Source organism: Microbulbifer magnicolonia (assembly GCF_035117725.1).
In the GTDB taxonomy this organism is placed as follows: Bacteria; Pseudomonadota; Gammaproteobacteria; order Pseudomonadales; family Cellvibrionaceae; genus Microbulbifer; species Microbulbifer magnicolonia.
In genome coordinates this window covers 1,206,879-1,264,549 of sequence record NZ_JAYEFD010000002.1, presented here as the reverse complement: position 1 = coordinate 1,264,549, position 57,671 = coordinate 1,206,879, and the positions used below count along the sequence as shown (strand labels likewise).

Below are 57,671 nucleotides of genomic sequence, written 5' to 3'. Positions count from 1 at the left end.
GCGGTGCGCTTCTACACCGAGACCAAGACCATCACCGCACGCTGGTTCGACGCGGATATCGAACACGCCGAGCACCCGAATATGACCATTCACCTGAAGTAAACGGGACTCGGGAATCGGGACTCGGGAATCGGGATTGGGGAATGGGGAATGGGGAATGGGGAATGGGGAATGGGGAATGGGGAATGGTCAAAATTGTAGGATGGGCAAAGCGCAGCGTGCCCATCAAATCCTGGCCGATGGGCACGCTGCGCTTTGCCCATCCTATAGGACTATCCTGCAGGCAAAAAAAAGAACAGAACTCCGTGGACATTCGCCTGCGAGCAGGCTCCTACGGCACGAAACTCCGAAGACGGGAAAAGATATGAACAAGACAGTGGCATTTTTCGGCCTCGGCCATATGGGCGGGCCCATGACCGTCAATCTGCTAAAAGCCGGATTCTCAGTGAGCGGCTTCGATCCGGTGCCGGAGTTACTCGATCTGGCCGCGAGCCACGGCGTGAAGAGATCTGCATCGCCACTGGAGACAATCGCCGGCGCCGACTTCGTCGTAAGCATGCTGCCGAACGGCGAAGACGTGGAAGCACTCTATATCGACCGCGAAAAACTGCTGGACCGTATCGACAAAAGCGCGCTGGTGATCGACTGCTCCACTGTCGCCGCCACCAGCTCCAAACGCCTGATCGCCGAGGCGCAGAAGCGCGGAATGAGCGCCATAGAGGCGCCGGTATCCGGCGGCGTGGCCGGCGCCGCAGCAGGCACCCTCAGTTTTATGTGCGGCGGCGAAGCGGCGCATGTCGAGCGCGCGCGCGAGGTACTGCAGCACATGGGCAGCAACGTCTTCCACGCCGGCCCCGCCGGCGCCGGGCAGACCGCAAAGATGTGCAACAACATGCTGCTCGCCATCCATATGATCGGCACCGCCGAGGCGCTGCAGCTGGGCGTGGACAACGGCCTGGACCCGAAGGTGCTGTCGGCAATCATGCTGAAAAGCTCCGGCGCCAACTGGTCGCTGGAGAAATACAATCCCTATCCGGGCGTGATGGAGAAGGTACCGGCCAGCAACAAATATGAGGGCGGCTTTATGGTGAAGCTGATGTGCAAGGACCTGGGCCTGGCGCAACAGGCGGCGACCGCCAGCAGATCCTACACGCCGCTGGGTTCCCTGGCGCGCAACCTGTATGGTTTGCACAGTCTCGCCGGGAATGATGAACTGGATTTTTCCAGCATCCAGAGGCTGGTTGGAAAAATCAACTAGATCGAGAAGGCCATACATCCGAGAAACAATGAGCTAGGAGGGATTCCGGCCGGTCGTTAACACCGATTCCGGAAAATCTGGCCAAAGGCATTTACGTTGGACCAGAGTGTGTGTTCACGATGTGCCTGAATATGGAACTGTCGAATTCTCTCTATTCCGGTCGACTATCTTTGCGTATCGACATCAACTTACAGAAAGGAATATCCCATGTCCTATATCGATGGCTTCGTACTGGCCGTGCCCACCGACAACAGGCAGCAATTTATCGAACACGCGAAAACCGCCGACAGTGTATTTCTCGAACTGGGCGCGCTACGCGTTCTCGAGTGCTGGGGGGACGACATCCCCAAGGGCAAGGTAACTGACTTCTATGGCGCCGTGCAGGCCAAACCCGAGGAGACGGTGGTCTTTTCCTGGATAGAGTGGCCGGACAAGGCCACCCGCGATGCGGCCATGGGCAGGATGGAGGAGCTGATGAAGACAGACCCACGTATGAGCCCCGAGAAGAATCCCATGCCGTTCGATGGCATGCGACTGATCTACGGCGGCTTCAGCCCGGTAGTGGAGCTTCGCAAGTAAGCGAGCAATTCCGTGGGCCCGTCTTTTTTGAGAAGCTGCTAACTTCCAAAACTCACCACTAGATACGTTCCAAGGCGTTGTAATCGCCGGAGCATAATCCCATGGAACTCCTCTCAAAAAGCCATTAACACTATCTTCACCATACTTGAAACTTTGGATTTCAATATTTCTGGACGCCGCTAAGGCATTGGAGAAAAAAGACCAGGCAAACTTCTGGCTGGTCTTTTTTGGTGTGACTCAAATAGCTAATGAAAGAAAATCAAGATAACTAAGATCCAATAGGTTTTTTCCCATTTCTTTCACACCAATACAGGTATAGCCCGAACAGCGCAAAAAATAATATTGAAGATATGACATAAACCAACGCTGTCAACATCCCAAGAGCATTTCTGTTCGCTAGACTCCACGCAATGCCAAATACTGTAAAAATTAAACTAGCCCCAGCTAGATATATCCCTATCACAACCAGAAAACCACTTGGAACCCCTCCAATTAGCAGCTGAAAAACTGCTATAGCTAACGCTAAAATATAGCCCCAAAACAGGGATTCCCAATATATATTTTTTGAAAGCATTTTAATCACTGTACCCATAATACTTCCTCCAATCAATTTCGATCGAAAACTTAACTAGAAATACGGTAGCGGAAAACTCTGATATTCCACCTGGAGCCTGCGAGAAACCCCCACCTTGCAAAGCAAAATTCTTCTTGATCTCTATTGGTCCTGGGATCTGCTGATCATACAATATCGTCGTCGCTTGCTGGGCTTTTAGCTCTCCCTTGAACACATTGTCAAACTCGAAGGTCATCCCGGCTTCACCCTGCAACTCTGACCAAGTCCCTTCGGGAGAATAAACCCCGTCCCAAGTGATTCCGCCACCTAGTTCAGCTTTTCCCCTCCCTGTTTGAATTTTTCCGTGCAACCCCGCTCCAAGGCCAATCCGCCACGTAAGTGATCGGTTTAGTTTGGTGAATGTACTTACATCTCCATCATCGCCGCCGCAGACACCAGTAATCGGGTCAGCATTACAGACAACCTTTTCCAAATTTTCATCCTCTTTGCCAGGCTGAGCTGTATTACCGGTCGGACGGTCATACCCAGGCGCACTGCCATATGACCCCTTATATCCGGTTGACACATATCGGTCCATGCCCGCCATCGAGGTAGAAACCCAGCCCCCTAGAGAACCAGTTACATTGATGTCCCACCCGTCTGAACTTCCGCCTTCGAGATATTTCTGCAAGAAGATATACCCACTTGGGTCTGTATAGCTGAGCGGGCTGTTAACCACATAGCTGTAACGGTTCCAGCTCTGGCTATTGGTCGGCGCCTGAACGAAAGGATCCGGACTTAGGAATCGTCCAAGTGTTGGATCATAAATACGGCCGTTCATGTGGATCAGTCCGGTTCGATCCAGGTGCTCGTGCCCCGTAAAGCCCCGCCTGGTTGTCAGCGATTGAGCACTGAGCAAATCCTCCAGCTCGGCCGAGCTGATTTCACCGCTCCAGTCAGACGTTCTTCGCTTTCCGAAGGGATCAAACGAAGAGTCCAAGATGATATTGCCTGCTTCATCCGTGACTTTTTCGACGGATCCAAGATGATCTCGGTGTATATACTCCACCGTGCCGACCATTAGCCCCGTCCAATCAGTGGCGGCAATGTGCGTGATATTGCCGTCAATTCTAGTTTTTTGAATACGCTGATAGTCGGGATCGTTCGCAGGAAGCAAATCCTCATATTTGCCTACAATGAATACTTTCTCACTGTGCATGGCCTGAGCTGTTTCATCCCACCAGGTCGACTCCCGATAGTAAAGCTGGCCATTCGGACCGTATTTGAATCGATCCCTGGCGGTGGGCGTTTGGCTAGCTTTGCTGTCAGCAACCGTGACCTCAACAGGCAGCTGCCGCGTATTCCATGTTACCCACTTGTCATCTCCGTTAGCCGCATCGTAATGGGTAAGCGCACCATTCGCATCATAGTAGAGATTGTTCGTGACACCACCGATTACGGCCTGGCTAACCGCATTGGGACCCGCACTGCCGCCCTGACCATATTGATACCCGCTAACACTGGGATCTCCGGCGTAGCTGCTGGTCTTAGCCATGACATTTCCCAGCAGGTCATATTGGGTCGTCAATGTACGCTGTAACGCACTATCCAAATAAGATTCAGCGCGAGTAAGGCGATTGAGAGAGTCGTAGCTAAAATTTTCCTGCTTTACAGTACCAATTCTTACCAGGCGGCTCTCCAGTGCGCCATTCGAGCGCCACTGGTACAGATTGTCCTGAATCTGACTGGCGCCTGCGGTGGCAATGGACTCCAAATGACCAGTATCTGGGTTATAACTCCGGTTGGTCACAATACCATTACCGTAGACCTCTTCCTCTACGCCGCCAAGCGCATTGATGGCACTTAGGCTCTTGAGAGTATTGCTGCCGTCTGTAATACCGTACAGATAGCCTTGTGTATTGTATTGGTAGTGTGCTTCAACGCCACTGGGATAGGTAATACGCTGCAAGCGGCCGTATGCATCGTAGCCATAGCCGTGCTGGTAGGTGCGAGTTTCACCAGCGACCGACAGGCTAGTGTTGGTTTCAATGAGCTTTGCTCCGGAATAGCTGTAGCTCTCACGGAACACTTCGGTACCGCTCTCTGTGTAGCTTTTTCTGGCTACTCCACCCACGGCGCCTATAGGATCATATTCCCAATTGGCAATGCCGGTCGGATCACTCTGCTCCAATAGTCGGCCCAGCTTGTCATACTGATAGACAATCGTCTGATCCTTATTGTCCGTTTGGGTAACTCTCTGGTTGAGAGCATCGTAAACCGTAACTACCGTACCTAAGTTAGGATCCGTCAAACTAGTTCTGTTACCGGCAGAGTCGTAGTTGAATAAAGATTCAGTACCTGAGTCATTATTCACTTTGACAGACTTCACCAAGCCCATACCGTCGTAATCAAATGTTGTCGCCACTTCCTCGCTGGTACCTTCCGCATCGATCGTCTTAACGAGATCTCCCGCCAAGCTATAGATACTGCTCTTGACTTGAGTTTCCTGGAATGTGCCGTCAGCCCCAAAGACGTCTTCTACTACCGTTACTTGGAATTCATTGCTGGCTGCTAACGGTGTAAAACTGGTACGAACCTCTCCGTCACCGGCCTGCTGAATCCGCACAATGCGGTTGCGAATATCATATTCGTAGATATTCAGCGGCTTGTAACCGCTCGGGAAGTAGGGTTCGGTTTCAAGGTAGAGTCGCCCTCCCGCATCGTAGTTATATTCGCGACGGGAAACCGTGCTTCCGTCAAATGACTGCGTATCCTGCTGTACGATACGACCAAGAATGTCAAAGTAGCGATCCAACGTGGGCGTTATCGCCGAGGTTGTGGAGACCTTATACGCTGCCAACATATCGCCGTACACCGGGCAGGTTCCACCAGCACAAAAGCTGTAATTCGTATTAAAAGTCACGCCGTCCGTATTTGTGCGCATAACTTCTCGACCGAACGGATCGTATTTAATGACGGTATCACGACTATTCGCATCCGTGATCTGGCTAGGCTTACCAAATCTAGGGTCGTAGCTAACATTTATAGTTTGACCCAATGGATTTGTAAATTGCGCAGGATAGCGCTTGTCACTGTAGTTGCTGGCCAATGAGTTGCGACTTTCAATCGATGCACCGGTGGTCGTTTCGCTGAGCAAGTTACCACTGGCGTCGTATTCGTAGGAAACCGTCAACTCTAGATCTGGATCCCCCGGGAATCGTGTAATGCTTCCTACCTTGTTGGTATTGCCGTAAGGCAGTGCGGCAATAGATTGGCTTCGGTCCGGAGATTGACCGGCATCACCGTCGTAGTAGCCGATGTCCTTACCGCTGGCAAAGCCGATCACCCACGGGCTAGTGCGGTTATTCAATGCAACTACAGTTTCGCTGCTGCGCTGAACTCCGCCTGGACTTACCGTCAGGACCTCACCCCAAAAGCTTTGGCTCATTGAAGTATTTACATTCGCAGCGTACTCCCTCGTCTGCACTTCGCCAGTTATGAACTCCCCGAAACTGCCAAAGCTTCCCTTGGAAAGCTCCATCGTATCAACCTGGAAACCAATGACTTGGTTTTTCTCATAAAGCGTCTGAACTGACTGCTGAACGAAGGGATAATAGGTAGTGGCACTGCCCACATCCAACGCAAGAGACTGGTGCAGAAATTGCTGCTCAGTCAGGGTCTGAAGGTTGTCATCAAAATTTCCCTCATACTGCTGAATGCGAGCAACCTGCCCAAAATGCGGGAAATCATGCCGGAACTGCTTATAAGTCACGATTCCGGACTCTGTATCGTAAATTTTCTGTGCGTAATAGCCGAGAAAGCCCCAATGGTTATCGCTAATTAAGCCCGCACCTTGGTAGCTATACTGCGTGACGTGCCAGCCATCGGCAAATCCGTTCGAGCGATGCACTTCGCTGACAACGCAGCGATATTCACCATTTACCGGAGCTAATGGCGAAGCACCGACTGGAAGTATTCCCTCACCAAAGGGCCGCTCAGAAAACAGGCCTTCAGTGGAGTTTTCCAGAATCATCGTGTGATAAAAGCGCGTTGTTTTTCCGAGCCCATCTGTAACTTCTCCGACGCCGGTTTTTATGTCGATCGGATTTGCACCTTCCGGCTCTAGCCAGCTGAACTCCAGTGGATTGAGGCATTCACTACCCACCCCATACTCATCGTAACCGCAAAGCTGAATCTGTTTTAACCGCCGATATTGCTCCGTATCAGGCTCAGTAATGAGGCGGTACTCGCGCAACAGTTTTCCATCGAGTGAGACATTGATGTGGTGAAGCAAGACGAGCTGTTCTTGTTCGATCTCACCCTCATTCAGGGGTTGCGGCGGGGCATCGCTGCGCGTCCCATATGCAAATTCAATTTTCGCGTCGCCACCGTTTCCGTATACCACCTCTAATGGATAGTTAATCCCTTCTACGGTATCTCGATGGTATCGATAAGTAATCGTGTTCCCGAATTGATCACTAACTTTATTGACGGTCCAGCCGAAGTGTACGGAATTGCCAGCTCTTAAGCGGCTATCTTTTGAATTTCCGTATTCTTTGATATCACCATTTGGCGCGGAAACTTTGAACCAAACCGTCCCATTGGTTTCCTTCAGCTCGACCAAATGGAAACTGTCACGCATCAAGCGATATTGGGCACCAGGTTCCCAGTGCACACCTGAAACCAGCACCAATGGCTCGCCGTCCAGACACAAGGAATCGCCCGCATCTAACTGAATAGAGTCGCTATTAGGGCGCCCTTTGACACACCGGCGAATTGAACTAAACCCTGTTAACCTCCAGCCATAGCCCAGAATATCTTCTGGGAGGACTTCATTATTGCGTTCGCGGTAGCGGGCACCCGAGTAGTGGACTTTAATGTCGGGAATGAGTCCATTGACCCCAGGCGCCACTTGCACCGGTACTGCCACTACCGCATCGCCCTGTTGCGTAACTTCCGCCCTATATGCTATGGCCCCCGGAGTGGTAGCCGGAGCGAGATTCACGGCCGGTGCTATGCCATCGAGATTGTGCACGTCAATCCACGGGCTAGTAGTCCAACTTGGGTTACAGGCATCGTCATTACAAGCAAGCACACGATAACGATACTGGTCTTGGATATCGCCTCGGGCTTCATAGATTTTGCTAAGTGGGCCTGCACGGGGTACGTCATGCCAGCCCACATAGCCACACGTTGCTACTCCTTGCTTGCACTCACGCTGAAGCTGGTAACTCGTTACAACACCAGCGGGCTTGCCCCACTCAATGTCATAGTCCCCAAATTCACTGTCTTCCGGAAGGCCGTTGAACTGAACTTGCTCAGGTGGAGAGAGTGGGATATTTACAGGGACAGATTTAGATGGCGACCAACCACCGCAGCCGCGAGCATTACAAGCTCTTGCCTGAAAATAATATGTGCCCTCGCTGCCTTCTGGTAAGCTAATCGGCAAGGAAGTGCTGAGGCCCGTATTTGTTACGCTGTTATCAGTTTTTGAACACGTCGCATCCCCCCAAGCTGAGTTGCCGGGTGCTTTGCACTGCAATTCATATCTGGTCACAGCATCGTATTGTCCACTAATTGGACTCCAAGCCACCTGAAAGTCAGCGGTTTGAGTTCCTGAACCCGGCTGAGTAAATGCGCCTAGGCCGTCTGGCTTGCGATTAACTGTAATTATCGATGAGTAAAGATAGTCACCCCAGTTGGTATATGAGCCGACAGTAACGTATGCGCGTACTCTATAGCGATATGTTCCGTCGGAAAGCTGGCCCGAAGAAGGTCGAGAGATTGACCGGGTAGTTGTGTTGGGTTGCATATAGATTTGCGTCCACAAACCACTATTGACTTGCTCTTGAACCTCATAGCCGCTAATAAGTGGCGGAGTGGTAGCTAACACCCAGGTGAAGGTGAATTTTCCGTCCCTATCAGTGGTGCCGCTAGTTATGCTCGAAAAACTGTGACTTGGTGGTGTATTCGGTTTAAATGCAACATTGACAGAGTGATTGGCAGACTGTTGTCCATCGGGCTCCGTACAAATCGAGCCCATCCACTGCAAGCATTTCGTAGAGATTCTCAGGTCGAACTTATACACGCCCGACGAATCCGCCGTAGCGTCGTAGTAACTCTTACCTCTCATATCTAAGCTGCCCAGACTCACCCCATCTTTATATCGATATAGGCGGGACTGAATTGTGCTATTGCCGCTAAATGTAATTCGGAAAGAGCCAGTTGAATCATTTGTCGGCCCAGAAACCGAAACGGCTAGCGCCTGATTGGCTGCTAGGGGAGCGCCCCTAACAACATAACGCGAACAAAATACCCGATCACTTTGAGTACACCTTTTTATTAGTCCTTATCTCTCCGGAGGGAGCGCTTTTTAACCAAACGAGATAAGCCGGTTATGAAGCAGGCAAAGTTATTCGCGTTTGGCGGCAAATTCAACATTATTTGGCTGCCTAAACGGACCGGCCCGTCAACGCTCAAATTGATCGTTTTACAAGCAGATCAAGCTCAAGCAATGTGATGCTTGTCGCGGACAACTGAGAAGACTTCGTGCGGCTAGCTATCGAAAATGCTTCGAAGGGGGATAGGGGGAGCCAGGCAGTCGATTGATAGGATTGTCTTCAAGCGACTGCGGAAAGCCGCCTTGGCAGCCAATAATCGATACTCGCGCCTGACTGACTGCCACTTTGCGGAAGTGCAGCTAGCGAGGCGCAATCCTCACCTTAAATTTGTTACCCCCATGGGCTGTAGCTGCCGGTGATCTCAAATTTATTTAATGGAGAATGTTCCGGCGAGCAACAACTACGAGGGCGGTTTTATGGTGAAGCTGATGTGCAAGGATCTGGGCCTGGCCCAGCAGGCCGCCACCGCCAGCAAGTCCTATACGCCGCTGGGCTCACTGGCGCGCAACCTGTATGGGTTGCACAGCCTGGCCGGCAACGAAACGCTGGATTTTTCCAGTATTCAGGAACTGATTGGCAAGCGCCGACCTGAGCCCGACTGATTCACTGGTTGAGACAATTCTCTACCCAGCAATTCTCTCTGTGGGAGCCTGCCCTGCAGGCGATTTCACCGTCGCCACCGGCAACGTATTTTCGCCTGCAGGGCAGGCTCCCACAAATCCATGTTCCAGTTCTCGTGGGATTAACTCACTTCGGCCAGATTACCCTTCGTCTCCAGCCACTGCTTGCGGTCGCCGGCGCGCTTCTTCGCCAGCAGCATATCCAGCAGCTGATTGCTGTCATCACCGGCATCGATATAAAGCTGCACCAGGCGGCGTGTGTCCGGATCCATAGTGGTCTCGCGCAGCTGTAGCGGGTTCATTTCACCGAGGCCCTTGAAGCGGGTCACCTGGACCTTGCCCTTTTTCTTCTCCGCGGTGATGCGGTCGAGGATGCCCTGTTTCTCCGCCTCATCCAGCGCGTAGTAGACGTCCTTGCCGATATCGATACGGAACAGCGGCGGCATGGCGACATAGACGTGGCCGTGGGTAACCAGCGGACGGAAGTGACGCAGGAACAGCGCGCACAGCAGCGTGGCGATGTGCAGGCCGTCCGAGTCGGCGTCGGCGAGGATACAGATCTTGTTGTAGCGCAGGCCCTCGAGGTTGTCGCTGCCGGGATCCACCCCCAGCGCCACGGCGATATCGTGCACCTCCTGGCTGGCGAGAATCTCCGCGGAATCCACTTCCCAGGTGTTCAGGATCTTGCCGCGCAGCGGCATGATGGCCTGGAATTCGCGGTCGCGGGCCTGCTTGGCGGAACCGCCGGCGGAGTCACCCTCCACCAGGAAGAGTTCGGAGCGGGAGGTATCGCCGCTGGAACAGTCCGCCAGTTTGCCCGGCAGCGCGGGGCCCTGGGTGACTTTCTTGCGCGCGACTTTTTTCGCCGAGCGCATGCGCTTCTGCGCGTTGCCGATACACAGCTCGGCGAGTTTGTCGCCCTCTTCGGTGTGCTGGTTCAGCCACAGGCTGAAGGCGTCCTTGGCGACGCCGGAGATAAATGCGGTGGCCTCGCGGGAGGACAGACGCTCCTTGGTCTGGCCGGAAAACTGCGGGTCGGCCAGCTTGGCGGAAAGCACGTAAGAGCACTGGTTCCAGATATCCTCCGGGCCCAGTTTGATGCCGCGCGGCAGCAGGTTGCGGATCTCGCAGTACTCGCGCATCGCCTCCAGCAGGCCGGCGCGCAGGCCGTTTACGTGGGTGCCCCCCTGGGCGGTCGGGATCAGGTTTACGTAGGATTCGGCGGTGACTTCACCGCCTTCCGGCAGCCACTGCACCGCCCAGTCGGCGGCCTCGGTAGTGGCGGCGAAGCTGCCGACGAAGGGCTCCGCCGGCATTACTTCCCAGCCCTGATTGGCGGCTGCCAGGTAGTCCTTGAGGCCGTCTTCGTAATACCACTGGTCGGACTCGCCGTCCTGCTCGTTGATAAAGACCACGGTCAGGCCGGGACAGAGCACCGCCTTGGCCCGCAGCAAATGGCGCAGGCGCGGCGCGGAGAATTTGGCCGAATCGAAATATTTCGGGTCTGGCAGGAAGCGCACACTGGTACCGGTGGTGCGTTTGGGACAGTCGCCGATCACTTCCAGGTCCGAGGCCTTGTCGCCGTTCTGGAAGCCGATGCGGTGCACATGGCCATCGCGCTGAATAGTGACTTCCAGCACCTTGGACAGCGCGTTCACCACCGACACACCGACACCGTGCAGACCGCCGGAGAACTGGTAGTTCTTGTTGGAGAACTTGCCGCCGGCGTGCAGCGTGGACAGGATCACTTCCACCCCGGGGCGGCCCTGCTCCGGATGGATATCCACCGGCATGCCGCGGCCGTCGTCGCTGACCGACAGGGAGTGGTCCTTGTGCAGCACCACTTCGATTTTCTTGGCGTGACCGGCGAGCGCCTCGTCGACACTGTTGTCGATGACTTCCTGGGCCAGGTGGTTGGGACGCGTGGTATCCGTGTACATGCCCGGGCGCTTGCGCACCGGGTCCAGCCCCGTGAGTACTTCGATATCTTCGGCGGAATAGTTGGCCATATTCTTATTGACTACTCGTTAACAAATTCTGCTTTTTTATCCTGTAGGAGCGGGCCATGGCGGGCCTGCGGCCCGTTTGCCGAGCTGGGGCTCGGCGTTCCCAGGGGCCGCTCCTACGGGTTAAATAAAAATTCGACAATGGGCCCGCAGTAACGCGCGAAGCCCTGAAAGCCGTGATCGCCGCCGTCCTCGATGGTCTGGCGCTGGCCGCGGTAGAAATCCTCGGCGTCGCCGTAATCGAGAGTCTCGTCGCCGCGCTGCGCCAGCAGCCAGTAGCGACCGCGCAGCGGCTGTCGCAGCTCGGCTTCCAGTTCGCACATGGTATCAACGTCTGCCCGGGTTAGGCGATACTCCTGGGACTCACCACTGTAGGGCGTGAGCACCTGTCCCAGATAGGAAGGCATGAAGCGGGACGGGTGCACCGCCGGATTCACCAGCACCGCCGGCAGTCCGTAGCGCTCCGCGAGGTAACTGGACCAGAAGCCGCCCATGGAACTGCCCACCAGGCCGATGGGGCCGCACTCCTTATGGCTCAGGAAATTGTCCAGCAGACTGACCAGTGACTGCTTCGCGATGGCCGGGTAGGGCGAAACCTGCGGCGCGCAGAAGACGATGCGCGGGTACTCGGCGGCGAGGCGCGCGCGCATCAGCTGGCACTTGAAGGACTGCGGCGATGACAGAAAGCCGTGCAGATACAGCAGAATCGGCCGCTGGATGTGTTGAGACTCAGACATGGCCGGGGATTATAGCCCGGCCGCGCAAATAGCAAAGTCCGACAGGCTGCTAGTTCAGCGGACGCTGCGGTTGAGACTCTCGAAGAGGCGCCGCAAATCCGCGCGCATATACCCCCAGAAAGCGGGTGGGGAGAACCGCTGCAGGCGCTCGGTACCTGAACTGGGAAAAGTATCGCCGAACTCTCGACGGTCGCGAAACTGCAGCACCACCTTGCCCGCGCGATCGTAGAGGGTGCCCACCAGCGTGCCGTAGGCGACACTTTCCGTGAACACCTGCCTCAGCCGGGTAGTCTGCTCGAGAGGCGCGGGCAGGTAGAAATCTTCCAACTGCAATCGCAGCGTGTAGTCGGCGGCGCGGGCATCGGGAGCCAGTCGGCCACCGCGGGGCGCCAGAAAGCGCTCACCAAAGGCCTGCGCCATCGTCTCCTGCAAACGGGCGCGCTCGCCTGCATCCAGCTCGCGATTGCGCCAACCCAGCGGTTGGGCGCTGTCAGAAACCTGGCTGCGGTAGTGAATCTCCAGTGGCGCGACGTACACGCTGGCACCACTCAGGCCCAGGGCGGCAGCTGCCTCCACCTGGTCGAGATCGCTGGCGCGGGGCCGGAGTCCGGACGGCACAATATCGGCAGCGGCGTCGGGCCTGACTCCAGCAGTGTACTGATTACCGCCGGTGGCAGTACCCGGCCCGGCGCAACCACACAGCAGTGCGACCACCGCGCCCGCCACGAGTCCGCGGCTCGGCAATAGCTTCTGATACACGGCTCGCAAACCCTCATTCTGCAACCGATACTCGCTGCATTGTAGGCTCTGCGACGGGAAACCCCAGACAGCCGCGAAGAATCCGCAACGGTCCCGGCATGGAGGTTGGAACGGAGGTTGGAACGGAGGTTGGAACGGAGGTTGGAGAGGTATCGACAGTGTGCTCAGTAACCCGCCGAAGCCAGGTCGACGCTGTATTCGGACACGATGACCCGCTCTACACCGGTGGTATAGCTGCCATCTTCGCGCAACTCGAACCACCGATAGCCCGGCATCTCGTCATCGACCGCGAAGGGGCCACTGCCGGGGGTGAACTGCACCGAAGTGGACGGGGTCGCGTGCAGGCCCACACTGCCAAGACCGGGGCGATCGAGCTGACTGTCGTACTGCTGGTGCACATGCCCCCATACCAGGGCCCGCACATTCGGCGCTTGGCCGACCAACTGCAGAAACTGCTCACCGCCCTGACGCAGCATATGGCCGTCGATCCAGTCGCTACCGACCGGCACCGGCTGGTGGTGCATCATGATCATCACCGGGTGCTCGCGGCACTCGTGCAGAAGCTTCTGCAGGCGCTCAAGCTGCTCGTCACTCAGCCCACCGCAGATCTGATTCTCGACACTGGTGTCCAGCAGCAGTAATCGCCAGGCGCCCAGTGCGACCACCTCCGCACAGCGGCTTGGAGCAAACTGCCGCATACGCGCGGCGTTGTCGTGGTTGCCGGGCAGCCAGTACCAGGGCGTACGCACACGCTGCATTTTCTGCAGAAAGCGGCGGTAGGCAGCCTCGGAACCATTGGCGCTGATATCGCCGGTGGCAACCAGCAACTCGACAGCCGGCTGCGCAGCCTCGATAGCGCGCAGCACTTCATCCAGTGTGTGTCCGGTATCCAGGCCGAGCAACTGGTAATCCTGCCGACCGCCGATGTGGGGATCGGTAAACTGAACCAGGCGATGTATGGACCCGCTAGACTTTACGCTCACTTGCTCACCTTGTATTCACATCCGTGTGCGAGCCGGCGGGGGAACCACTGAAAAACTACTGCGCGTGCGCCTGGCGGCGCCCGGCGGTGCTCACAATCCTCACGTACTAAAGTACGCTCCGGTTGCTGCGCTCCGGCGGCCACCACCAGCCACCCGCTCGCTACGTTTTTTAGCGGATCCCTATCCGTCGGCCATCCAGTATTAATTCAAATTCAGCCCGACCATTGGCGAGACAGTGTCCCAGCCACTCACCCAGGAAGCGGTTGGCCTGCTGCCGCTCGTCCGCGCGCTGCATGCGCGGATTCGGGTAGGCCTGGTCAACGCCGCCAAGCGGCCCGCGCCCGTCGACAGCAACCACCTCTGCCATGCGCGCGTCGTGATAGAGGCGCACGGTAATCTGTGGCGGCGCCAGCCAGCGGCGCTCGCCGTCAGCGGCCTCTGCGCTCAGGCGGACCTCCGTCGTGTACCTGGAACGCTCCACTACCGCCAGCTCCAGCGCGCCGTGAGGCATCTGGTAACGCCAGCGCCTCCTGCTCGCCAATTCCGGCAACAATTTGCACAGGCGCAGGTAATTCGCATCGCAGTCGGCGTGGTAAGACGGCAAATCGACTCGGTACCCCGACTTTTGCCTGCCTTTTCGCGACAGATCCACGCGCCCGCGCGCTTTTTCCCCGATCTCGGTCGGTAGGGCCATTATCGACACTCCCATTCTATTGTCGCCGTGACTTAGATCTCAGTTTGCGCGCCACGCGGGTAAATGAACGAAATCTTCGGTGACTGGTCAGACTCCCCGCGTCCCCGCCACCAGTTGTTCCCGCTTCAACTGCAGCCACTGCATACAGATGACCGTGGCCGCGTTGTCGATCGGACAGCCGTCGGGACCACTCTCATCCATCGCCCGCAGTACCGCCTGCCGCGGGAAAACCCGCAGGCGGATGTCTTCGTTTTCGTGCTCCAGGCCGAAGTGACCCTCGGCCTCACTCAGGTCCACCAAAGCGCAGTAGAGATGCAGTCGTTCCGAACTGCCGCCCGGGCTCGGCATATAGCTGCGCACAAAGTGCAGCTGCTCCACCGCCAGACCGGCCTCCTCCAGGACTTCGCGCCGCGCGACGACTTCCAGGGACTCACCCTCCTCCACCATACCCGCGACCACTTCCAGGCACCAGGGGCCGCCGGGGCGCTCGAGTGCACCGACGCGGAACTGCTCGGTGAGACCCACCAGGTCTCGGTCCGGATCGTAGAGCAGCACCCCCACCGCGGGACCGCGCACAAACAGCTCGCGCTCGAATTCGCCGCTCCAGCCACCCCGAAACAGGCGGTGACGCAAACGCAGGCGCAGCATGGTGAAGAACCCCTGGAACACCGGCGTACGGGCTATGACATCCACGGCTCCGCGGGTGAACTGGGGGGACAGATCCGTGTCGCTATCGATCTTTTTCATTATCGCATCTCAATCAACTGGGCGGCGCCCAAACGTCGCCACGTCACTGCGGGACTATATCGCCGCCGGGCAACTGCTATACTCTGCGCCCACTGAAGCAGCCCTGGGCGCCCACTGAAACAGCCCTGAGCGCCGCTAAACACAGCCCTGAGCGCTCACTAACACTGCCCCTGACTCAGCGGCCACACAAGTCACCTTCCGGGATGTACAGAGATCGCACACCTATGAGAGTGCTCAATATCGCTTACCAGCAACTGCGGCGCTACGGCAAGACTCGGGTCAGCTGGGCACAAAAGCTGACGTTCGGTCTGATCAAGAACGACCACTATACTCAGGTTTTCAGCGATCGCGACGTAGCCGCCTTCGAGGCCCCCCTGGGTATTCGCGATCTCGGCGTCGGCAAGGCCAACCGGCGCCTGCTGGAAACGGTCGAGGCATTCGAGCCCGACCTGGTGATCGCCGGCCACTGCGACATGATCAGCAACGACACCCTGAAAGCCATCAAGCAGCGGCTGCCGCACTGTGCCATAGCGCACTGCAACAACGACCCGCTGTTTGTGCCCAGCAATGTGGAGCGCATCAAACACCGCGCCGAAGCCGTCGATGCGGTGTTCGTTTCCACCGGCCGTCGCGAACTGAATATATTCGAGGGCCTGGGGGCACGCGTCTACCATATGCCGAATCCGGTGGATCCGTCGATCGAGGATCTGGACAACGCCCGGCGCACCGACCTGCCCATCGACCTGCTGTTCTGCAGCAACAGCAACAATTTCACCAAGCGGCTGCAGATGGTCAAGAACCTGAAAGACGCGCTCGGTGATTCGCTGAATTTCAAGACCTACGGCAGCTTCGGTGAAGCGCCAGTGTGGGGGCGCGATTACGACCGCGCCCTGGCGCAGACCAAAATGGGGCTGAACTTCAATCGGCAGGATACCCATTACTGGTACTCGTCCGCGCGCATGGCGCAACTGGCCGGCAACGGCATTCTGCAATTTACCAGCGACAAGCTGCACTTCGACGAGTTGCTGCCCGCGGAGAGCGTGGTCTACTTCGACGACGAACAGGACCTGCTGGCGAAAATTCGCGAATTCCACGGCGACGATGCCAAACGCCGCGCCTGGGCCGCACGCGCTCGGGATTTTTTCCAGATGGAGATGAACTCGAAACTCTACGCGCAGTACATCGTCGAAGCCTCGACGCTGCAGCCGTTCAGCCACGACTACGTCTGGGCGCGCGACATCAATCTGGACGGCTCGCTCAAGTAATGCGCGCCGGCAATAGACACAGAACACATTGATTATGAGTAACAAGCCAATGCGCGTGGCGCAGGTCCTGGCCGGCGCCGAACACGGCGGCGCGGAAAATTTTTTCGTGCGCCTGGTGAGCGGGCTGAATGAACGCCCGCAGCTGACAGAGAAGGCGTTTATCCGCAATCACGACCACCGCGTGCAGGCACTGCGCAACAGCGGAGTGGAAACCGAGGGATTCAAGTTCGGCGGCAAGCTGGATTTTCGCGGCCGCAAAATTTACCGGCAGGCGCTCACCAGCTGGCAGCCCGACATCGTCATGACCTGGATGGGCCGCGCCAGCATTATCACACCGCACGCGGAAAACTACCTGCTGATTAACCGGCTGGGTCACTACTACAACCTGAAGTACTACAGCCACGCGGATTACTGGATCGGCATCAGCAAGGGCATCTGCCAGCACATGATCGACGGCGGCTTCCCCAGAGAGCGTATTTTCCACATTCCCAATTTCGCCGATGAGACTCCGGTAGAGCCGATACCCAGGGACAGTTTCGATACGCCGACGGACAGGCCGCTGATCCTCGCCGCCGGTCGCCTGCATGAGAACAAGGCGTTCGATGTGCTGCTGCACGCGCTCGCGCAGGTCCCCGACGCGATCCTGTGGCTCGCCGGCACCGGCCCGGAAGAAAAAAAGCTGAAGGCCCTGTGCCACAAGCTGGGTCTGGACGAGCGGGTGCGCTTCCTCGGCTGGCGCAACGACGTCACCGCACTGATGAGAACCGCCGATCTGTTCGTGTGCCCGTCGCGGCACGAGGGACTGGGTTCCATCGTGATGGAATCCTGGGCGCACCGCTGCCCGATCGTCGCGACCAATTCACAGGGCCCCGGCGAGGCGATTACCGATGGCGTGAGCGGCCTGCTCACCCCCATCGACGACGCCGACGCGCTGGCGCAGGCGATCCGCTCGGTGCTGGACAATCCGGAGCTGCGCCAGAGCCTGATCGAGGGCGCCGCCGAGGTGTACGCGCAGGGCTATTCGCGAAAGCATATCGTCGACGCCTATATCGAGCTGTACCAGCAGCTGATGGCGAAGCGGCAATAGCGCAAGACTTCCTGTAGGAGCGGCGGGGCGGCCATCCGCCCATGGCCGCGATCGATTGTGACGCTGGCACTTGGCCGACTAGTCCGATCGCGGCCATGGGCCGCTCCTACATGGGGAATCGCAAGAAGATCTGTAAAGGCGAACCTTGTGTTCGCCCGCAGGCCCCGCGGCCCGTATGCCGAGCCGTCACTCGGGGCTCCCGGACATATCAGTAGGGCGGAAAGCGATTCAGCATCAGTGCCAGCTCTTCACTCAAGCGCTGCTGGCTCTGCGCCGGGTCGGCATAGCGCGCGGCGGCGGAGGGCGTACTGGCGCGCCACAGGGGCGAACTCTGGGGTGACAGCACATCCAGCACCAGGAAGTTTTCCCGGTACTGGCGCACCTCGAGCGGTGCGCGCCAGCCGAAGCCCCAGTAGCGGTAGCCGCCATAGAGCGCGTAGCTGTCCTCGTAAACCGCAACTTTCTCCACCGAGTTCAACTGCAGACGCACCAGGAAATCGGCGCTGTCGGCGCTCTGTGCCGGCTGGTAGCGCATGCGCAGCAGAGCGTCCAGCGCCTGCCGGGCGCGCTTGATTTCCAGCGGGGAAACCGGGCCGGTGGCCAGGGGCTCGAGCAGGTAATAGGTGCGCAGGCCGGCAAAGTCCGCCTGCGGATCATAATCCACGGCGACCGGCGGCACCGTTGCACAGCCCGCCAGTAGCAGCACAAAAAAGACAAAAAAACTGGCCCGCAATTTGGCACTCATGCCTGTCTCCAACTTCTGAATCACTGAAGGATCGGCATCCGTACCGAACAGAGGTCTATTCCTATTGTATTGTTGGCGGCCTCAATAGGCCGCCGGCAGATCCCGTAACAGTTCCCTGACTGCGGTGCCGATGACCCGCTGGCGCTCTTCGGCGCTCTCCGGGCGCGTCAGCAACTTGGTCGCGCTGCCGCCCCAGATGGCCGCACCGCCGGGCCGGCCTATGCCCAGGGTCACGGTCACCCGCGGCGCACCGGTGCGCGCGGGCAATTCGACCACGCCCTGGGCGGCATTGCTGTCGAACTGGGCATCCCAACTGGGATTGCTCGGGTCGCCGGAAAACTGCTCTTCCACCACCGCCACCTGGTAGTCCACCAGCATATCCGCATTTCCCGGTTCCGCCTCTTCGCGGTAGCCCCGCGCGCTCAGCTCAGCGGCAACGGCGGCACGCATTTCCTCATCCAGCTCGACCAGCTGTGCCGATGCCTCCGGCACGTCGCCGAGCGCCGACTGGCCCCAGGCGTAGGTGGAGAATGCCACCGGCGCCGAACGCGGCTCGACACGCTCTACCTGCATCTCCTGGCAGCCGGCGAGCAGCAGTCCGAACAGGCCCATCAGTATTAAACGCATATCGACTCCCTTGCTTCTTTTTTCGCTTGGTCTGGCCTTACTTGGTCGGCTCGGCTAGGCATATTTCTATTTTAGGACTCCAGCTGTACCACTCGGGCTTGGCCTCCGGATAGAGCGGGAAGTGACTGCCCGATTCCACCTCGAACCCCATCTGCGGCGGCTCGGGCGTGGCGAAAGCGAGGCCACCGGCCAGCAGCGCCTGGGTGGATTCGGTATGGATCTGCAGGCCGGTCTTCAGGCCGATATTCACTTCCATACCACTGGCATGCCAGAACACCGTGTGCTCCCGCACCAGGGGGCGGTAGCACGGCTGTATATGTACATAGATGTAAACGCGGTCCGCCAGTTCCCCCAGCGCGAAGCCGGTCACCTCCCCCACCTGCACCTGGCGATAGTAGACCGGACTGCCCGGCACCAGCGAACCGCGGCGTGGCGCATCGAGTATCACCGCCAGGCCGGGGCGACTCATGATATCCGCCAGGTCCTCCCGCGGCGGCTCCGGCAGCGCGACGAACTCCAACTGCGGCCCACCGCTGCCGGGTTCCATTGCCAGGTAGCGGCCGGTGATCAGGGTGTCCAGGTTGGCCACTTTGTCGATGCCGATCTGTGGCGACACCACCCAGATGCGCGTGCCCTCGCGGGCGAAGTGCTCGCCGCGATGGTACAGCTTGGCGGAGGCGTGCACCGCGCCCAGGTCCCGCTCCAGCCGCAGCCGGGTGATCTCCCCCACCTGGATTCCCCTGTAGCGCAGTGGCGCGCCGGCCTTGAGACCCTCGGCGTCCTGCAGCGCTATTTGAATCTCCACCCCCTCTTCCAGCGCTGCCTCGCGGCTGCTGTACAGCGGGAAGCGGTCGCCGCTCTTCGCCGGCGCGGCGTTTTCCCGCGCGCGCGGTGGGCTGCCGAAGGCGATACCGCCGCGCACCAGCGACAGCAGCGAATCCGCCTCCACTTCTATGCCGTTCAGGCTGGCGGTGGCGCGCAGGCCGCTGACATTCCAGAAACGGCTCTCTTTATTGACCAGGTGCGCGTAGCGCGGCTCAATCACCACATAGACTTCGACGCCGTCTCCGTCCGGGCGCAGCTCCATGCCCTGCACCCTGCCCACCTCGATGCGCCGGTAATAGACGGAAGCTCCGCGCTGCAGCGAGCCCGGACTGCGCGAAGTCAGGCGCAGGTGCAGGCCGGGCGCACGCGGGTCCATCGGCGGCGCCGAAGAGCGCGCGTCAAAAGTGCGCTGCGAGCGCTCGCCGCGGCGCAGGTCCACCTCGATGCGGTTGCCCTTGAGCAGCTCGTTGAGGCCGCCGGCGAAATCCAGCGTCGGCGGTGCCAGCCAGAAGCGGGTATTTTCGCTCAGCAGGTCGTCGGTGATCGGATCCATCAACACCCGCACCTCCATGCCGTCGATCTGGTGGCTGGCCTTGACCTCGCTGACCTGTCCCACCTGGATACCCTGGTAGTACACCTGGGTGCTGCCCGCGGTGACACTGACGCCGCGATCGAAATTCAGCGTAACCGGAATGCCGGCATCGGCGGCGGCAAAACTCTTGTACAGCTTGAATTCGCTGCCATTGACCGCCAGCGGCGACTGGCGCTGCGCCTCGGGGGTGTAAAAGCTGACGCCGCCGGCCACCAGCGCGGCCAGCGATTCCAGGTTCACGGTAATGCCGCCGATGCCGCCCTCCACCGAAATACCCGAACTGTTCCAGAAGCGGCTGCCCCGGTGTACCAGGTGGGCGAACTCGCGGCGAATAAACAGGTCGATTTCCACGCCGCTGCCGTCCTGGTCCAGGCGGTAATCCTCCACCTGCCCGACATTCAGCTGGAGGTAATAGATGGGCGACCCCCGGTTCAGCGAGCCCAGCCGCGGCGACTTCAGCACGACGCGCAGGCCGTCGCCGCGCACGAAGGCCGGCGGCCGGTCGAGGGCCACGAACTTGCGCTTGCGCCCGCCGCTGCCGGGCTCGACGGCGATATAGTTGCCGGACACCAGGGTTTCCAGCCCGCGCACACCGGTGATGGTGAACTCCGGTTTCACCACCCAGAAGTCGGTGCCCTCCACCAGCAGGTGCTCGGCACTGCGATTGAAGTCCACCTCGGCCAGCACGCCGTCGGCGCCGTTCAGTTCCTCCGCGTCGGGCATCAGGCGAAAGTCCCGCACGACGCCGATATCCACGCCGGAATATTTCACCACCGTCTTGCCCTTGATCAGGCCGTCGCCGGAGTGGAACAGTATGGTGGCACTGATATCGCCCTGGGTGACATCCCGGTACAGCAGCCAGACGGCGATCAGGGCCGCGATCAGGGGCAGCAGCCACACGAGCGGCAGGCCGCGACTTCTGCGCACCAGGCCCTGCTGGGGACCGTCTCCGCCGGAGCGGGCGTCCCGGAAGCCGTTGTCCGGAGGCAGTTCGTCAGTCACCCGGGCCTCCTCGACGCCGTTCCGCTGATTCCAAGCCCCGGCGCTCGTCATAGACGTCCCAGATCAAACGCGGGTCGAAGCTGCGCGCCGCCATCATGGTCACCACCACCACGGTGGCGAAAGCCGTACTGCCCGGCCCCGCCGCCACCTCGGCGATTGCGCCCATGTCCACCAGCGCCACCAGAATGGAGATCATGAACAGGTCCAGCAGCGACCAGCGGCCGATGCCCGAAACCACCCGGTAGAGCTTCATCGCCTGCAGCGGAACCAGCGGCAGCCGCAGCTGGATCTGCACCAGCAGCAGCGCCAGCCCCACCAGTTTCATGACCGGCACCGCAATGCTGGCGACGAAGACGATCAACGCTATACCCCAGAGACCGGCGTTATATAGCTGCATCACACCGCTGATAATCGTGCTGGGCTCCCCGGACCCCAGATAGATAACCGTCATCACCGGCAGGATATTGGCCGGCAGCAGCAACAGCGCGCCGGTGATGGTGAGCGCCCAGGTCAGCATCAGGCTGCCATCGATACGGCCGTGCACCCTGGCGCCACAGCGCGGGCAGTAGCAGCGACCGCCAGGCGGCAGCGATACCAGCTGGTGACAGCAGAGGCAGCTTGTGAGGCCGTGCTCTAGGGCTTTTTGTGGGCGCGTCACGACAGTTCTCCGACGCCAGCCGCCCGCTGCCGGCGACGCGCCATGCGATCCCAGACCGCCTGCGGATCAAAACTCAAGGTGGTCAGATTCGCCACCAGCATCATGGCGACGAAGCAATAGAGACCGGGCCCGACTTCCATCTTGCCCAGATCGCTCATTTTGATCAGCGCCACCAGTATGCCGAGCATATAGACGTCCAGCATGCCCCACTCCTTCAGGTGCTGGTACCAGCGTACCGCGGCGGCTACCGACCGGTCGAGAAAAGCCCAGGCGCTGCCCCAGCAGATAAATGCCAGCAGCAGAAACTTTCCCAGCGGCGCCAGCACACTGCAGAACAGCACCAGCGTGGACAGCCAGATGTAGCCGGCCGCGAACAGCGACATGACGCCATTCAGCAGTGTGTTTTCGGCGCCGAAGGCAAAAATGGAAAAGTGCAGCAGGGGCAGCATCGCGGTGGGGATGAACAGCACGAGACCGGTCAGACTCAGGGCAGCGGTGTAGCGAATACTGTTTTGCGCATTGCGATGCAACGTGGCATTGCAGCGCGGACACAGCAGTTTCTGACCGGGCGGTGCCAGCCTCCCCGTCAGCAGCAGGTCACATTCGTGACAGGCGCGCCGCCAGCGTGTCGGCGATTTGTCTCGCCCGTATTCCATAGGCGGGGGTCCTTGCCTTTTTCTGCACAATGGTTGCCGCATCCAAACAGGCTGCGCGTGCGTCTATTGAAATGTTACGCTGCGGCCGCATCCTAACCGCGGCGTAATTGCCGAATGTTCGCCAGTAACCGCACATTCGCGTCGGTTTAACGAAGATATACCAAAAAGCTGCAACCGTCGCCTCGACGCTCCAGCTGGCCGCGGGTACACTCTCGCGACTGCTTATTTGGGGAGACTGGCAGCACTACTCACTTCAGAGTTCAGGGGGCCTCTTCGTATTCCCGACCGACTGGGCATTCGGCCCGAACTCCAAAGTAGAAGCTTTAAGACCGCACCCGCCACAGGAAGTTGAAACAGATGAAAAGAAGTGATTGCACCGAATCGCGAGGCCGCCAGCTGCGCCCGCTGAAAACGCTTGTCGTCGCCGCCATGCTGGGCCTCGGCGCCGCGCAGGCCCAGGCCGATACCCTGTGGGAAATCTACCTGCAGGCGCTGGACAACGATCAGCAACTGGCCGCCGATCGCGCCGCCTACCACGCCGGCCTCGAGGCCAAGAACCTCGGCCGCTCCGCACTGTTGCCGCAGATCAATGCCTACGGCGAAGTCGCCAGATCCGAAGTGGATGTCTCCCGCGTGCAGACCCAGGGCGCCGGGGCGGGCGGCGAAGCGGAACTGGTCAGCTTTCCGCTCACCAGCAACACCACCACCGACGACCGCGTCTACGCCGCCAGCCTGACCCAGGCCCTCTTCGATGCGCCGGCCTGGTTCGGCTACAAACAGGGCAAGTCGGCCAGTGAACAGGCCGCGGCGGAATTCAGCGCCAACCAGCAGGAGATGATGCTGCGCGTGGCCACCGCCTATTTCGATGTCCTGCGCGCCTACGACGTGCTGGAAGCCGCCCGCGCCGAAGAGGAGGCGCTGGCCAAGCAGCTGGAGCAGACCCAGCAGCGCTTCGAGGTGGGCCTGACCGCCATCACCGACGTCTACGACTCCCAGGCAGCCTTTGACAGCGCCGTCGCCCGCCGGCTCACCGCGCAGGACGATCTGCTGAGCAATTTCGACGCGCTGTCCGTGCTCACCGGCACCCATCACGATACCGTGGCGCCGCTGGTCGACACTTTCAATGTCGCGCCGCCGGAGCCCGCCGACCGCAGCGCCTGGGTGGACTTCGCGCTCGCCAACAATTTTGATCTGAAGGCCGCGCGCCTGGCCGCCGATGCCGCCCGCTTCGGCGCCCGCGCCGCCGCCAGCGAGCACCTGCCGACCCTGACCGGCTCGCTGAACTACCGCAAGGACTACAGCGACGGCGACACTACCGCCACCGCTTTCGGCGACACCGATAAGTTTCCCGTCGATGACGAGATAGAGACCAGGATTGCCGCCATCCGCCTGGATGTGCCCATCTTCACCGGTGGCCGCCTCAGTGCCAGCCGCCGCGAGGCGCGCAATCTCGCCTTTCAGTCCGAGGACCTGCGCAACCTGACCGAGCGCAACACGGTGCAGAACACCCGCACCCTGCACCGCGCCGTGGTGACCGATGTATCGCGGGTGCGCGCCCGCGAGCAGGCGGTGATATCCGCCAAGAGCGCCCTGGATGCCACCCAGGCCGGTTATGAAGTCGGCACACGCAATATCGTCGACGTGCTGCTGGCGCAGCGCACGCTGTTCCAGAACCAGACCGACTACGCCAACGCCCTCTACGACTACATCCTGAACACGCTGAGCCTGAAGCGGGTGGCGGGACTGCTGGCGCCGAACGACCTGCAGCAGCTGGAAACCAGGCTGAACCCGGCCCAGCCGGTCAGCCGTGTGGCGGAAGCCGGGGCCCCGACGCTTTCCAAGTAATCTTCCCGCAGGGGCGAACCTTTGTGTTCGCCCATATCCGGGCTGTTCCCATTTACTTTGGGCCACTGTATACAGCTTAGTGGCGGCACTGCTACCGGCAGCCGTTTGCGGGACACGCCGTGAATCCATCCCTGGAGGCTTGTCGGCGAGGTCCCTCTCGCCGACAGTCCCGCAAACGGCTGCCGGTATCAGCGCCTACGCATATAGGTAACTGACCTACCGACATTCCGGAAAACGCGCAGTTTCCACCTGCTGGCTTTGCTGATGTAGCCGCAAACTCGACGCGAAGGCGCTGATGCCGGGAGCTTCGCCTCGAGATCTCCGCCATTCGATCTTTCAAGTGCGAACACAAGGTTCGCCCCTATATTCCCGCCGCGAGGCTTTCGATTTCGTCCAGCAGCCGCCGCAGCGCGCCGCTGTTCTCCTCCGCAACCAGCCTGCCGCGCTCACCGGCCATGCGCCGCTCTCCATCATCGTCGAGCCAGTCCTTGATCTGCACCGCCAGTCGCTCGGCGGTATCGACCACCGCCATGCCGCCCGCCGCGCGCAGCAGCGCCGCCACAGTGGCAAAGTTGTGCAGGTGTGGACCGCAGACCACCGGCACGCCCCATGCGGCCGGTTCGATCATATTGTGACCACCCACCGGCACCAGGCTGCCGCCGACAAAGGCGATATCGCAGGCGCCATAGAACCGCAGCAACTCCCCCATGGTGTCGCCCAACAGTATCTGGTGCTCGGGAGCGGGCAGGCCGCGGTCGCTGCGGCGCAGCAGCTTGAAGCCGCGCTCGCGGCACAGCCGCGCCACACCGTCGAAGCGCTGCGGATGGCGCGGCACCAGCACCAGCAGCAGATCGGCATGTTCAGGGTAATCGCGCCGCAGCTGCGCGAAAGTGTCGAGGATAATCTCCTCTTCGCCGGCGTGGGTGCTGGCCGCGAGCCACACCCTGCGGCCCGACCTGCCGCGCCACTGGTGCGCCAGCGCCTGGGCCTCGCTCTCGAGGCCGAGATCGATATGCAGGTCGAACTTGATATTGCCGCTGGCCACCACTCGCTCCGACGGCAGGCCGAGCGCCACAAAACGCTCCGCATCCGCGGCGTACTGGGCCACCACCCGGGTCAGATTGCCGAGCATGGCCCGGGTCAGACGGGAGAAGCGCCCGTAACCGCGCGCGGACTTCTCACTGAGACGCGCATTGGCCAGCAGCGTGGGGATACTGCGCTCGGCACAGGTGGCGAGCAGATTCGGCCACAGCTCGGTTTCGATGATCACCAGCATATCCGGGCGCAGGGCATCGACAAACGGCCGCAGACACTCGGGCAGGTCGTAGGGCAGGTAGTAGTGCAGCAGTCGCCCGCCGAGCAGTGGCTGCAGGGCCGCGCGCACTCTCTCGGAACCCGTGGGCGTGGTGGTCGTCACCAGCCACTGCCAGTGTGGATGACGCGCCGCCAGCTGCTCTATCGCCGGCACCGCCGCCAGCGTCTCGCCCACGGATACCGAGTGCACCCAGATCAGCGGTTTGCGGCTGGCGCGGGCGGGGACGCGGCCGAGGCGCTCGCGCAGGCGCTGCCGGTATTCCGGCTGCACGCGACCGCGCCACCAGAGACGCAGCAGGACGAGCGGAAGGGCGGCTCGAAATAACCAGGTGTATAGAATGCGCATCGATGGCCGTGTTTGAAACTCAATAATCGGATTGGCAGTCGGTTGCCGCAGCCGTTGCCTGTACGGGATGCGGCTCCACTGCCTATAATGGGCGCCCTGTCCGGCCGCCCGAGCCCGGGCCCATCATATCATCGACGGAAACTTTTCCTCTTCTGCAATCGGAGTTGAGCCTTTGAAGGTAGTGCAACTGCTGCCCGCCTTGAACTCGGGCGGGGTTGAGCGCGGTACCGTGGATTTCGCCCGCGCCCTGGTGGCCGCCGGGCACGAGTCCATCGTTATTTCCAGCGGTGGCCGCATGGTCGAACAGTTGCAGCGCGAAGGCTCGCGGCATATCGCCATGCCGATCCACAGAAAATCCCTCGCCAGCCTGTGGCAGGTGCGCCCGCTGCGCAAACTGCTCACGGAACTGCATGCGGACATAGTGCATGTGCGCTCGCGCGTGCCGGCCTGGCTGACTTACCTGGCCTGGAAAAAAATGCCCGCAGCCAGCCGTCCCCGACTGGTCAGCACCGCCCACGGCCTCTACTCGATCAACCGCTACAGCGCCGTCATGGCGAAAAGCGAACAGGTCATCGCCATCTCCCAATGCGTGCGCGATTACCTGGTGGAGAATTATCCGAAGGATTTACAGAGGCCGCCGCAGATCGTCTATCGCGGCGTGGACACGCGGGAGTTTTATCCCGACCTGCCGCTGCCGGAGGACTGGCTCGCGAACACCTGCGCGGAGTTTCCGCAGCTGCGCGACAGGCGCTGGCTGCTGTTGCCGGGCCGGCTGACGCGCTGGAAGGGCCAGGAGGATTTTATCGACCTGATGGCGCGCCTCGCGGAAAAACATGCGGATATTCACGGCGTCATCCTCGGCGGCAGCGAGCCGAACAAGGCCCACTACGAGGAAGAATTGAAGCAGCGGGCGCGCGATCTCGGCATCGCGGACCGCGTCAGCTTTGTCGGCCACCGCGCGGATATCCGCTACTGGTACCGGCAGTCGGCCTTGGTATTCAACCTGTCCCAGCGCCCCGAGCCCTTCGGCCGCACCGTGATCGAGGCCGCGGCCATCGGCACCCCCATTGTCGGCTACGATATCGGCGGTCCGGCGGAATCCCTGCGCGCCTGTTTTCCCGAGGGACTGGTGGCCAAAAGCGATCCCGAAGCACTCTATAAAACCACATGCGCCCTGCTCGACGGCCCGGCACTAAGTGCACGGCTCACCCCGGAATTCACCTTGGAGAACCAGGCGCGGCACACCATCGAGATTTACCAGTCGCTGCTGACAGAAAAAAGTGCCGCGGCCGGCGAAGGGAGCAATGCACGTGATTGACTTGAGTCACAGCGAGCCCTTCGCCAGCGGTGGCAACCGCTTCTGCTATCGCCACCCGCAGGATCCGCAGCGCTGCGTAAAGGTGATGCGCCCCGGGCGCACGGCGGAGCTGCTCGGCCGCGCGCCCTGGTACAAGCGCTGGCGCGGTGAGGACTATTTCGACGACAACCTGCGCGAGCTGGAAGGCTATTCGCAGCGCGCGCTGCAGCGCGACGACGAAGCACTGTGGCTGCACCTGCCGCGCTGGTACGGGATACAGGAAACGAGCCTGGGGCCGGGCGCGGTCACCGATATGATCCTGGATGAAAGCGGTCAGCCGGCGCCGACCCTGCGCCAGTACCTGAACAAACACGGCCTGGACAGCGCCGCGCGCGGGGCGCTGCAGCGCTTTGCCGACTGGCTGCTGCAGCAAAAGGTACTGACCAAGAACCTGATCGCGCACAACCTGGTACTGCGCGAGGAGCGCGGCCAGCTGGAGCTGTACCTGATCGACGGCCTCGGCAGCGCGGCCTTCCTGCCGCTGCCGGAAATCTCCGACTTTTTTGCCGAGCGCTATATCAAGCGCCGTATCGAACGCATGTGGCTGCGCGTGGAATGGGAAATTTCCGACAAGAAGATTCCCTGGCGCAAGTTCGAGGCGCGCGGCATCAAACGCTAGCGATATGCGCGCAATCTAATCCCGCACCGGCAGACCGCAGCGGCGCAGCAGCGCCCGCGCGCAGACCAGATACTGGTTGAGCGGCTCACGCGTCGCTTGCACCGGCAGGGCGACATCCTCGACCCGGTCGGTGACCAACCCCTGGTCCACCAGCCGCTGCACCGCGGCCCGCACCTTGTTTGCCCGCCCCCTGCTCGCAGTGCGGATAATCCCCACCCGCGCGCGACTCTGCAGGGACTCAAACACCATGGAGATACTGTCCTCGGTGACCCAGATCTGCTCAGCGGCGGCCATCTGTTCCTGCACCCAGCCCGGTGGGCAGTCGCGCCAGTCGATCACTTCCGCTGTGTCCGCAGAGTAATCGCCGAGGGTATCCGCCGGCGTGCGCCGGCTGTCCGACAGATGCCAGGCGAGCGGCTGCTGCAACAGTTGCTGCACCTGCCGGCTCACGGACCCGGCATCCCAGTCGAAATGCTTGCTGGGCCCGCCCAGCAGTATCAGGCCGCGCCCCGGCTCCATGGCCGCCTGCGGCAGCGGCTCGGTCAGCGCGCCCTGACTCAGGATGATATTGTCCAGCGGCGGCGGGCGATCGTGCTCCGGCACTATGGCGAAATCAAACCAGCGGAACGGCAATATCGGCAGGTTGATCGCCACCGCGCGGCCGCCGTAGCGCCGGCGCGCCGCCAGCATCGGCCAGCGACTGCGGCGGCCGGTACCAATGATAAAGTCCGGCTGCGGCAGGTCGCGCAGCTGCGGCGGCTCGGAAATCAGGCGCGCAATGGGCGACGCCGGGCAGGGGATGTCGAAGCAGTCCAGCTCGCCGCCGCGCTTTTCTCCGCCGGGGGCCCCTTCTCCGCCGAGTGAGGCGCGCAGTCCGGCCACCAGCGCTGCGCTCTGTTTTTCGTGGGCGCGGTTGCCGTCGAGGAAGCGCCAGACGGTTAAATGCAAAGGAAATAGCCTCTAACTATCGGAAAAGGTCGGAAGCATAGCCCAGCTGCCCAGCGCAATTGAAGCCCCGGTCCGTTCGGGAATCTGCAGCAAACTCGGGTACAATTGCCGCGATTTGATGCCCGGACGAGGCATTGCAACCTTCACCTCATCGACTGAAGCTGAGATTAGCGCATGAATGTAACTGTATTTGGCACCGGCTATGTCGGCCTGGTTCAGGCCGCGGTACTGGCCGAAGCCGGCCATCACGTATTCTGTATCGATATCGATGAGGGCAAGATCGAAGGTCTGAAACAGGGCCAGGTGCCGATTTACGAGCCGGGCCTGACGCCGCTGGTGGAGCGCAACCTGTCCACCAACACCCTGCACTTCTCTACTGATGCCAAGACCGGAGTGGATCACGGCGAGATCATCTTTATCGCCGTGGGCACGCCGCCGGACGAGGACGGCTCCGCGGACCTGCGCCACGTGCTGACCGTGGCCAGAACCATCGCCGAGTATATGGCCGAGCCGAAGATTGTCATCAACAAGTCGACGGTGCCAGTCGGCACCGCCGACAAGGTGCGCGAGACGATAAAGGGCGAATTGGACAAGCGCGGCGCCGGCGACCTGGCGTTCAGCGTGGTCTCCAACCCGGAATTCCTCAAGGAGGGCTCGGCCGTCGCCGACTGCATGCGCCCGGACCGCATCATCATCGGCACCGACAGCAAGGACGCGGAAGAGGCCCTGCGCCAGTTGTACGCGCCCTTCAACCGCAACCACGAAAAGATCATGGCCATGGACGTGCGCAGCGCCGAACTGGCCAAATACGCCGCCAACTGCATGCTGGCGACCAAGATCAGCTTTATGAACGAGATGGCGGAGATCGCCGATCGCGTCGGCGCGGACATCGAGCAGGTGCGCCAGGGCATTGGCTCAGACCCGCGAATCGGCTATCAATTTATCTACGCCGGCATCGGCTACGGCGGCTCCTGTTTCCCGAAGGACGTCAAGGCGCTGATCACTACTGCCGGCAAGCTGGGCCTGGCCCCGGGCATCCTCACCTCGGTGGAAGAGCGCAACCAGCGGCAGAAACACTATCTGCTGCACAAGATCGCCGCGCACTTCGGCGACGATCTCTCCGGCAAAACGTTCGCGCTCTGGGGCCTGGCGTTCAAGCCCAATACCGACGATATGCGCGAAGCGCCGAGCCGCGTGCTGATGGAGCAACTGTGGGCGCGCGGCGCCCGGGTACAGGCGTTCGATCCGCAGGCAATGGAAGAGTGCCAGCGCATCTACGGCGTGCGCGACGACCTGCAGCTGTGCGGCACCAAGGAGAGCGCCCTGGCCGGCGCCGATGCACTGATCATCGCCACCGAGTGGCAGCAGTTCAAGGCGATAGACGTCAAGGCGGTCACCGGCGGACTGAAGCAGCCGGTCATTTTCGACGGCCGCAACCTCTACGACCCGAAGCAGCTGGCCCGCGCCGGCATCCAGTACTACTGCGTCGGCCGCCCGTCTCGGGCAGCCGCAAAGTAATCAGCGATTTCCCGCAACGAACCAGCCAAAAGAAAGGGGCGCCATTGGCGCCCCTTTCTTCATGGCCGGATTTTGTCGTCCCGCCCGCGGATAGAGAAATCGGCCCGCAGTATATGGGTCGCCACCCCCGCGCAGATGATGCCAAACACATAGGTACCGGTGGCATAAAACAGATAGGACTCGAAGCAGTTGATCACCAGCCAATAGAGCATAAAGGTGAGGAAAAACAGCAGCAGGTCCCCCGGCAGCTCGCCCCGCCGCCAGGTATTCACGCTCGCCAGCAGCAGCCAGGCGACCAGCGCCAGCAGCAACAGGGTGCCCAGCAGGCCATTGTTTACCTGCAGGTCCAGGTAACTGTTGTGCAGGTGCCCCATGGTGTCCTTCAAATGCTGGGGCATGGTTTCCGAGTGCTCGATGACCAGGCTGCGCCCCTTGCCGCCCCAGCCCAACAGCGGGCGCTGCTCGATCCAGGTCAGCGCGTCCACCCAGGTGTGCACGCGGATGCCGGCGCTGGTATAGGGCGCAGCCTCTATATCTCCCGCCAGTACCGCATCGATGGTGTCGTTTTCATAGCCGAGGCGCTCGACGACGATACCGCCAAACTTTGCCCCCAGCGCGCCCAGCAGCGCGACGCAGAGGCCAGTAATGACCAGCACACGGGGCCAGCTGCGCGCGCCGTATTTGACGATGACATGGCGCAACCCCATCGCGACGAGAAACAGCGCCGCCACCACAAGTCCGAGCCACACCCCGCGTGTCTGCGAATAGAGCACCGCCAGCACGCAGAGCACCACGGCCACCAGCCACAGCAACCCGAAAACGGAATACCACTTCACCGTGCGGAACAGGCGCCGCGCCAGCACCACCAGACCGAGCAGCGCGGTGCCGAACAGCATGGACGTATGCTGGGCGTTGTGCAGGTTGAAATCGACGCGCCGACCGGCGGCGCCGGCCGCCCACTCGGCAAAGCCGCCGCCGACCACCCAGGGCGCCAGCAGCAGGGATATCAGCGCCACCAGCCACAGAATCAGCGTATTGCGCGTACTGCCGCCGAGCCAGCAGGCAATAGCCGCGAAGGCGAACCAGTGTCCGAGGCGGTGCATCTTCGGGGAGGACTCCGCCCACTCCGGGTGGGAGAGCAACACGCCGGCCCAGGACATTATCTGGATCAGGATCGAGGCGGCGAACAGCCAGGCCGCCGGAGAGCGCAGCAGTCGCCGGCCGTGGCGAAACACGGCCCAGCCGGTAAGCAACACCAGCAGGATATTGAAGGGACCGGCAAATTCGTCGGTCAGCAAGCGCGTGAAGGCATTGAGCAACAGGAGCAGGCCGCCGAACAGCTGCAGAGAAGGCGAGATGTCCAGCAAGCGGTTTTGCTGCCAGACTGAGGAGTCGGCGCGGAGCAGCCTTCCCGAAACACTACCTAGAGAAAACAAATCCCACTCCCGTTCCCGGTATGCGCAGACAAGCTCATCTGCGTCCGGCTACCGGCTGGGCGGACGGTTGTCCCGCCCGCATGTATTTAATGTTATATGAACGCAGATCTGCGCTTTTATCTGCCGGAGTTCTTCCCTGGGGCCGGCACCGGCCTCCGTTCACCATCCCAATAGTCGTGCGCGGCCCGCTGCCGTCGAACCGGGGACGAAAAAGCCCCCCGTCGACCAGCGCCAGGCTGCGGCCGAAGGGGGGCTATTCTACGGGATGTTGCCGGGCGGCTCTACTCGCGGCCGCACGGCTGTGTGCGATGCCACAACAGTAGAGACCTCCTGAAAATACCGTGAGGGGGGAGCAGCCGCCGACTAGACGGCCGCCAGCCGGCCCGTTGCCGCCGGAGCCGCATCCGCGACATCGCTCAGCCAGCCCAGGTGGGCCTGGCTGCGACCCTGTACCACATCGAAATAGAGCCCCTGCAGGCGCTTGGTAATGGGGCCGCGGCGGCCGGCACCAATAGCGCGACCGTCGAGCATGCGGATCGGCAGCACCTCGGCGGCAGTGCCGGTAAAGAAGGCCTCATCGGCGATATAGACCTCATCGCGGGTGATGCGCTTCTCCACCACCTGGTAGCCGCACTCCCTTGCCAGCTGGATCACCGAGTTGCGGGTAATGCCGTCCAGGCAGGAGGTCAGTTCCGGGGTATAGAGCACGCCGTCGCTGACGATAAAGACATTCTCGCCGCTGCCCTCGGCCACATAGCCCTCGGGATCCAGCAACAGGGCCTCCTCGCAGCCGTTGCGAATCGCCTCCTGCAGCGCCAGCATGGAATTGATGTAATTGCCGTTGGCCTTGGCCTTGCACATGCTGATGTTCACGTGGTGGCGGGTATAGGAGGAGGTGTTGACCTTGATGCCCAGCTCGCGCGCCTCCGGCGACATATAGCTGGGCCACTCCCAGGCGGCGATGATCACATGGGTCTGCAGCGCTTCGGCGCGCAGACCCATGCCTTCGGAGCCGTAGAATGCCATCGGCCGCAGGTAGGCTTCGCGCAGATTGTTCTCGCGCACCACCAGCTTCTGCGCCTCGTTCAGCTGCTCGGCGTCGAACGGCATCGGCATATTCATGATTTTGGCGGAGCGGAGCAGCCGCCGCGTGTGATCCTGCAGACGGAAGATGCTCGGGCCGCTTGCCGTCTCATAGGCGCGCACCCCTTCGAAGACGCCCATGCCGTAGTGCAATGTATGGGTGAGTACGTGAACCCGCGCGTCGCGCCAGGGAACCAATTCGCCGTCAAACCAGATAACGCCGTCGCGGTCGGCAAAAGACATGGAAAACTCCTACAGATCCGTGGGACCCTGAAAAACAGTTTAATCGGGCAGCAATGAGCCTGTCGGCTTTTCAGCCGAGCAATTGCTGCCAGTTTGTTAGAACGGTCTTTCTTTCCGCTGTGAATTGGTCACCACTTACAACTCCCGGCAATTGTTGTAATGCCAGGCGATGACCTTCGGATCGGTAGGCTTTGTAGGCGTCGATCAGATGCTCGGCTTGGTGGGCCGGCATCAGGCCCGCGTCAATGAGACTCTCGAGAATGCGGATGTTGTCGGTGTAACGCACTATCGACGGCGCATTTTGCGCCCAGGCCAGTGCTGCATATTGAACCATAAACTCGATATCGACAATACCGCCCGGCCCCTGCTTCAGGTCGAAGTTTTTATCATTGCTCTTATCCAGGTGCGCACGCATTTTGTCGCGCATGGCGACCACTTCCTCGCGCAATTTCTTCTCGTCCCGCGCCTCGCAAAGCAATTGCAGCCGTAACTGTTCGAAGTCCGCGCAGAGCCGCGCGCTGCCGGCCACCGGCCGCGCGCGCACCAGCGCCTGATGCTCCCAGGTCCAGGCACTCTCGCGCTGGTATTTTTCGAAGGCAACCATGGAGGTCACCAGCAGACCGGAGTTGCCGGACGGCCGCAGGCGCGTGTCCACCTCGTACAGCGGGCCGCTGAGGGTGCGCGTCTGCATGATATGAATCAGCCGCTGTGCCAGGCGGGTGTAGAAACGCAGGTTGTCGATGCTGGTGGTGCCGTCGGTTTGCTGCTGCGGATCGGCATCGTGCACGAACACGATATCCAGATCGGAGCCGTGCCCCAGTTCCAGGCCACCGAGCTTGCCGTAGGCGATGATGCCGAAACGCATTTCCTCAGTGGAGGCGCCCGCGGGCAGCCCGTATTTCTCCACCATCTGGTTCCATGCCAACTGCAGCGACTGCTGCAAAATCGCCTCCGCCAGCCAGGTCAGGGAATCGCTGACCTTCATCAGCGGCAGAGCGCCGCTGACCTCCTGTGCGGCGATGCGCAGGCTCTGGCTCTGCTTGAAGTGGCGCAATGCCTCCATCTGCACCTCGAGATCTTCGGGATCGACCCGCAGCAGTTCACGGCGCAGCTCGTCGGCGATATCCGCCGCTGTCGACGGCGCCAATAGCCGTCGGGAGTCCAGCAATTCGTCCAGCAGAATCGGGAGGCGCGCGAGCTGTTCGGCGATCCACGGGCTGGCGCTGCACAGGCGCAACAGCTGGCTGAGCACCGGCGGATTCTCATTGATCAGCACCAGATAGGCGCTGCGGCGCAACACCGAACGCACCAGCGGCAGCACCCGCGTGAGCGCCAGCAGCGGCGCCTGCTCCCGGGCCGCAGCCGCCAGCAACAGTGGCATGAACTGAGCCAGGCGCGCACGCGACTCGGTCGGCAGCGTGGCGACCAGCGGCGCGCCACGCAACTCCGCCAGCAGATCGAGAGCCTGCTGCGCCGGCGCAAAACCGGCGTTATCCAGCGTCTGCAGATTGGCCTCGACGCTGGCGTCGTCGGCGCAGCTGGCCCAGAGTCCCTCCCACTCCTCGGCGGCACTGGGCGGGGCTATTTCCTCGGGCGGCGCGATCACCGTGTCGAATTCGCGCTCGATTACCACGCGCGCCGCCGTCAGCTCACCCTGTAGCTGCGCCCAATCGTCGCGGCCGAGCGCGAAGGCCAGCTTCTGCCGGCGCTCTTCCTCCGCCGGCAGCGTCTGCGTCTGCCGATCGCGCTCCGCCTGCAACGCGTGCTCGACGCGGCGCAGCAGCAGATAGGCGCCGGCCAGCTGCTGTGCAACGCCGGGCTCCAGGTGGCCATCGCTCTCCAGCAGGGGCAGCAGCTTGAGCAGGTTGCGCTCGCGCAGGGCGGGCTCGCGGCCGCCGCGAATCAGCTGGAAGGCCTGGGCGATAAACTCCACCTCGCGGATGCCGCCGCGGCCGAGCTTGATGTTGTCGCTGAGACCGCGCGCGCGCACCTGGCGCTGGATCAGCGCTTTCATTTCGCGCAGCGCATCGATCGCGCTGAAGTCGATATAGCGGCGGTAGGTGAACGGGCGCAGCAGCTCCATCAATTCGGCCGCGACCGCCTCGTCGCCGGCCACCGGCCGCGCCTTGACCATCGCGTAGCGCTCCCACTCGCGCCCCTGGGTCTGGTAGTAGTCCTCCAGCGCAGCGAAGTGGCTCACCAGCGGACCGCTGTCGCCGTAGGGGCGCAGGCGCATGTCCACGCGGAACACGAAACCGTCGCCGGTGACCGCGTCGAGGGACTTGATCAGGCGCTGGCCCAGACGCTGGAAAAACTTCTGGTTCTCGAGGCTCTGCTCGCCGTCCGTCTCGCCCGGCTCCGGGTAGGCGAAGATCAGATCGATATCCGACGACAGGTTCAGCTCGCGGGCGCCCAGCTTGCCCATGCCCAGTACCACCAGCGACTGGACATTGCCATCGGCGTCGCGCGGCTCGCCGTGACGGGCGACCAGCTGGCGGTGATGCCAGTCGAGCGCCGCCTGGATGCACAGCTCGGCCAGTTCGGTCAGGCGCAGGCAGACCCTTGGGATGTCCCACTGGCCGGCGAAATCGCGGTAGATCACCTCCGCGGTGACGCGATTGCGCAATTGCCGCAGCCGTCGGTTCAGGGCGCCCTCATCCGCGATGGAATCTGTGTCGATGGCGTCGAGCCCCAGATCGTCCTTTTGCAACAATTCGGCCAGCAGTTCGGGATTGTGGCAGCACTGCCGGTAGAGGAAGTCCGAGCCTATAAAGCTGCGCGCCAGCGCCCCCTGTAAGGTTTCATCCTTCAGCAGGGCTTCGGCTGTTGCGGCCTGCTGTTCGCCTGCGGATGCGCGCCAGTGGTTCCACTGATCTTCGAGCTGTGGCAGAAATTCTGGTGGGCAGCTTTTGAAAAGAGGCATTTTCGACTTCCTATCGCGGCCACCGGCCGCTCCTACAGGGAAAAAGAATAGCGAAGCTCAATGCGAAGGCCCTGCTGCCGGGGGCCATCCGGAAAACATTTGCCGATGAGGCTGTTTAGCGGATGGCCACCGGCAGCAGGGCCGCCACGTAACCCGCTTAGTGGGTACCCGGCAGCCCGAGCCCCATCCCCCGCCCCCTGCACGCGGGGGAGGGAAGAGCGGGCCTGCGGCCCGCGTGCCGAGCTGGAGCTCGGCGGTGACTCGCGCCATCCCTGGCGCTCGGCCCTCCGGGCCAGCTTGCGCTGTCCAAATCGGCCTGCCCGGCCGCTCCACGGATTCGCGGCGCCTTCGGCCCTGCAGATTTGTCCCAGCTTAAAAGGCGATATCCGGCGGCGGCGCCACGCGCAGTACTTCCGCGACGGTGGTGATGCCGGCGGCCACCTTCTTCGCACCCGATAGACGCAGACTGTTCATGCCCTCGCGCATCGCCTGGCGGCGCAACTGCTGCAGGTCGCAGTCCGCGGTGATCAGGGCCTGGACCGACTCGGTGAACGGCAATATTTCATAGATGCCCTGGCGGCCGCGGTAGCCGGTGTTGCGGCACTCCAGGCAGCCCTCCGGGCGGAAGACGGTTTCCGGCCGTGGCGCCTTCCAGGGGCGCACCAGCGCCTGCCAGTCCTCCTCGCTGATCTGGTCCTTGCGCTTGCACGCCGGGCACAGGGTGCGCACCAGACGCTGGGCCATGACGCCGAGCACGGTGGACTTCAGCAGGTAGTGCGGCAGGCCCAGATCCAGCAGACGGGTGACCGCGGTGGGCGCATCGTTGGTGTGCAGCGTGGAGATCACCAGGTGACCGGTCAGCGCCGCCTGCACCGCCATCTGCGCGGTTTCCAGGTCGCGGATCTCGCCCACCATGATGATGTCCGGGTCCTGGCGCATCAGGGTGCGGATGCCCGCGGCGAAATCGAGGCCGATGGCGTGGTGCACCTGGGTCTGGTTGAAGCTCTCCTCCACCATCTCGATCGGGTCCTCGATGGTGGAGACATTCACCTCGCTGGTGGCCAGCTGCTTGAGGCCGGTGTAAAGAGTCGTCGTTTTGCCCGAGCCGGTCGGGCCGGTGACCAGCACTATGCCGTTGGGGCGGGCGAGCATCTTGTGCCAGCGCGCCAGGTCGTCGCCGCCGAGGCCCAGATCGCTGTAAGAGCGCGCCAGCACCTCCGGGTCGAAGATTCGCATCACCAGCTTCTCGCCGAAGGCGGTGGGCAGAGTCGACAGGCGCAGCTCCACCTCGCTGCCATCCGGGCGCTTGGTCTTGATACGGCCGTCCTGGGGTTTGCGCTTCTCCGCCACATTCATGCGCCCGAGGATCTTCAGGCGGCTGGTCACTGCGGCGTTGACCGCGTCCGGCAGCTCGTGGATCGGGTGCAGCACGCCGTCGATGCGGAAACGGATGCGGCCGATGCCGCGGCGCGGCTCTATATGGATATCGCTGGCGCGCTGGTCGAAGGCGTGCTGCAGCAGCCAGTCGACGATATTGACGATGTGCTGGTCGTCGGCATCCGGATCCTTGAGCTTGCCCAGCTCCAATAATTGTTCGAAGTTGCCCGCAGCGGAACTGCCCTTGAGGCCGCTGGCGCCGGAGATGGAGTTGGCCAGGGAGTAGAACTCGACACAGTAGCGCTTGATATCTGCCGGGTCCGCCACCACCCGCTGCACTGCGCGGCCGCTGGTATGCTCCAGCTGCTCCTCCCAGCCGCTCGTATAGGGCTGGGCCGTGGCCACCAGCAGCATGTCCTTGCTGGCCTCGACGCACAGGATCTGGTGGCGCTTGGCGAACTGGAAACTCATCACCTCGGTCACGGCGGCCACGTTCACCTTGAGTGGATCGATATGATAGAGACCGTGGGAGGAGGTATCCGCCAGCCACTGGGTCAGGGTCGCGCCGTCCAGCAACTTGCCCGGGCGCCGCTGGTTATCCAGTTCGCAGCTGGCGATATAGGTCAGCGGGTGCATCTGCGCCTGTTCGGCGGTGCGCGGGGTGCCGATCAGGCGGTTGGCGTCCATACGGCTCACATAGCCCTGGGACACCAGATCCTCCAGCAATCCCGGTAAATCCAGCAATCTGTCCGCCGCTTTGCTCACTGCCATCGGGGAAACCCCATCTATTCTTTTTGGTGTCGACGGCGCATTGTAGCTCTATTAGCCCGCCACGACAGTGCACTGATCCCGCCCGATTACCGAGTTTGCTGCGACTTGGGGTACCATGCCGGCCATTTCGCACCCAGAGCCCAGTTCGGACACTTAAACTCAGGAGCTAACCATGCCCTTGTCCAATATCGCCAGCCTGTTCGGCCGCTCGCCGATCAAACCGATCGAGAAGCATATGGCCACGGCCCACGAGGCCTCGGCGGATCTGATTCCGTTCTTCGATGCGCTGATGCAGGGCGATCTCGCCGAAGCGGAGAAAGTGCAGAAGCGCATCTCCGCCAGTGAGAACCGCGCCGACGACCTCAAGCGGGACCTGCGCCTGCATCTGCCGGACAGCCTGTTTATGCCGGTGTCCCGCACCGACCTGCTGGAGTTGCTGCGCGCCCAGGACGAAGTGGCCAACACCGCCCAGGATATCGCCGGCCTGGCAGTCGGCCGCAAGATGGAAATCCCGGCCCCCCTGCAGCCGCTGATGAAGACCTTCGTCGACAGCGCCGTGGCCACCTCCGAGCAGGCCCTGCGCGCGATCAACGAGCTGGACGAGCTGCTGGAGAGCGGCTTCGCCGGGCGCGAGGTGGATATCGCCCAGCGCATGACCGAGGAGCTGGACAACCTGGAGCGCAAGTCCGACAAGCTGGAGGTCGAGATCCGCGCGGCGCTGTTCAAGATCGAAAAAGACCTGCCGCCGGTGGATGTGATCTTCCTCTACCGGGTCATTGAATGGATCGGCGACCTGGCCGACCGCGCCCACAGCGTGGGTAACCGATTGCAGTTGTTGTTGGCGCGCTAGGGGGGCTGACCGTGGAAATTCTGAGTCAATACGGCACTATTCTGCTGATCCTCGCCTGTGTGTTCGGCTTCTTTATGGCCTGGGGTGTGGGCGCCAACGATGTGGCCAACGCCATGGGCACCTCGGTGGGCTCGCGCGCGCTGACCATCAGGCAGGCGATCCTGATCGCGGCGGTCTTCGAGTTCGCCGGCGCCTACCTGGCGGGCGGCGAGGTGACCGCCACCATCCGCAAGGGCATCATTGATTCCGAGGTCTTCGCCGGGCAGCCGGAACTGCTTGTGTACGGCATGCTGTCCGCTCTGCTGGCCGCCGGCACCTGGCTGCTGATCGCCAGCGTCCTCGGCTGGCCCGTCTCCACCACCCACTCCATCGTCGGCGCCATTGTCGGCTTTTCCGCGGTGGGCATTTCCGCGGATGCGGTTTCCTGGGGCAAGGTGGGCTCGATCGTCGCCAGCTGGGTGGTTTCGCCGGTACTCGCCGGCACCATTTCCTTCCTGCTGTTCCGCAGTGTGCAGCGGCTGATCCTCAACACCGAGGACCCCTTCGCCAACGCCAAGCGCTATATCCCCTTCTACATGTTTGCGGCGGGCTGGATGGTGGCCATGGTGACCCTGACCAAGGGGCTGAAACATGTACTGAAGGACGCCAAGATCGAACTCAGCTTTATCCAGGATGCCGGCATCGCCGCGCTGGTAGCGCTGCTGGTGGCGGGGATCGGCGTGGCGATGCTGAAGCGCATCAAGCGGGATCCGGAGCGGGAGAAGGGCAACCGCTTCGCCAACGTCGAGCGGCTGTTCGCGATTCTGATGGTCTTCACCGCCTGCGCCATGGCCTTCGCCCACGGCTCCAACGACGTGGCCAACGCGGTGGGTCCGCTGGCGGCGGTGGTGAGCACGGTACAGAGCGGCGCCGTGGTGGCCAAGGCAACCATGCCGTCGTGGATACTGCTGCTCGGGGGCCTGGGTATCGTCATAGGTCTCGCCACCTACGGCTTCAAGGTGATGGCCACCATCGGCCGGAAGATCACCGAGCTGACCCCGAGCCGCGGCTTCGCCGCCGAGCTGGCCGCCGCCTCCACCGTGGTACTGGCGTCCGGCACCGGCCTGCCCGTCTCCACCACCCACACCCTGGTCGGAGCGGTACTGGGGGTCGGCCTGGCGCGCGGTATCGGCGCTCTGAACCTGCGCATGGTCAGCACTATCGCCGTCTCCTGGGTGGTGACCCTGCCCGCCGGCGCCGGTATCGCGATCGTGTTCTTCTTTTTCTTCAAGGGCGTATTCGGTTAAGGCTCGGTCGGGGAGCCTGGCCGTTCCCGATCCGCTCTGATAAAAAAGGGAAGCCCCAAAAGAGGTATAAGGGGCTTCCCTTTTTTATGCATTGAACAAGGACATCACCCATTGCAGCTGCCGATTTACCAGGCCGACGCCTTCACCTCGACGTTGTTTGGCGGCAACCCTGCGGCCCTGGTGCCGCTGCAGCAGTGGCTGGCGGACGAGCTGCTGCAATCCATCGCCACGGAAAACAACCTCGCCGAAACCGCCTTTACCGTGCCCGCCGCCGGCGGCTTCGAGCTGCGCTGGTTTACGCCGGCCGCGGAAGTGCCGCTGTGCGGCCACGCCACGCTCGCCAGCGCCCACCTGCTGTGGACGGAACTGGGCTGCCAGGCGGTGACCATCCGCTTTTTCACCAGGAGCGGCGAGTTGCGCGTGGGTCGCGCCGGCGACCTGATCGAGATGGACTTCCCGGCCCAGCCGCCGGAGGAAATTCCGCTCGGACCGGAGTACCAGCACGCACTCGGCGCGGCGCCGCTGCGCGCCCTGGCCCGGGAGGGCAATCGGGACATGATGCTGCTGGAGTTCGCCGACGCCGCCCAGGTGGCGGAGCTGCAGCCGGACCTGCGCGCCGTCGCCGCACTGCCCTACCGGGGTGTGATCTGCACTGCCGCCGGCGGCAGTTACGGTTGCGACTTCGTCAGCCGCTTCTTTGCCCCGGCGATCGGTATCGATGAGGACCCGGTGACCGGTTCCGCGCACACGCTGCTCACACCCTTCTGGGCGAAAAAGCTGGACAGGTCGCGCCTGAGTGCGCGGCAGATCTCCGCGCGGGGCGGCGAACTGGAGTGTGAACTGGCGGGCGACCGGGTGCTGATGCGCGGCAACGCGGTCACCTACCTGCGCGGGCAGATCTCGCTGTAGCGAACGACCCTAACCCAGCCTTCCCAAGGGGCTGGCGAGGCTTGCGGGCGGCACCGTAAACCACTCGGGGCCGCTCTCGGTCATGTACAGGCAGTCCTCGAGGCGCACGCCAAACTCGCCCGGCAAGTAGAGCCCGGGTTCGTTGGAGAAACACATCCCGGGCTCCAGCGGCGTGGTTTCACCGCGCACGAAATTGACCGGCTCGTGCCCCTCCATGCCGATGCCATGCCCGGTGCGGTGCGACAGGCCGGGCAGCTGGTAGTCGGGGCCGAAGCCGTTTTTCCGGTAAAAGGCGCGCACGGCATCGTCCACCCGCCCGGCGGGCTCGCCGACCCTGGCGGCCGCAAAAGCCACGTTCTGCCCCTCGCGCACCAGCTGCCAGATGCGCTTCTGTTTCTCGTTCGGCTCCCCGTAGACAAAGGTCCGCGAAATATCCGACTGATAGCCCTCGACACTGCAGCCGCAGTCCATCAGCACGATCTGCCCCTCGCGAATCTCCTGCGGCTGGTCGGTACCGTGGGGGTAGGCACTGGCTTCACCGAACAGCGCCATGGTCCAGACGTCGGCGCCGCCCAGGGCCACCTGGGCCTGCCGCATCATCTGATTGACATCTGCGGGCGTCATGCCCGGTTCCAGCCGGCGGTATACCTGGCCGTAGGCGGCGAGCGTGATCTCGTTGGCCTTCTTCATCAGCGCGAGCTCGGCGGGGCTCTTGATCATCCGGCAGCCGCGCGTTACGGGATCGGCACTGACCAGGGTAAATCCCGGCGCCGCCGCGCGAATGCCGTCGGCCACGAACCAGCGCACCGTGGCCTCCACGCCGATCCGGCCGGACTTCAGGCCGCGGTCCTTCAGAAAACCCGCCACACGCGCGAACGGGCTCTCGTGCTCGTGCCAGGTGCGGACGTCGTCGCCGAACGCCATGGATTCCCGCACAGACGGTTCCTCGAAGAAAGGCGTGATGACGCCGATATCCCCGCGCCTGGGGATAATCACGGCGGTGAGGCGCTCGGATCGCCACCAGCGAATACCGGTGAAATAGCGCATTGCCGCGCCCGGCTCGAGGACTACGGCATCTATGCCGAATTTGCCCATCAGCTCCTGGGCACAGGCGATCCGGGCCCGGAACTCGTCGACGCCGATCGGGCGGGCATCGCCGGTCAGCGGCGCACTATCTTGCGGCGAAGGCTTGGCGGCGGACGCGGTTTCCGCCCGCAGCGGCATACCCGTTGCCGCCGCGAGCAGGGCGGCGGTCTTCAGAAATTGACGTTTGGTCGGCATGGCTGTGTTTCCCCGCTGTTACGGCGCTTTCCCGGCTGCGGATAGCTGTTACTTTCTACCGCCGACATGCGCAAGCGCCCTGCAATCCAATTCCGGGAAGCACTGTATCCCTTTTCAGCGCCGAAAAACATCGCGCCGCCAGCGAGGCCGCGACCGCATTCCGGGATCGGGGCTCTACCGGGCCGGCTACCAGTAGTGGTAGTGCAGCCGCTCATTCTTGCGCGGCCCGTGAATCTGCCAGATCAGTTCGATCTCGTTGCCGTGCAGCAGCAGTTCGGCCGTGTATTTGTCCTTCCCGCAGATGTGCGGTGCCACCTGGCGAAAGCCGTGCGCCGTCACCGGCTGCAGTTCGAACAACAACACCGGTTCTTCGCGGCGCAGGTGTTCCAGGCGCACGGAGTCCTGCAGCAGCGTCCAGCGATAGTGGTTCTGCATGTCCACCTCGCGCCCGTCACTGTGGGTAAAATGCGCAGATTCGGCAAATATCAGCTGCGAGTCCTCCGCTTCCAGGGTGACGCTGCCGCGCGCGTGACCGCGCCAGTCGGTGGCAGAACCCGGTCCGTTGCTGGCGGTAAAGCTGAACTCTGTTACTTTGCCGAGGCGCTGCCAAAGTTGCGCCAGCGCCTTATTCTGATTGTCAGCCACTACTTTTCTGCCATTACGCAACCAATAAATAAATGCCGTTACTGATATTCGTTACCATCCTCTGGGCCTTTTCCTTCAGCCTGATCGGCGTATACCTGGCGGGCCAGGTGGACAGCTATTTTTCCGTGCTCACCCGCGTGCTGCTGGCGGCGCTGGTATTTCTGCCGCTGCTGCAGTGGCGCCGCTCACCTGCGCGCACCGCACTGACGCTGATGGCGATCGGCGCGGTGCAGCTCGGCCTGATGTACCTCTTTTACTACCAGTCGTTCCTGCTGCTGAGCGTGCCGGAAGTACTACTGTTTACCATTTTCACACCGGTGTACATCTCGCTGTTGTACGATCTGCTGGCGGGGCGCTTCTCTCCCTGGAACCTGTTTGTCGCCGCCCTGGCCGTGCTCGGCGCGGCGATCATCCGCTGGGGTCATCTGGACGGAGACTACTGGGCCGGTTTCCTCGTGGTCCAGGGCGCCAATCTCTGCTTCGCGCTGGGGCAGGTCGCCTACAAACAGTTTATGACCCGCGAGCAGGCGCTGCCGGCGCGCCAGACCTTCGCCTGGTTTTTTCTCGGCGCCCTGCTGGTGGCCGTCATCGCCTGGCTGTGGCTCGGCAAGCCGCAGTACCCGCAGACAGCGCTGCAGTGGGGTGTACTCCTGTGGCTGGGACTGGTCGCCTCGGGCCTCGGCTACTTTCTGTGGAACAAGGGCGCCACGCACGTCTCCGCGGGCACCCTGGCGGCCATGAACAACGCGCTGATTCCCGCGGGTCTGCTGGTGAATCTGTTAATCTGGAATCGCGACGCGGATATCGCCAGGCTCGCACTGGGCGGTATCGTTATCGTCGCGGCGGTAATCACCAACGAGTGGCACAACAAACGACAGGGAAAGTGAGATGGCTAGTACCGCGGTACCGGACCTGAAGCAGCAGCTGCGGCAACTGGTGGCCTGCCCCAGTGTCAGCGCTACCGATCCCAAACTGGATATGGGCAATCGCGGGGTGGTGGAACTGCTCGCCGCCTGGCTGGAAACCCTGGGGTTTTCGGTAGAGCTGATGCCGCTGCCGGGCCAGCCGGACAAGGCCAACATGATCGCCACGCTCGCCGGCCGCGGCAGTGGCGATGGCGGCCTGGTACTGGCGGGGCACACGGATACGGTGCCTTTCGACGAGGGGCGCTGGCGGTCGGACCCTTTTCAGCTGCAGGAAAGGGACAACCGCCTCTACGGTCTCGGCGCCACCGACATGAAGGGATTCTTTCCGATTGCGCTGGAGGCGGCGAAGAGTTTTGTCGACAAGCCGCTGCAGCAGCCCCTGATCATTCTCGCCACCGCCGACGAGGAAACCTCGATGGCCGGCGCCCGCGCGCTGGTCAAGGCGGGCCGGCCGCGCGCGCGCTACGCGGTCGTCGGCGAACCCACCGGGCTGAAACCCATTCACATGCACAAGGGCGCGATGATGGAGGCGGTGCGCATTACCGGCCAGTCGGGCCACTCCTCCAATCCCGCGCTGGGCGCCAACGCCCTGGAGGCGATGCACAAGGCCATCGGCGAACTGCTGCAACTGCGCGCGGAGTGGCAGAGCCGCTATCACAACCCGGGCTTTGCCGTGCCGGTGCCGACACTGAATCTCGGCTGTATTCACGGCGGCGACAATCCGAACCGCATCTGCGGCTTCACCGAATTGCAGTTCGACGTGCGTCCGCTGCCGGGAATGCCGCTGGATGACCTGCGCGCGGAGCTGGATCGGCGGCTGCACGGCTGTATCGCGGATGAGAAGATCAAGCTGGAGTATGCGCCGCTGTTTCTCGGTACCGAGGCCTTCGAGCAAGATATCCATTCCGAGCTGGTAAAGACTGCCGAGAAGCTCACCGGCCACAGCGCCGAAAGCGTGGCCTTTGCCACCGAGGCCCCCTATTTCAAGAGTATGGGCATGGACACCATCGTGCTCGGCCCCGGCGATATCGATCAGGCGCACCAGCCGGACGAGTATCTCGGCCTGGAGCGGATAGAACCGATGGTGGAAGTGCTGCGGGGGCTTATTGCGAAGTTCTGCCTTTAAATTCCACCGAAAGAAATTGAGAAATCAGATGCGAAGGTTCTGATACCGGGGGCCGTATGCGGGACCTTTCACGGCCATGGATGGCCGTGGAGAGCGTACAGGGAAGTATTTACAGCGTGTCCCGCATGCGGCCACCGGTAGCAGGACCGCCACGGAGTCAACTTACGGCGCACTGTTTCACGGCCCTCTCCCCCGGCCCCTCTCCCGCAAGCGGAAGAGGGGAGTAAATCTTCCTCGCACCGCCCCAAGTCTCGAATTACGGTATATTCACCAATGCCCAATAACACACGGACTGTAAATTAGTGAGCGACGACAACGCCTCCCTGAACTGGTTTCGCCACGCAGCGCCCTATATCAACGATCTGCGCGGGCGCACCCTGGTCATTGCCATTCCCGGCGATGCACTGGAGCATGCAAATTTCCGCAATCTGGTACACGACCTGGCGCTACTCGCCAGCCTCGGCGTGCGTCTGGTGGTGGTGCACGGTGCGCGCGCGCAGGTCAACCGCGCGCTGGCCGAGCGCGGTATTCAGAACCAGTTTCACGGCAATACGCGCGTGACGGACCGCGAGACCCTCGAGGTCATCAAAGCCGCGGTGGGCAAACTGCGCTTCGATATCGAGGCCGCCTTTTCCCAGGGGCTGCCGGACTCGCCGATGGCGCGTTCGGCACTGAAGGTGGTGTCCGGCAACTTTATTACCGCGCGCCCGATCGGCGTACTGGACGGTGTGGATCTGCGCTGGACCGGCACGGTGCGGCGCATGGAAGTGAAGACCATCGAGCAGTCGCTCGCCCAGGGCGCGCTGGTACTGCTGTCACCGCTTGGCACTTCGCTTACCGGGGAACTGTTCAACCTGAATTATCTCGACCTGGCCGCGGAGGCGGCGCGCGCGCTGCAGGCCGAGAAAATGGTGCTGTTTCGCGAGGCGCCGCAGCTGCTGGTCGACGGAGAGGAGGTGCACGAACTCAGTATCCTTCAGGCGGAGCAGATGGCGCCCCGGGTGCAAAGTGAAGCATTGCGCTGCGCGATTCGCGCCTGCAACGCCGGTACGCCGCGCACCCACCTGCTGAGCTACGCCCAGGACGGCGCGCTGGTGCAGGAACTGTTCCGGCGCGAGGGCGCCGGCACCATGATCTACCGCGACAGCTACGAGGTGATCCGCCGCGCCCGCATTACCGATGTGGGCGGCATCCTCGGCCTGATCCGGCCGCTGGAGAAGCAGGGCGTGCTGGTGCGGCGCTCGCGGGAAAAACTGGAGGCCGAAATAGAACACTTCACCCTGGTGGAGGTGGACGGCGCACCGGTCGCCTGTGCGGCGCTCTACCCGATCCAGGACGAGAGTGGTGAGACGGTCGCGGCGGAGATCGCCTGTGTGGCGATACACCCGCATTTCCGAAGCGGCGGCCGCGGTGCCAAATTGCTGCATCACCTGGAGCGCCAGGCGGGTGTGCTGGGCATCGACGAACTCTATGTGCTCACCACCCAGACGGAGCACTGGTTTATCGAACAGGGCTTCAGCCAGGTGACGGCACAGGACCTGCCGGCATCCAGGCAGTCTCTCTACAACATTCAGCGCAATTCCCGGGTTTTGCGCAAGCGCCTTTCCGCGCAAAAGGGCGCCTGATCTGCCCGACGACCCGAAACGCACATCCTAGAACGCCGCGCAGACTTTACAGTCTGCGCGAAACCATCCCAGCCCAGACCTTTTTTTGCTAAGCTGGCGCTCCCATTTCGCACAGCAGATTTTTGCCATGCCCGAGTATCGCTCCCGCACCTCCACCGCCGGTCGCAATATGGCCGGTGCCCGCGCACTGTGGCGCGCCACTGGTATGAAGGACGAAGACTTCCACAAGCCGATCATCGCCGTGGCCAACTCCTTCACCCAGTTCGTGCCCGGCCACGTGCACCTGAAAGACATGGGGCAGCTGGTGGCGCGGGAGATCGAGAAAGCCGGCGGCGTGGCCAAGGAGTTCAATACCATCGCGGTGGACGACGGTATCGCCATGGGCCACGACGGCATGCTGTACAGCCTGCCCAGCCGCGAGATTATCGCCGACTCGGTGGAATACATGGTGAATGCCCACTGCGCCGATGCGCTGGTGTGCATCTCCAACTGCGACAAGATCACCCCGGGCATGCTGATGGCCGCGCTGCGGCTGAATATTCCGGTTATCTTCGTTTCCGGCGGCCCGATGGAGGCCGGCAAGACCAAGCTGGCCGAGCACAAGCTCGACCTGGTGGACGCCATGGTCATAGCCGCTACCGACTCCGCCTCGGACGAAATGGTGGAGGAGTACGAGCGCTCCGCCTGCCCGACCTGCGGTTCCTGCTCCGGCATGTTTACCGCCAACTCGATGAACTGCCTCACCGAGGCGCTGGGGCTGTCCCTGCCCGGCAACGGCACACTGCTCGCGACCCATGCCGATCGCCGGGAGCTATTCCTGCGCGCCGGTCGCGAAATCGTCGCACTGGCAAAGCGCTACTACGAAGAGGACGATGCGCGCGCGCTGCCGCGCACCATCGCCAACCGCGCCGCGTTCGAGAACGCGATGGCCCTGGATATCGCGATGGGCGGTTCGACCAATACCATTCTGCACCTGCTCGCCGCCGCGCAGGAGGGCGAAGTGGATTTCACCCTGGCGGATGTCGACCGGCTTTCCCGCAAAGTTCCGCAACTGTGCAAGGTCGCGCCGAACACCCAGAAATATCATATCGAGGACGTGCACCGGGCCGGCGGTGTCATGGCGATACTCGGCGAACTGGCAGCGGCCGAACTGCTGGACACATCGCTGCCGACGGTGCACAGCGCCTCGCTCGCAGAGGCGCTGCAGCGCTGGGATATCCGTCGCACCGACGACAGCGCCGTACACGACTTTTACCGCGCCGGTCCCGCCGGCGTGCCGACGCAGACGGCCTTCAGCCAGGACTGCCGCTGGCCGAGCCTCGACGGTGACCGCGCCAATGGCTGTATCCGCTCAGCGGCGCACGCCTATTCCGCCGAGGGCGGCCTGGCGGTGCTGTTCGGCAACCTGGCGCCGGGCGGCTGCGTGGTAAAGACTTCCGGCGTAGACGAGGCGCTGTGGAAGTTCGAGGGCCCGGCCCATATCGTCGAGAGCCAGGAGGCCGCGGTGCGCCACATTCTCGACGGCAAGGTACTGGCCGGGGAGGCGGTGATCGTCCGCTACGAGGGACCGAAGGGCGGACCGGGCATGCAGGAGATGCTCTATCCCACCAGTTACCTGAAATCCAAGGGGCTGGGGCAACACTGCGCGCTGATCACCGATGGCCGTTTTTCCGGCGGCACCTCCGGGCTGTCCATCGGCCACGTCTCGCCGGAAGCGGCGTCCGGCGGCAACATCGCACTGGTGCAGGAAGGCGACACGATCCGCATCGACATACCGGCGCGCACCATTGACGTGATTGTCAGTGACGGGGAACTGCGGCAGCGGCGCGACGCGATGCAGGCCAAGGGGGCGGATGCCTGGAAGCCGGCGGAGGCCCGCCCGCGCAAGGTGAGCAAGGCGCTGAAAGCCTATGCGCTGCTGGCCACCAGTGCCGACAGGGGTGCAGTGCGCGAAATCGACTGAGATTTGGCTGGAGTCTGCACATATTGTGGGAGCCTGCCCCGCAGGCGATTTTATCCAAATGCGAGTATTTCGCCTGCAGGGCAGGCTCCCACAGATCCTCGAGTTAATCCGCTATTTTGTAGGAAATCCGGTTGCGCACGCCGTGGCGTTCCACCGGCACACCATCCTCCAGCTGCGGCTGGTATTTGAACCTGGCTGCCGCCGCGACCGCGGAGCGGTTGAAGATCTCCGTCGGATTGCCCGCGCTGTCATAGCCCGCTATGGCCCGCGGATCCCGCACGGCGCCGGTCTCGGTGATGGTGAACTCAACCACAACATACCCCTCCATGCCGCGTCGCAGCGCGGCCGACGGATAGCGCGGCGCCGGTTTAAAGACCGGCAGCGGATCCCGCGAGGTGACCGCAGAATCCAATTCTCCGCCCGCTGGATTAGGTGGCGAAATTACTATGGTGGTCTTACCGGGTTCAACTGCCGGGTCCACCTCCCGGATCACCATCTGGGGCGGTGGGTCCAGAGGTTTGGCCGGCGGCTCATACAGCTCCACAGTCGGCTTTAAGTCCGGCAAATGAATCGGCTTGATCGGGATAGGCTCGTCGACCTCCGGCTCGGTATAGTCGGTGGCGATCAAGCGGCTCATGGCGAATATAAGCAGCAGGGTAACGGCACCCGCAAACGCGAAACTGCGGCCGGTTTGCCCCAGTTGCCTGAGGGAAGTAACGAAGGGATTAGCCAAGGAAGTGGAAAGCGGCGAATAAGCTCTATCCATAACACCTCTCCTGATTATTGTCTGGGTGTTGAATCGGCGGTCAAACCCTCAAAAGGAAGGGACCAGATTTGGAAAAAGCTGATCAGCTACCTTTACCAATTAGTCGAATTGCGCGAAATTGCAAATAATTCGCAATCGCACGCCGCTTTTTTGGCCACACGCAAATTCCGCACAAAAAAAAAGCCGCACATCGCTGTGCGGCTTTCTCGGCGGAGGCAGAGGCGATCAGATCGCCAGCTGCTCCTCGCGCTTCTTCTCACTCTCGACGAAGGCGATCCACTGCTGGGCGAACTTCTTGGAGCGCTCGTCCTTCAGGGCCTTCTTGAGGGTGGTCAGGGCTTCGTCGTACTTCTTCAGGTTGGCATTCGCCATGCCCAGAACGATGTACAGCTGGTCCGGGCGCTTGAGACCGCCCTTCTTCAGCGCCCTGTTGCCCATATCAATGGCTTTCTCATTCTGGTCCAGGTCCAGGTAAATACTGGCCAGACGCGAATAGATATCACCCTTGTCGGACAGCTGGGCCGCGGCCTCCAGCTCGGGAATCGACTTCTGCAGCTCCTGAGCCATCTGGTACGCCTGCGCCAGGGTTTCCAGATTTTTCGAGGTGCGCTTGATCTTCTTCTCCTTGATGCCCTTGTCGATCACCTTGGCGCCCTTGTAGGGCATTTCGTTGCCCATAAAGAGATAGGCCATATTCAGCAGCTCTTTCTCTTTCTCCAGGGCACCGGCAAGGTAGGCCGACTCCATCATGTGAAGCTGATCCTGCTCACGCTTCAGCTCACCGTACATACCGGCCAGCTGCTTGTAGTACTCACCCTTCGGGTAGTGCTTAACCAGCTTCTCGAGAATATCGGTGACCTTCTTGTAGTCGTTCTTCTCGAAGTAGAGGAAGCGCTGCAGACCGAACCAGTTTTCCTTCGGCACCTTGCCCTCTTTTTCGTACATCGACACAGCTGTGTTGATGTCCGACAGCGCCTTGGCTTCATCACCCTTCTGGTAATAAGCCTGTGCACGCAGGGCGTAGGAGTCCGCATTGATGTTCGGCGCAACGGCGAACCACTTGTTCAGGTAGTTGATTGCCTGATCGTAGTTCTCGGTCACGAAGTACAGCTGGGCGATGGTCAGCAGGGTACCCACTTCCAGTGCCTCGGGCAGGTTCTCGGCGCCCTGGTCCAGCACGCGCTTATAGGCTGCAATCGCCTCCTTGTAGCGCTCCATGCTGTAGTAAACGAAACCGTAGAAGTAGTACATCTGCGCTATTTCATAGCCGTTGTAACCGCTCTTGCCGGCCTCCATTTCACGCAGCGCCGCCAGCGCTGCCGGCCAGTTCTGCGCATCGGCGGCTTCCTGGACCTTGCCCAGCTTCTTGAACACATTTTCCCGCATCGCCGGTACTTTGCGTGTCTTCTGCTGGCTCGGCTTTTGTTCCTGCGCCTCGGCTTTGGCAAAGGAAGCGGAGATGCCCACCGCTTCCAGCACGGTGACACTTACCGCCGGAGCCAGTACCAGGGGCAGCGCCACGGTCGTGCGCAAAGAGTTGCGCAAGACGAACTTGGACAGACCTTTCGCAATGGTCGTCAACTTCATAATGCTTCCCCTTTAGTTCTTGGCCAGGTTAAAGCTGATCTTGGTCTTTACACCAGGTACTTCGATCGGCTCACCGTCGACCACCCGCGGCTTGTACTTGTACTTCAACGCCGACTTGATCGCCGCCTGGTTGAAGACAGTGGTCGGATTACCGTCGGCGGTAAATGCCTCCACCACACGCGGATCGCGTACGGAACCATTCTTAGTCACTGTGTACTCGACGATCACCCATCCCTCCAGACCGCGCTGCAGGGCGCGACGCGGATACTGGGGCTGCACCTTCACGATGGGCAGGTAGTCACCCTCCTGGGCGAAGCCGCCGATGCCGCCCACCTTCAAGTCCGCATTCGCGCGCGGTGCAGACATGTTGATGGAGTCATCGAGGTTTGGCTCGTCGTACTCGGGCTCCGGCATTTCCGGCGGCGGAGTTTCCGGCTCGTCGGGTTTTTGCGGTTTGCTGGTATCGTACTGAGTTTCGATCTTCTGCTCAGGCATCACTACGTCGGCAACCTTGATCTGCTCATCCTCTTCGGGAGCCTTCATGTTTGCCTCAATCAGCTGATGCATGGTGAAGATCAGGGCAAAGGTAGTGGCTACCGCCAGCGTACCCGCTCCTAATAGTCTTACCGGATTCATAAGCTGTTAACTCTTTTCTGTCGCGACCGAAACTTTCTCGATACCGATCTTCCTGGCGGCTTCCGCAATCAGGGCGATCTTTTCGATACTCGCTTTCTTATCGGGCTGAATTACCAACCACCCTTTCGGGTTTTCCGCGTAGAGACGTTCCAGGATCAGTTTCACCTGGCGCTCGTCGGCTTTTTCTTTGGCAATCCAGATTTCGTCATTCTCGTTGATCGCTACCAGAATAGAGGCGGCCTTGAGTTCAGCGGTTGTCGCTTCCGGCTTCAACACGTCGACGCCCGGCTCCTTGATAAAGGTCGCGGTGACGATGAAGAAGATCAGCATGATGAACACCACGTCCAGCATGGGCGTGAGGTCAATCGCGCTCGCTTCTTCTTCTGCCGTATTTTGTCTCTTGCTCATAGCAACTCTCTTAGCGAACTTTCCCGGCGAGGGGCCCGCGAGGGGCGCCCCCGGCGAAAATATCTGGCTTGGCTAAACCTTCACAGCAAATAAGCTCGCCTATTCGCCTTGTGTGGTGCCTTAGTGATCCATCGTCAGATGGTCTTCAAGCAGCTGGGTTTCGCGCTCCGCCTTACGGGTGAGGTAAGTAGTGGCGAATACACCGGACAGTGCCGCGACCATGCCAGCCATTGTAGGAATGGTTGCCATGGATACACCACTGGCCATCTGCTTGGCGTCGCCACCACCGGTAACCGCGAGAACCTCGAACACATTGATCATGCCCCAGACGGTGCCCAACAGCCCGAACAGGGGTGCCAGGGCCACACAGGCCTGGATCATGTCCATATTGTCCTGGATCTTCTCGGATGTCCGGGAGATCAGCGCTTCACGAATGCGGTGTGCAGCCCAGGACTTGCGCTCGGGGCGCTCCTCCCACTGGTCCACCGCACCCTGAACGTCGCCCTTCAACCCTTTGTTGAAGTAGAAGACACGTTCAAAAATCAGCGTCCACATAAAGAAGGTCAGGCCGGCGATCAGGAACAGTACTGGCCCGCCCGACGCCATAAAGGCGTTGACGGCGGCCCATGCGTCATACAATGCGTGCATGTTGCCGCCTCCTCTTATTTACGCTCGGCGTTTTCAGCCACGATGCCGGCACTCTGCTCGTCCAGGATGTGCAGGATGCGCTTGGCACGGCCGTTCACGATGGTGTGCATCAGTACGGTCGGGATAGCGACAACCAGACCCAGAACGGTGGTTACCAGTGCGGAGGAGATACCGCCCGCCATGGCACGCGGATCGCCGGCGCCGAAGATGGTGATCGCCTGGAAGGTGATGATCATACCGGTCACGGTACCCAGCAGACCCAGCAGCGGGGCCACCATGGCGATGATCTTCAGCAGGTTCAGACCGGACTCGATGGCCGGGCGCTCTTTGAGTACCGCCTCTTCCATCTTCAGTTCCAGAGTCTCGCCGTCGATACCCTTGTTCTCTTCGGCAACAGCCAGTACACGACCCAGCGGGTTGTTGGTGTTCGCAGTAGAGGAACGCAGCTGGGCGTTAACCTTGGCACTAACACCAGACAGCACGATCAGGCGCCAGATGGCCAGCAGCAGCGCAAACACACCAACCGCGGAGATGATGTAGCCAACCGGGCCGCCCTGATGCCAGCGCTCAACCAAGCTCGGGCTGTTGATCATGGCCTTCAGGAAGGAACCGCCAGTCGGGCCAGTCGGGTCAACACCGAAGGGGTGGAAACCGGAAGTGGCCGCCTGCAGATCTGCAGCCATGCTCAGGAACTTGCCGTCGGGCTGGCGAATCAGCTCAGCCATTTTGTGGGCGTCGTTCATTTCCAGGTACTTGCCGTTGGAAACCAGGTTGAAGTTACCAACGCGGACAACTTCCTGCTCTACCTGCTCGCCGTCGGGCTTGATCACGGTGCTGGCGAACTTGACCACCTTGCCGGATTCAACGGTTTCACGCTGCAGTTCGTACCACAGACGCTCGATTTCCTCGATGGTCGGCAGCTTGGTAGCGGAGTTCATTTTGTCGATCAGGCTGTCGACGAACTCGGTACGACCCGGGTATTGCGCGGATACGATAGAGCTATCGATATTGGCGCGCAGATCACCGGCAGTAGAGGTCAGGTGACCGAACAGTTCTTTCAGAGAGCCCAGGCGCTCGTCCAGCTGCTGGCGCTTCTGTTGCACCATCACTTCCTGCTCCTGGTACTTCTGTTCCAGGCGCTCGGAGCGGGCCTCTTCAGAGGCGCGGGTGTTTTGCGCTTGAGTCAGCAGAGTCTGCTGATTGGCCTTCTGGCGGCGGAAGTCGGCTTCGCGCTGCTGATGTTCCTTGGACTCGGCGATCTTGGATTGCTGAACCATCTTCAGCAGCTGATCCAGAGAAGTGGCCTTGTCTTGGGCAACGGCGGAGAAACTGATCAGGCCAGCCGCTGCTGCTACTAGTACGCGTTTGGCGATAGAGGATTTCATTGCGCTGCCTCCGGAGCCGTGATCGGCAAGGTCATGATGTCGATAGTGGCCTGTTTCTTGGCGATTTTCAGGCCGTTCATCAGGGCGCGGCGGTATTCGCCGGAATCGATCTCAACCCAAGCTTTCTGATCCTTGTCATAGGCCAGGGAGATCTTGGAATCGGTAGTCTGCGCCAGCAGGGCGATACGGCCGACCTGCAGCACGTTTACTTCGCGCTCCTGGCCGTTCACGTTCAGAGAATCGCTGTAGCTGTCGATCTTGCGCGCGTACTCGGATTCGAAGTTGTACAGCTCCAGAACCTGACGGAATTTCTCCGCTACGGTGATATCGGAGCGGTCCATATTGTTCTTCACGCCTTCGAGGTTAGCCATACGCTCTTCCAGCTTGAAGGGCATGTCCAGCTCGATGAACTGCTCCAGGCCATCCAGCATACGCAGGATCAGCGGCTGGATCTGACGCTCGATCACGGTGACGTTTTCGATGGACTCGTCCAGCTCTTTCATCACGGCGAGCTGGTTGGCCAGCTGCTTCTCCAGCTGACGGTTGTAGACCCGCAGGCCTTCGATTTCCTTGTTTACCACTTTGAAATCCTGCAGCAGGCTGCTGGTTTCTTCGGCAATCTTGTCGATACGCTTTTGCGAAGCCTGGGCAGCAGTGGTTTTCTGCTGGCCGACGGCGAGTACGTTATCGAGAGTATCCGCAGTGGCTACGCTGCCGTAGAGCGCGCCGGCAGACAGCGCAGTGGTCAGCGCCACAGCCATGAATCGCTTGGTTTTCATTAGACCCCCCAGTGGGTTCAATATTTCACAACATGGTCGCGATGAGTTAGCTGCCACAACGCGGTGTCCTTTTGTTCTAAAAACAGTGATGTGAAGACAGCTAAGAGCCGCACATTTTAAACAGCCGATTTGATTATTCAAATGCCGATTGACAGTATCGGCCCGCATGGGTAACAAGGTAACAACCGGGTAACAAATCCGGGTCACATGCACACATTTGCGGCGGTCTTCCCTGTCTATGCAGCGGTGGAATTTAACAGATAGATCAACTTTTGATCAAATCGTTTTTATTTCAACCTGTCGTACTGAACTAAGCAGTAGCTATATTCATCCCTGTCTGACGCCGGGCAACATTCTCGACTGTTTTCTGCCCAGCAGTCATCCAATTCCGGAAAGAAGGCGTCCCCGTCGATCTCGGTATCCACCTCGGTAATGTAGAGGCGCTCCGCCAGCGGCAGTGCCTGCCGGTAGATTTGCGCACCACCGATCACCATCACCTCTGCGGCACCCGTCTCGGCGGCACACCGGCGCGCCTTCTGTAGCGCCGATTCCAGCGACGGCGCCGTCTCCACGCCACTGGCGCGCCAGTCGGGATTGCGGCTGATCACAATATTGACGCGCCCCGGCAGCGGTCGGCCGATGGACTCGAAGGTCTTGCGCCCCATGACCACCGGCTTGCCAAGCGTGGTCCGCTTGAAGAACTGCAGGTCGCCCGAGAGGCGCCAGGGCAATTCATTGTCGCGACCAATGGCGCCGCAGCGCGCCACAGCGGCGATCATGGCGATGGGTATCTCTTTCATCTATTTATTACCGCTATACGGCCACCGGCGCCGGAATATGGGAATGCGCCTCGTAACCGCGCAACTCGAAATCCTCGAAGCGGAATGCGAACAGGTCGGTCACCTCGGGATTGAGGTGCATCTGCGGCAGAGGCAACGGCTGGCGGCTGAGCTGCTCCTCCACCTGTTCCAGGTGATTCGAGTACAGATGGGCGTCGCCGAAGGTGTGAATAAACTCGCCCGGCTGGAGGCCGCATACCTGCGCCAGCATCAGGGTCAGCAGGCTGTAGGAGGCGATATTGAACGGCACGCCGAGGAAAATATCCGCACTGCGCTGGTACAACTGGCAGGACAACTTGCCGTCCGCCACGTAAAACTGGAAGAGCGCGTGGCAGGGCGCCAGCGCCATGCGCCCGGCGCGCGCGTTGTCCGCCGGGGACACACCCTCATCCGGCAGGTCGGCCGGGTTCCAGGCGCTGACCAGCAGGCGGCGGGAATCCGGGCGGTGCTGCAATTGATCCAGCAACTGCGCTATCTGGTCGATGCGGCGGCCGTCCGGGGCCGGCCAGGAGCGCCACTGGTGACCGTAAACAGGCCCGAGGTCACCATCCTCGCTGGCCCACTCGTCCCAGATACGCACGCCGTTCTCCTGCAGATAGGCGATATTGGTGTCGCCGCGCAGGAACCACAGCAGTTCGTGAATAATCGAGCGCAGGTGGCATTTCTTGGTGGTGATCAGCGGGAAGCCTGCGGCCAGATCGAAACGCATCTGGTAGCCAAACACGCTCAGGGTGCCGGTGCCAGTGCGGTCACTCTTGCAGGTGCCGTTGTCGCGCACGTGGCGCATCAGGTCGAGATACTGCTTCATTTATTACTGTGCTCCGCCTTTTATCTGTGGCCGCGCGCGCTTGCGTCCACCTTTATCGCCGCCCTGCTCCCCGGTAAGTGGCTGCGTGCGGTAGCTCCACACCAAAATAGCGATACCGGCGGCGATCATCGGCAGGCTCAGCAGCTGGCCGCGGGTCATCCAGCCAAACAGGTCGAAGCCGATATGTCCGTCAGGTTCGCGCACGAACTCCACCAGAAAGCGGAAAACGCCATAGAGCAGGACAAACAGACCACCGACCGCCAGGCGCGGGCGCGGCTTGCTGGAGAACCACCAGAGCACCGCAAACAGCACCAGTCCCTCCAGGAAGGCCTGATACAGCTGCGACGGGTGGCGCACCAGCAGTTCGGGATCCCGCGGGAATACCATGCCCCAGGGTACATCGGTGGGGCGACCCCACAGTTCCTGGCCTATAAAATTGCCGAGTCGGCCGAGACCGAGGCCGATGGGCACCAGCGGCGCGACAAAGTCGATTAGATCGATGAAGGTGGTGCCTATCTTGCGCGCGTAGATTGTCGTCGCCAGCATCACGCCGACCAGGCCGCCGTGAAAGCTCATGCCCCCTTCCCATACTTTCAGCAGCGACAGCGGGTCGTCCAGCAGCTGCGGGAA

At 61.3% G+C, this 57,671-nt stretch carries 48 protein-coding genes (2 of these 48 cut by a window edge); 17 read left to right on the top strand and 31 right to left on the bottom strand.

Features of this window, described 5'->3' with window-relative positions:
* The 3 genes from RRF64_RS14845 to RRF64_RS14835 all read left to right on the top strand — a co-directional run.
* On the top strand, positions 1–102 hold the final stretch of the coding sequence (locus tag RRF64_RS14845; protein WP_323846675.1) for a CoA-acylating methylmalonate-semialdehyde dehydrogenase. It extends 1,410 nt beyond the left edge of the window; 102 of the gene's 1,512 nt are visible here — the last part of the coding sequence; the start codon falls outside the window, past its left edge; it ends in the stop codon at positions 100–102.
* A 262-nt stretch (positions 103–364) separates the two neighbouring features.
* On the top strand, positions 365–1,258 hold the full coding sequence (gene mmsB / locus RRF64_RS14840; RefSeq protein WP_323846674.1) for a 3-hydroxyisobutyrate dehydrogenase: 894 nt from the start codon (positions 365–367) through the stop codon (positions 1,256–1,258).
* 207 nt (positions 1,259–1,465) lie between these two features.
* Complete coding sequence (locus tag RRF64_RS14835) at positions 1,466–1,837, top strand: DUF1428 domain-containing protein (RefSeq protein WP_323846673.1); 372 nt, start codon at positions 1,466–1,468, stop codon at positions 1,835–1,837.
* 268 nt (positions 1,838–2,105) lie between these two features.
* On the opposite strand, the gene RRF64_RS14830 is transcribed toward RRF64_RS14835, so the two are convergent.
* Complete coding sequence (locus RRF64_RS14830) at positions 2,106–2,429, bottom strand: hypothetical protein (RefSeq protein WP_323846672.1); 324 nt, start codon at positions 2,427–2,429, stop codon at positions 2,106–2,108.
* Positions 2,413–8,478: an RHS repeat domain-containing protein gene (locus RRF64_RS14825; RefSeq protein WP_323846671.1), complete on the bottom strand. Its 6,066-nt coding sequence runs from the start codon at positions 8,476–8,478 to the stop codon at positions 2,413–2,415. The genes RRF64_RS14830 and RRF64_RS14825 overlap by 17 nt, the downstream gene beginning before the upstream one ends.
* 687 nt (positions 8,479–9,165) lie before the next feature.
* Here RRF64_RS14825 and RRF64_RS14820 point away from each other — a divergent pair.
* Positions 9,166–9,393 carry an NAD-binding protein gene (locus RRF64_RS14820; RefSeq protein ID WP_323846670.1) on the top strand — a complete coding sequence of 76 codons (228 nt, stop codon included), beginning with the start codon at positions 9,166–9,168 and terminating at the stop codon, positions 9,391–9,393.
* Between the two features lie 140 nt (positions 9,394–9,533).
* Here the strand turns inward: RRF64_RS14820 and parE are convergent, their stop codons facing one another.
* From parE to RRF64_RS14790, 6 genes are all read right to left on the bottom strand, one after another.
* Positions 9,534–11,420 (bottom strand): DNA topoisomerase IV subunit B, encoded by a 1,887-nt coding sequence (gene parE / locus RRF64_RS14815; protein ID WP_323846669.1) that lies wholly within the window; start codon positions 11,418–11,420, stop codon positions 9,534–9,536.
* 113 nt (positions 11,421–11,533) lie between these two features.
* Positions 11,534–12,154: a YqiA/YcfP family alpha/beta fold hydrolase gene (locus tag RRF64_RS14810; protein ID WP_323846668.1), complete on the bottom strand. Its 621-nt coding sequence runs from the start codon at positions 12,152–12,154 to the stop codon at positions 11,534–11,536.
* Between the two features lie 54 nt (positions 12,155–12,208).
* Positions 12,209–12,913: a hypothetical protein gene (locus RRF64_RS14805; protein ID WP_323846667.1), complete on the bottom strand. Its 705-nt coding sequence runs from the start codon at positions 12,911–12,913 to the stop codon at positions 12,209–12,211.
* Positions 12,914–13,077: 164 nt separating this feature from the next.
* Complete coding sequence (locus RRF64_RS14800) at positions 13,078–13,896, bottom strand: phosphodiesterase (RefSeq protein ID WP_323846666.1); 819 nt, start codon at positions 13,894–13,896, stop codon at positions 13,078–13,080.
* 169 nt (positions 13,897–14,065) lie between these two features.
* Positions 14,066–14,590, bottom strand: a complete 525-nt coding sequence (locus RRF64_RS14795; protein ID WP_323846665.1) for a DUF1249 domain-containing protein — start codon at positions 14,588–14,590, stop codon at positions 14,066–14,068.
* 87 nt (positions 14,591–14,677) lie between these two features.
* Complete coding sequence (locus RRF64_RS14790) at positions 14,678–15,337, bottom strand: NUDIX domain-containing protein (protein WP_323846664.1); 660 nt, start codon at positions 15,335–15,337, stop codon at positions 14,678–14,680.
* Positions 15,338–15,561: 224 nt separating this feature from the next.
* On the opposite strand from RRF64_RS14790, the gene RRF64_RS14785 reads away from it, so the two are divergent.
* Entirely contained in the window at positions 15,562–16,602 is a 1,041-nt protein-coding gene (locus RRF64_RS14785) for a glycosyltransferase (RefSeq protein ID WP_323846663.1), read from the top strand.
* 34 nt (positions 16,603–16,636) lie between these two features.
* Complete coding sequence (locus RRF64_RS14780) at positions 16,637–17,689, top strand: glycosyltransferase (RefSeq protein ID WP_323846662.1); 1,053 nt, start codon at positions 16,637–16,639, stop codon at positions 17,687–17,689.
* Between the two features lie 208 nt (positions 17,690–17,897).
* On the opposite strand, the gene RRF64_RS14775 is transcribed toward RRF64_RS14780, so the two are convergent.
* From RRF64_RS14775 to RRF64_RS14755, 5 genes are all read right to left on the bottom strand, one after another.
* Positions 17,898–18,434 (bottom strand): DUF4136 domain-containing protein, encoded by a 537-nt coding sequence (locus tag RRF64_RS14775; RefSeq protein WP_323846661.1) that lies wholly within the window; start codon positions 18,432–18,434, stop codon positions 17,898–17,900.
* An 81-nt stretch (positions 18,435–18,515) separates the two neighbouring features.
* Positions 18,516–19,061 (bottom strand): DUF4136 domain-containing protein, encoded by a 546-nt coding sequence (locus RRF64_RS14770; protein WP_323846660.1) that lies wholly within the window; start codon positions 19,059–19,061, stop codon positions 18,516–18,518.
* A gap of 37 nt (positions 19,062–19,098) precedes the next feature.
* Complete coding sequence (locus RRF64_RS14765) at positions 19,099–21,480, bottom strand: PqiB family protein (protein ID WP_323846659.1); 2,382 nt, start codon at positions 21,478–21,480, stop codon at positions 19,099–19,101.
* Positions 21,473–22,138 carry a paraquat-inducible protein A gene (locus tag RRF64_RS14760; protein ID WP_479691299.1) on the bottom strand — a complete coding sequence of 222 codons (666 nt, stop codon included), beginning with the start codon at positions 22,136–22,138 and terminating at the stop codon, positions 21,473–21,475. Before RRF64_RS14760 ends, RRF64_RS14765 begins: the two co-directional genes overlap by 8 nt.
* Entirely contained in the window at positions 22,135–22,794 is a 660-nt protein-coding gene (locus tag RRF64_RS14755; protein WP_323846658.1) for a paraquat-inducible protein A, read from the bottom strand. The genes RRF64_RS14760 and RRF64_RS14755 overlap by 4 nt, the downstream gene beginning before the upstream one ends.
* Positions 22,795–23,151: 357 nt before the next feature.
* Between RRF64_RS14755 and RRF64_RS14750 the strand changes: the two genes are divergently transcribed.
* A complete protein-coding gene (locus tag RRF64_RS14750; RefSeq protein WP_323846657.1) occupies positions 23,152–24,639 on the top strand; it encodes a TolC family outer membrane protein in 1,488 nt (495 codons plus the stop codon).
* 361 nt (positions 24,640–25,000) lie between these two features.
* Here RRF64_RS14750 and waaA read toward each other — a convergent pair whose 3' ends face one another.
* A complete protein-coding gene (gene waaA, locus RRF64_RS14745) occupies positions 25,001–26,299 on the bottom strand; it encodes a lipid IV(A) 3-deoxy-D-manno-octulosonic acid transferase (protein ID WP_323846656.1) in 1,299 nt (432 codons plus the stop codon).
* Positions 26,300–26,480: 181 nt separating this feature from the next.
* On the opposite strand from waaA, the gene RRF64_RS14740 reads away from it, so the two are divergent.
* Entirely contained in the window at positions 26,481–27,617 is a 1,137-nt protein-coding gene (locus tag RRF64_RS14740; protein WP_323846705.1) for a glycosyltransferase family 4 protein, read from the top strand.
* Positions 27,610–28,275 carry a YrbL family protein gene (locus tag RRF64_RS14735; RefSeq protein WP_323846655.1) on the top strand — a complete coding sequence of 222 codons (666 nt, stop codon included), beginning with the start codon at positions 27,610–27,612 and terminating at the stop codon, positions 28,273–28,275. The genes RRF64_RS14740 and RRF64_RS14735 overlap by 8 nt, the downstream gene beginning before the upstream one ends.
* 15 nt (positions 28,276–28,290) lie before the next feature.
* Here the strand turns inward: RRF64_RS14735 and RRF64_RS14730 are convergent, their stop codons facing one another.
* Positions 28,291–29,223 (bottom strand): ELM1/GtrOC1 family putative glycosyltransferase, encoded by a 933-nt coding sequence (locus tag RRF64_RS14730; protein WP_323846654.1) that lies wholly within the window; start codon positions 29,221–29,223, stop codon positions 28,291–28,293.
* Positions 29,224–29,397: 174 nt separating this feature from the next.
* Between RRF64_RS14730 and RRF64_RS14725 the strand changes: the two genes are divergently transcribed.
* On the top strand, positions 29,398–30,741 hold the full coding sequence (locus tag RRF64_RS14725; protein ID WP_323846653.1) for a UDP-glucose dehydrogenase family protein: 1,344 nt from the start codon (positions 29,398–29,400) through the stop codon (positions 30,739–30,741).
* Between the two features lie 59 nt (positions 30,742–30,800).
* Here the strand turns inward: RRF64_RS14725 and RRF64_RS14720 are convergent, their stop codons facing one another.
* The 4 genes from RRF64_RS14720 to tfpB all read right to left on the bottom strand — a co-directional run bounded on the left by RRF64_RS14720 (position 30,801) and on the right by tfpB (position 38,574).
* Positions 30,801–32,108, bottom strand: coding sequence for an O-antigen ligase family protein (locus tag RRF64_RS14720; RefSeq protein WP_323846652.1), 1,308 nt, complete (start codon positions 32,106–32,108; stop codon positions 30,801–30,803).
* 432 nt (positions 32,109–32,540) lie between these two features.
* Positions 32,541–33,503 carry a branched-chain amino acid transaminase gene (locus tag RRF64_RS14715; RefSeq protein WP_323846651.1) on the bottom strand — a complete coding sequence of 321 codons (963 nt, stop codon included), beginning with the start codon at positions 33,501–33,503 and terminating at the stop codon, positions 32,541–32,543.
* A gap of 70 nt (positions 33,504–33,573) precedes the next feature.
* Positions 33,574–36,426, bottom strand: a complete 2,853-nt coding sequence (glnE, locus tag RRF64_RS14710) for a bifunctional [glutamate--ammonia ligase]-adenylyl-L-tyrosine phosphorylase/[glutamate--ammonia-ligase] adenylyltransferase (RefSeq protein WP_323846650.1) — start codon at positions 36,424–36,426, stop codon at positions 33,574–33,576.
* 372 nt (positions 36,427–36,798) lie between these two features.
* Positions 36,799–38,574, bottom strand: coding sequence for a type IV pilus assembly ATPase TfpB (gene tfpB / locus RRF64_RS14705; protein WP_323846649.1), 1,776 nt, complete (start codon positions 38,572–38,574; stop codon positions 36,799–36,801).
* A 172-nt stretch (positions 38,575–38,746) separates the two neighbouring features.
* Between tfpB and RRF64_RS14700 the strand changes: the two genes are divergently transcribed.
* From RRF64_RS14700 to RRF64_RS14690, 3 genes are all read left to right on the top strand, one after another.
* Complete coding sequence (locus RRF64_RS14700; RefSeq protein WP_323846648.1) at positions 38,747–39,424, top strand: TIGR00153 family protein; 678 nt, start codon at positions 38,747–38,749, stop codon at positions 39,422–39,424.
* A gap of 11 nt (positions 39,425–39,435) precedes the next feature.
* On the top strand, positions 39,436–40,710 hold the full coding sequence (locus RRF64_RS14695; protein ID WP_323846647.1) for an inorganic phosphate transporter: 1,275 nt from the start codon (positions 39,436–39,438) through the stop codon (positions 40,708–40,710).
* 111 nt (positions 40,711–40,821) lie between these two features.
* Positions 40,822–41,619 carry a PhzF family phenazine biosynthesis protein gene (locus tag RRF64_RS14690; RefSeq protein WP_323846646.1) on the top strand — a complete coding sequence of 266 codons (798 nt, stop codon included), beginning with the start codon at positions 40,822–40,824 and terminating at the stop codon, positions 41,617–41,619.
* Positions 41,620–41,628: 9 nt separating this feature from the next.
* On the opposite strand, the gene RRF64_RS14685 is transcribed toward RRF64_RS14690, so the two are convergent.
* Together RRF64_RS14685 and RRF64_RS14680 are read right to left on the bottom strand one after the other, a co-directional pair.
* Positions 41,629–42,900 carry a M24 family metallopeptidase gene (locus tag RRF64_RS14685; protein ID WP_323846645.1) on the bottom strand — a complete coding sequence of 424 codons (1,272 nt, stop codon included), beginning with the start codon at positions 42,898–42,900 and terminating at the stop codon, positions 41,629–41,631.
* 186 nt (positions 42,901–43,086) lie between these two features.
* Positions 43,087–43,545, bottom strand: a complete 459-nt coding sequence (locus RRF64_RS14680; protein ID WP_323846644.1) for a DUF6314 family protein — start codon at positions 43,543–43,545, stop codon at positions 43,087–43,089.
* Between the two features lie 32 nt (positions 43,546–43,577).
* Between RRF64_RS14680 and RRF64_RS14675 the strand changes: the two genes are divergently transcribed.
* The 4 genes from RRF64_RS14675 (at position 43,578) to ilvD (ending at position 49,185) form a co-directional block, all read left to right on the top strand.
* Entirely contained in the window at positions 43,578–44,432 is an 855-nt protein-coding gene (locus RRF64_RS14675; RefSeq protein ID WP_323846643.1) for a carboxylate/amino acid/amine transporter, read from the top strand.
* 1 nt (position 44,433) lies between these two features.
* Positions 44,434–45,597, top strand: a complete 1,164-nt coding sequence (gene argE, locus RRF64_RS14670) for an acetylornithine deacetylase (protein WP_323846642.1) — start codon at positions 44,434–44,436, stop codon at positions 45,595–45,597.
* 302 nt (positions 45,598–45,899) lie between these two features.
* Positions 45,900–47,222 (top strand): amino-acid N-acetyltransferase, encoded by a 1,323-nt coding sequence (gene argA / locus RRF64_RS14665; RefSeq protein ID WP_323846641.1) that lies wholly within the window; start codon positions 45,900–45,902, stop codon positions 47,220–47,222.
* 127 nt (positions 47,223–47,349) lie between these two features.
* Positions 47,350–49,185, top strand: a complete 1,836-nt coding sequence (ilvD, locus tag RRF64_RS14660; RefSeq protein ID WP_323846640.1) for a dihydroxy-acid dehydratase — start codon at positions 47,350–47,352, stop codon at positions 49,183–49,185.
* Positions 49,186–49,288: 103 nt separating this feature from the next.
* On the opposite strand, the gene RRF64_RS14655 is transcribed toward ilvD, so the two are convergent.
* The 10 genes from RRF64_RS14655 to lgt form a co-directional block, all read right to left on the bottom strand.
* Positions 49,289–49,951, bottom strand: coding sequence for an energy transducer TonB (locus RRF64_RS14655; protein WP_323846639.1), 663 nt, complete (start codon positions 49,949–49,951; stop codon positions 49,289–49,291).
* 225 nt (positions 49,952–50,176) lie between these two features.
* Positions 50,177–51,538 carry a tetratricopeptide repeat protein gene (locus RRF64_RS14650; protein WP_323846638.1) on the bottom strand — a complete coding sequence of 454 codons (1,362 nt, stop codon included), beginning with the start codon at positions 51,536–51,538 and terminating at the stop codon, positions 50,177–50,179.
* Between the two features lie 12 nt (positions 51,539–51,550).
* Positions 51,551–52,174, bottom strand: a complete 624-nt coding sequence (locus tag RRF64_RS14645) for an energy transducer TonB (protein ID WP_323846637.1) — start codon at positions 52,172–52,174, stop codon at positions 51,551–51,553.
* A gap of 6 nt (positions 52,175–52,180) precedes the next feature.
* The gene (locus RRF64_RS14640; protein WP_323846636.1) at positions 52,181–52,582 is read right to left on the bottom strand and encodes an ExbD/TolR family protein; all 402 of its coding nucleotides are present in this window, start codon (positions 52,580–52,582) and stop codon (positions 52,181–52,183) included.
* Between the two features lie 120 nt (positions 52,583–52,702).
* A complete protein-coding gene (locus RRF64_RS14635; RefSeq protein ID WP_323846635.1) occupies positions 52,703–53,230 on the bottom strand; it encodes a MotA/TolQ/ExbB proton channel family protein in 528 nt (175 codons plus the stop codon).
* Positions 53,231–53,244: 14 nt separating this feature from the next.
* The gene (locus tag RRF64_RS14630) at positions 53,245–54,615 is read right to left on the bottom strand and encodes a MotA/TolQ/ExbB proton channel family protein (RefSeq protein WP_323846634.1); all 1,371 of its coding nucleotides are present in this window, start codon (positions 54,613–54,615) and stop codon (positions 53,245–53,247) included.
* Entirely contained in the window at positions 54,612–55,394 is a 783-nt protein-coding gene (locus RRF64_RS14625) for a DUF3450 domain-containing protein (protein WP_323846633.1), read from the bottom strand. Before RRF64_RS14625 ends, RRF64_RS14630 begins: the two co-directional genes overlap by 4 nt.
* A gap of 287 nt (positions 55,395–55,681) precedes the next feature.
* On the bottom strand, positions 55,682–56,194 hold the full coding sequence (locus RRF64_RS14620; RefSeq protein WP_323846632.1) for a dihydrofolate reductase: 513 nt from the start codon (positions 56,192–56,194) through the stop codon (positions 55,682–55,684).
* 13 nt (positions 56,195–56,207) lie between these two features.
* On the bottom strand, positions 56,208–57,041 hold the full coding sequence (locus RRF64_RS14615; protein ID WP_323846631.1) for a thymidylate synthase: 834 nt from the start codon (positions 57,039–57,041) through the stop codon (positions 56,208–56,210).
* 3 nt (positions 57,042–57,044) lie between these two features.
* Positions 57,045–57,671, bottom strand: partial view of a prolipoprotein diacylglyceryl transferase gene (gene lgt / locus RRF64_RS14610; RefSeq protein WP_323846630.1) — the 3' portion only. 231 nt of this gene lie beyond the right edge of the window; 627 of the gene's 858 nt are visible here — the last part of the coding sequence; its start codon lies beyond the right edge, outside the window; its stop codon occupies positions 57,045–57,047.

Bases quoted from the DNA above. Each gene is read 5' to 3' on its own strand.
- RRF64_RS14700 (WP_323846648.1), top strand. From the start codon at position 38,747: ATGCCCTTGTCCAATATCGCCAGCCTGTTCGGCCGCTCGCCGATCAAA.
- parE (WP_323846669.1), bottom strand. From the start codon at position 11,420: ATGGCCAACTATTCCGCCGAAGATATCGAAGTACTCACGGGGCTGGAC.
- RRF64_RS14715 (WP_323846651.1), bottom strand. From the start codon at position 33,503: ATGTCTTTTGCCGACCGCGACGGCGTTATCTGGTTTGACGGCGAATTG.
- RRF64_RS14810 (WP_323846668.1), bottom strand. From the start codon at position 12,154: ATGTCTGAGTCTCAACACATCCAGCGGCCGATTCTGCTGTATCTGCAC.
- RRF64_RS14685 (WP_323846645.1), bottom strand. From the start codon at position 42,900: ATGCCGACCAAACGTCAATTTCTGAAGACCGCCGCCCTGCTCGCGGCG.
- RRF64_RS14635 (WP_323846635.1), bottom strand. From the start codon at position 53,230: ATGCACGCATTGTATGACGCATGGGCCGCCGTCAACGCCTTTATGGCG.
- RRF64_RS14780 (WP_323846662.1), top strand. From the start codon at position 16,637: ATGAGTAACAAGCCAATGCGCGTGGCGCAGGTCCTGGCCGGCGCCGAA.
- RRF64_RS14640 (WP_323846636.1), bottom strand. From the start codon at position 52,582: ATGAGCAAGAGACAAAATACGGCAGAAGAAGAAGCGAGCGCGATTGAC.
- argE (WP_323846642.1), top strand. From the start codon at position 44,434: ATGGCTAGTACCGCGGTACCGGACCTGAAGCAGCAGCTGCGGCAACTG.
- RRF64_RS14795 (WP_323846665.1), bottom strand. From the start codon at position 14,590: ATGGCCCTACCGACCGAGATCGGGGAAAAAGCGCGCGGGCGCGTGGAT.
- RRF64_RS14775 (WP_323846661.1), bottom strand. From the start codon at position 18,434: ATGAGTGCCAAATTGCGGGCCAGTTTTTTTGTCTTTTTTGTGCTGCTA.
- mmsB (WP_323846674.1), top strand. From the start codon at position 365: ATGAACAAGACAGTGGCATTTTTCGGCCTCGGCCATATGGGCGGGCCC.
- RRF64_RS14835 (WP_323846673.1), top strand. From the start codon at position 1,466: ATGTCCTATATCGATGGCTTCGTACTGGCCGTGCCCACCGACAACAGG.
- ilvD (WP_323846640.1), top strand. From the start codon at position 47,350: ATGCCCGAGTATCGCTCCCGCACCTCCACCGCCGGTCGCAATATGGCC.
- glnE (WP_323846650.1), bottom strand. From the start codon at position 36,426: ATGCCTCTTTTCAAAAGCTGCCCACCAGAATTTCTGCCACAGCTCGAA.
- RRF64_RS14770 (WP_323846660.1), bottom strand. From the start codon at position 19,061: ATGCGTTTAATACTGATGGGCCTGTTCGGACTGCTGCTCGCCGGCTGC.
- RRF64_RS14620 (WP_323846632.1), bottom strand. From the start codon at position 56,194: ATGAAAGAGATACCCATCGCCATGATCGCCGCTGTGGCGCGCTGCGGC.
- RRF64_RS14650 (WP_323846638.1), bottom strand. From the start codon at position 51,538: ATGAAGTTGACGACCATTGCGAAAGGTCTGTCCAAGTTCGTCTTGCGC.
- RRF64_RS14725 (WP_323846653.1), top strand. From the start codon at position 29,398: ATGAATGTAACTGTATTTGGCACCGGCTATGTCGGCCTGGTTCAGGCC.
- RRF64_RS14630 (WP_323846634.1), bottom strand. From the start codon at position 54,615: ATGAAATCCTCTATCGCCAAACGCGTACTAGTAGCAGCAGCGGCTGGC.
- RRF64_RS14645 (WP_323846637.1), bottom strand. From the start codon at position 52,174: ATGAATCCGGTAAGACTATTAGGAGCGGGTACGCTGGCGGTAGCCACT.
- RRF64_RS14625 (WP_323846633.1), bottom strand. From the start codon at position 55,394: ATGAAAACCAAGCGATTCATGGCTGTGGCGCTGACCACTGCGCTGTCT.
- RRF64_RS14830 (WP_323846672.1), bottom strand. From the start codon at position 2,429: ATGGGTACAGTGATTAAAATGCTTTCAAAAAATATATATTGGGAATCC.
- RRF64_RS14750 (WP_323846657.1), top strand. From the start codon at position 23,152: ATGAAAAGAAGTGATTGCACCGAATCGCGAGGCCGCCAGCTGCGCCCG.
- RRF64_RS14615 (WP_323846631.1), bottom strand. From the start codon at position 57,041: ATGAAGCAGTATCTCGACCTGATGCGCCACGTGCGCGACAACGGCACC.
- RRF64_RS14675 (WP_323846643.1), top strand. From the start codon at position 43,578: ATGCCGTTACTGATATTCGTTACCATCCTCTGGGCCTTTTCCTTCAGC.
- RRF64_RS14655 (WP_323846639.1), bottom strand. From the start codon at position 49,951: ATGGATAGAGCTTATTCGCCGCTTTCCACTTCCTTGGCTAATCCCTTC.
- RRF64_RS14790 (WP_323846664.1), bottom strand. From the start codon at position 15,337: ATGAAAAAGATCGATAGCGACACGGATCTGTCCCCCCAGTTCACCCGC.
- RRF64_RS14755 (WP_323846658.1), bottom strand. From the start codon at position 22,794: ATGGAATACGGGCGAGACAAATCGCCGACACGCTGGCGGCGCGCCTGT.
- tfpB (WP_323846649.1), bottom strand. From the start codon at position 38,574: ATGGCAGTGAGCAAAGCGGCGGACAGATTGCTGGATTTACCGGGATTG.
- RRF64_RS14785 (WP_323846663.1), top strand. From the start codon at position 15,562: ATGAGAGTGCTCAATATCGCTTACCAGCAACTGCGGCGCTACGGCAAG.
- RRF64_RS14820 (WP_323846670.1), top strand. From the start codon at position 9,166: ATGGAGAATGTTCCGGCGAGCAACAACTACGAGGGCGGTTTTATGGTG.
- waaA (WP_323846656.1), bottom strand. From the start codon at position 26,299: ATGCGCATTCTATACACCTGGTTATTTCGAGCCGCCCTTCCGCTCGTC.